The sequence below is a fragment of the Campylobacter sp. IFREMER_LSEM_CL2256 genome (assembly GCF_025771645.1).
GTDB lineage: Bacteria > Campylobacterota > Campylobacteria > Campylobacterales > Campylobacteraceae > Campylobacter_D.
The window spans coordinates 1-57671 of record NZ_JAKMQQ010000002.1 but is presented as its reverse complement, the minus strand read 5'-3'; the positions used below and the strand labels follow the sequence as shown (position 1 = coordinate 57671).

Annotated in this window: 55 protein-coding genes and 1 tRNA gene (1 of these 56 running past the window's edge); 45 read left to right on the top strand and 11 right to left on the bottom strand. The window is 29.9% G+C overall.

From position 1 onward, the window contains the following. On the bottom strand, positions 1-987 hold the 5' portion of the coding sequence (gene rimO / locus L8U00_RS01305) for a 30S ribosomal protein S12 methylthiotransferase RimO (protein WP_263708269.1). The gene continues 330 nt to the left of window position 1, outside the view; only the first 987 of its 1317 coding nucleotides appear in the window; it begins with the start codon at positions 985-987; the stop codon falls past the left edge of the window. A 78-nt stretch (positions 988-1065) separates the two neighbouring features. On the opposite strand from rimO, the gene prfB reads away from it, so the two are divergent. From prfB to L8U00_RS01290, 3 genes are read left to right on the top strand one after another with little or no spacing between them, the layout of a single operon-like run. Further along, entirely contained in the window at positions 1066-2166 is a 1101-nt protein-coding gene (gene prfB, locus L8U00_RS01300) for a peptide chain release factor 2 (protein WP_039617474.1), read from the top strand. A gap of 19 nt (positions 2167-2185) precedes the next feature. Beyond that, a complete protein-coding gene (locus tag L8U00_RS01295; RefSeq protein ID WP_263708268.1) occupies positions 2186-3022 on the top strand; it encodes a universal stress protein in 837 nt (278 codons plus the stop codon). Further along, positions 3022-3711, top strand: a complete 690-nt coding sequence (locus tag L8U00_RS01290; RefSeq protein WP_263708266.1) for a potassium channel family protein — start codon at positions 3022-3024, stop codon at positions 3709-3711. The genes L8U00_RS01295 and L8U00_RS01290 overlap by 1 nt, the downstream gene beginning before the upstream one ends. A gap of 12 nt (positions 3712-3723) precedes the next feature. On the opposite strand, the gene L8U00_RS01285 is transcribed toward L8U00_RS01290, so the two are convergent. Both L8U00_RS01285 and L8U00_RS01280 read right to left on the bottom strand, forming a co-directional pair. Further along, a complete protein-coding gene (locus tag L8U00_RS01285; RefSeq protein WP_263708265.1) occupies positions 3724-4326 on the bottom strand; it encodes a BspA family leucine-rich repeat surface protein in 603 nt (200 codons plus the stop codon). Between the two features lie 126 nt (positions 4327-4452). After that, positions 4453-5490 carry a YeiH family protein gene (locus L8U00_RS01280; protein WP_263708264.1) on the bottom strand — a complete coding sequence of 346 codons (1038 nt, stop codon included), beginning with the start codon at positions 5488-5490 and terminating at the stop codon, positions 4453-4455. 106 nt (positions 5491-5596) lie between these two features. Here L8U00_RS01280 and L8U00_RS01275 point away from each other — a divergent pair, with 106 nt between their 5' ends. Further along, the gene (locus L8U00_RS01275) at positions 5597-6460 is read left to right on the top strand and encodes a LysR family transcriptional regulator (protein ID WP_263708263.1); all 864 of its coding nucleotides are present in this window, start codon (positions 5597-5599) and stop codon (positions 6458-6460) included. Here the strand turns inward: L8U00_RS01275 and murD are convergent. Together murD and mraY are read right to left on the bottom strand one after the other, a co-directional pair. Beyond that, positions 6452-7651, bottom strand: a complete 1200-nt coding sequence (gene murD / locus L8U00_RS01270; protein ID WP_263708262.1) for a UDP-N-acetylmuramoyl-L-alanine--D-glutamate ligase — start codon at positions 7649-7651, stop codon at positions 6452-6454. The genes L8U00_RS01275 and murD overlap by 9 nt on opposite strands. Continuing rightward, positions 7651-8709 (bottom strand): phospho-N-acetylmuramoyl-pentapeptide-transferase, encoded by a 1059-nt coding sequence (gene mraY / locus L8U00_RS01265; protein WP_133319598.1) that lies wholly within the window; start codon positions 8707-8709, stop codon positions 7651-7653. Before mraY ends, murD begins: the two co-directional genes overlap by 1 nt. Positions 8710-8787: 78 nt before the next feature. On the opposite strand from mraY, the gene gpmI reads away from it, so the two are divergent. Then, positions 8788-10266: a 2,3-bisphosphoglycerate-independent phosphoglycerate mutase gene (gene gpmI / locus L8U00_RS01260; RefSeq protein WP_263708261.1), complete on the top strand. Its 1479-nt coding sequence runs from the start codon at positions 8788-8790 to the stop codon at positions 10264-10266. Positions 10267-10280: 14 nt separating this feature from the next. Continuing rightward, positions 10281-11024 (top strand): 3-oxoacyl-ACP reductase FabG, encoded by a 744-nt coding sequence (gene fabG, locus L8U00_RS01255; RefSeq protein ID WP_263708260.1) that lies wholly within the window; start codon positions 10281-10283, stop codon positions 11022-11024. An 8-nt stretch (positions 11025-11032) separates the two neighbouring features. Here the strand turns inward: fabG and acpS are convergent, their stop codons facing one another. The 3 genes from acpS to L8U00_RS01240 all read right to left on the bottom strand — a co-directional run bounded on the left by acpS (position 11033) and on the right by L8U00_RS01240 (position 12637). Beyond that, positions 11033-11389 (bottom strand): holo-ACP synthase, encoded by a 357-nt coding sequence (acpS, locus tag L8U00_RS01250; RefSeq protein ID WP_039617490.1) that lies wholly within the window; start codon positions 11387-11389, stop codon positions 11033-11035. Beyond that, entirely contained in the window at positions 11389-11934 is a 546-nt protein-coding gene (gene fliL, locus L8U00_RS01245) for a flagellar basal body-associated protein FliL (protein WP_404842191.1), read from the bottom strand. The genes acpS and fliL overlap by 1 nt, the downstream gene beginning before the upstream one ends. Positions 11935-11998: 64 nt before the next feature. After that, the gene (locus tag L8U00_RS01240; protein WP_263708259.1) at positions 11999-12637 is read right to left on the bottom strand and encodes a transcriptional regulator; all 639 of its coding nucleotides are present in this window, start codon (positions 12635-12637) and stop codon (positions 11999-12001) included. 244 nt (positions 12638-12881) lie between these two features. Here L8U00_RS01240 and L8U00_RS01235 point away from each other — a divergent pair, with 244 nt between their 5' ends. Genes L8U00_RS01235 through L8U00_RS01220 form a run of 4 tightly spaced genes read left to right on the top strand, consistent with a single transcriptional unit; the run spans position 12882 to position 17624 of the window. Then, complete coding sequence (locus tag L8U00_RS01235) at positions 12882-14306, top strand: catalase (RefSeq protein ID WP_263708258.1); 1425 nt, start codon at positions 12882-12884, stop codon at positions 14304-14306. Between the two features lie 52 nt (positions 14307-14358). Then, a complete protein-coding gene (locus L8U00_RS01230; protein WP_263658635.1) occupies positions 14359-14829 on the top strand; it encodes an ankyrin repeat domain-containing protein in 471 nt (156 codons plus the stop codon). Between the two features lie 60 nt (positions 14830-14889). Then, the gene (argH, locus tag L8U00_RS01225) at positions 14890-16293 is read left to right on the top strand and encodes an argininosuccinate lyase (protein ID WP_263708257.1); all 1404 of its coding nucleotides are present in this window, start codon (positions 14890-14892) and stop codon (positions 16291-16293) included. Then, complete coding sequence (locus tag L8U00_RS01220) at positions 16293-17624, top strand: anaerobic C4-dicarboxylate transporter family protein (RefSeq protein WP_263708256.1); 1332 nt, start codon at positions 16293-16295, stop codon at positions 17622-17624. Before argH ends, L8U00_RS01220 begins: the two co-directional genes overlap by 1 nt. A 1-nt stretch (position 17625) precedes the next feature. Here L8U00_RS01220 and L8U00_RS01215 read toward each other — a convergent pair whose 3' ends face one another. Beyond that, positions 17626-18300, bottom strand: a complete 675-nt coding sequence (locus tag L8U00_RS01215) for a YheO-like PAS sensor domain-containing protein (protein ID WP_039617503.1) — start codon at positions 18298-18300, stop codon at positions 17626-17628. A gap of 167 nt (positions 18301-18467) precedes the next feature. Here L8U00_RS01215 and L8U00_RS01210 point away from each other — a divergent pair, with 167 nt between their 5' ends. From L8U00_RS01210 to feoB, 7 genes are all read left to right on the top strand, one after another. Next, positions 18468-18830: a Rid family detoxifying hydrolase gene (locus L8U00_RS01210; RefSeq protein ID WP_263708255.1), complete on the top strand. Its 363-nt coding sequence runs from the start codon at positions 18468-18470 to the stop codon at positions 18828-18830. 3 nt (positions 18831-18833) lie between these two features. Then, a complete protein-coding gene (gene dcuC, locus L8U00_RS01205; RefSeq protein WP_263708254.1) occupies positions 18834-20273 on the top strand; it encodes a C4-dicarboxylate transporter DcuC in 1440 nt (479 codons plus the stop codon). A gap of 13 nt (positions 20274-20286) precedes the next feature. After that, complete coding sequence (metC, locus tag L8U00_RS01200) at positions 20287-21456, top strand: cystathionine beta-lyase (RefSeq protein WP_263708253.1); 1170 nt, start codon at positions 20287-20289, stop codon at positions 21454-21456. 3 nt (positions 21457-21459) lie between these two features. After that, complete coding sequence (gene purB / locus L8U00_RS01195; protein ID WP_263678466.1) at positions 21460-22824, top strand: adenylosuccinate lyase; 1365 nt, start codon at positions 21460-21462, stop codon at positions 22822-22824. A gap of 6 nt (positions 22825-22830) precedes the next feature. Beyond that, positions 22831-24171, top strand: coding sequence for an MmgE/PrpD family protein (locus L8U00_RS01190; RefSeq protein ID WP_263708252.1), 1341 nt, complete (start codon positions 22831-22833; stop codon positions 24169-24171). Positions 24172-24263: 92 nt separating this feature from the next. Then, entirely contained in the window at positions 24264-24491 is a 228-nt protein-coding gene (locus L8U00_RS01185) for a FeoA family protein (protein WP_039625344.1), read from the top strand. Next, entirely contained in the window at positions 24491-26515 is a 2025-nt protein-coding gene (feoB, locus tag L8U00_RS01180) for a ferrous iron transport protein B (RefSeq protein WP_263708251.1), read from the top strand. The genes L8U00_RS01185 and feoB overlap by 1 nt, the downstream gene beginning before the upstream one ends. A 15-nt stretch (positions 26516-26530) precedes the next feature. Here the strand turns inward: feoB and tenA are convergent, their stop codons facing one another. Next, entirely contained in the window at positions 26531-27196 is a 666-nt protein-coding gene (tenA, locus tag L8U00_RS01175; RefSeq protein WP_263708250.1) for a thiaminase II, read from the bottom strand. 145 nt (positions 27197-27341) lie between these two features. On the opposite strand from tenA, the gene acpP reads away from it, so the two are divergent. The 4 genes from acpP (at position 27342) to L8U00_RS01155 (ending at position 29897) form a co-directional block, all read left to right on the top strand. Beyond that, positions 27342-27575: an acyl carrier protein gene (acpP, locus tag L8U00_RS01170; RefSeq protein ID WP_039617517.1), complete on the top strand. Its 234-nt coding sequence runs from the start codon at positions 27342-27344 to the stop codon at positions 27573-27575. Positions 27576-27601: 26 nt separating this feature from the next. Further along, entirely contained in the window at positions 27602-28816 is a 1215-nt protein-coding gene (locus L8U00_RS01165) for a beta-ketoacyl-ACP synthase II (RefSeq protein ID WP_263708249.1), read from the top strand. Position 28817: 1 nt separating this feature from the next. Next, a complete protein-coding gene (locus tag L8U00_RS01160; RefSeq protein ID WP_173787044.1) occupies positions 28818-29753 on the top strand; it encodes an acetyl-CoA carboxylase carboxyltransferase subunit alpha in 936 nt (311 codons plus the stop codon). A 68-nt stretch (positions 29754-29821) separates the two neighbouring features. Next, a tRNA-Phe gene (locus L8U00_RS01155) sits at positions 29822-29897 on the top strand. Between the two features lies 1 nt (position 29898). Here L8U00_RS01155 and L8U00_RS01150 read toward each other — a convergent pair. Next, entirely contained in the window at positions 29899-30696 is a 798-nt protein-coding gene (locus tag L8U00_RS01150) for a ferritin-like domain-containing protein (protein WP_263708248.1), read from the bottom strand. An 81-nt stretch (positions 30697-30777) separates the two neighbouring features. Here L8U00_RS01150 and L8U00_RS01145 point away from each other — a divergent pair, with 81 nt between their 5' ends. The 24 genes from L8U00_RS01145 to L8U00_RS01030 all read left to right on the top strand — a co-directional run. Further along, on the top strand, positions 30778-31554 hold the full coding sequence (locus L8U00_RS01145) for an ABC transporter permease (protein WP_263708247.1): 777 nt from the start codon (positions 30778-30780) through the stop codon (positions 31552-31554). Beyond that, a complete protein-coding gene (locus tag L8U00_RS01140; RefSeq protein ID WP_257928499.1) occupies positions 31551-32222 on the top strand; it encodes an ABC transporter ATP-binding protein in 672 nt (223 codons plus the stop codon). The genes L8U00_RS01145 and L8U00_RS01140 overlap by 4 nt, the downstream gene beginning before the upstream one ends. Continuing rightward, complete coding sequence (locus tag L8U00_RS01135; RefSeq protein ID WP_263708245.1) at positions 32212-33327, top strand: capsule biosynthesis protein; 1116 nt, start codon at positions 32212-32214, stop codon at positions 33325-33327. Before L8U00_RS01140 ends, L8U00_RS01135 begins: the two co-directional genes overlap by 11 nt. Next, positions 33327-34985: a polysaccharide biosynthesis/export family protein gene (locus L8U00_RS01130; RefSeq protein WP_263708244.1), complete on the top strand. Its 1659-nt coding sequence runs from the start codon at positions 33327-33329 to the stop codon at positions 34983-34985. The genes L8U00_RS01135 and L8U00_RS01130 overlap by 1 nt, the downstream gene beginning before the upstream one ends. Positions 34986-35002: 17 nt before the next feature. After that, positions 35003-35950: a KpsF/GutQ family sugar-phosphate isomerase gene (locus L8U00_RS01125; protein WP_263708337.1), complete on the top strand. Its 948-nt coding sequence runs from the start codon at positions 35003-35005 to the stop codon at positions 35948-35950. 42 nt (positions 35951-35992) lie between these two features. Beyond that, positions 35993-37138: a non-hydrolyzing UDP-N-acetylglucosamine 2-epimerase gene (gene wecB, locus L8U00_RS01120; protein WP_263708243.1), complete on the top strand. Its 1146-nt coding sequence runs from the start codon at positions 35993-35995 to the stop codon at positions 37136-37138. Continuing rightward, positions 37134-38363, top strand: coding sequence for a UDP-N-acetyl-D-mannosamine dehydrogenase (gene wecC, locus L8U00_RS01115; RefSeq protein WP_263708336.1), 1230 nt, complete (start codon positions 37134-37136; stop codon positions 38361-38363). Before wecB ends, wecC begins: the two co-directional genes overlap by 5 nt. Next, entirely contained in the window at positions 38363-39004 is a 642-nt protein-coding gene (locus tag L8U00_RS01110; protein ID WP_263708242.1) for a class I SAM-dependent methyltransferase, read from the top strand. Before wecC ends, L8U00_RS01110 begins: the two co-directional genes overlap by 1 nt. Positions 39005-39009: 5 nt before the next feature. Continuing rightward, positions 39010-41934 (top strand): hypothetical protein, encoded by a 2925-nt coding sequence (locus L8U00_RS01105; RefSeq protein ID WP_263708241.1) that lies wholly within the window; start codon positions 39010-39012, stop codon positions 41932-41934. Continuing rightward, entirely contained in the window at positions 41921-42970 is a 1050-nt protein-coding gene (locus L8U00_RS01100; protein ID WP_263708240.1) for an FkbM family methyltransferase, read from the top strand. Before L8U00_RS01105 ends, L8U00_RS01100 begins: the two co-directional genes overlap by 14 nt. 16 nt (positions 42971-42986) lie before the next feature. Further along, on the top strand, positions 42987-45044 hold the full coding sequence (locus tag L8U00_RS01095; protein ID WP_263708239.1) for a hypothetical protein: 2058 nt from the start codon (positions 42987-42989) through the stop codon (positions 45042-45044). Positions 45045-45061: 17 nt separating this feature from the next. Then, complete coding sequence (locus tag L8U00_RS01090) at positions 45062-46429, top strand: mannose-1-phosphate guanylyltransferase/mannose-6-phosphate isomerase (RefSeq protein WP_263708238.1); 1368 nt, start codon at positions 45062-45064, stop codon at positions 46427-46429. Continuing rightward, positions 46430-47569, top strand: coding sequence for a GDP-mannose 4,6-dehydratase (gmd, locus tag L8U00_RS01085; protein WP_263708237.1), 1140 nt, complete (start codon positions 46430-46432; stop codon positions 47567-47569). Then, positions 47569-48105 (top strand): dTDP-4-dehydrorhamnose 3,5-epimerase family protein, encoded by a 537-nt coding sequence (locus tag L8U00_RS01080; RefSeq protein ID WP_263671162.1) that lies wholly within the window; start codon positions 47569-47571, stop codon positions 48103-48105. Before gmd ends, L8U00_RS01080 begins: the two co-directional genes overlap by 1 nt. Before the next feature lie 8 nt (positions 48106-48113). Then, a complete protein-coding gene (locus L8U00_RS01075) occupies positions 48114-48515 on the top strand; it encodes a hypothetical protein (RefSeq protein WP_263708236.1) in 402 nt (133 codons plus the stop codon). Beyond that, on the top strand, positions 48512-49072 hold the full coding sequence (locus L8U00_RS01070; RefSeq protein ID WP_263708235.1) for a class I SAM-dependent methyltransferase: 561 nt from the start codon (positions 48512-48514) through the stop codon (positions 49070-49072). Before L8U00_RS01075 ends, L8U00_RS01070 begins: the two co-directional genes overlap by 4 nt. Before the next feature lies 1 nt (position 49073). After that, positions 49074-50174 carry a DegT/DnrJ/EryC1/StrS family aminotransferase gene (locus L8U00_RS01065; protein ID WP_222117047.1) on the top strand — a complete coding sequence of 367 codons (1101 nt, stop codon included), beginning with the start codon at positions 49074-49076 and terminating at the stop codon, positions 50172-50174. Further along, complete coding sequence (locus tag L8U00_RS01060) at positions 50171-51229, top strand: hypothetical protein (RefSeq protein ID WP_144653612.1); 1059 nt, start codon at positions 50171-50173, stop codon at positions 51227-51229. The genes L8U00_RS01065 and L8U00_RS01060 overlap by 4 nt, the downstream gene beginning before the upstream one ends. Before the next feature lies 1 nt (position 51230). After that, a complete protein-coding gene (gene cysQ / locus L8U00_RS01055) occupies positions 51231-51971 on the top strand; it encodes a 3'(2'),5'-bisphosphate nucleotidase CysQ (protein ID WP_263708234.1) in 741 nt (246 codons plus the stop codon). A 3-nt stretch (positions 51972-51974) separates the two neighbouring features. Next, entirely contained in the window at positions 51975-52868 is an 894-nt protein-coding gene (gene cysD, locus L8U00_RS01050; RefSeq protein ID WP_263708233.1) for a sulfate adenylyltransferase subunit CysD, read from the top strand. Beyond that, positions 52868-54292, top strand: coding sequence for a sulfate adenylyltransferase subunit CysN (cysN, locus tag L8U00_RS01045; RefSeq protein WP_263708232.1), 1425 nt, complete (start codon positions 52868-52870; stop codon positions 54290-54292). The genes cysD and cysN overlap by 1 nt, the downstream gene beginning before the upstream one ends. Next, entirely contained in the window at positions 54289-56004 is a 1716-nt protein-coding gene (locus L8U00_RS01040; protein ID WP_263708231.1) for an SLC13 family permease, read from the top strand. The genes cysN and L8U00_RS01040 overlap by 4 nt, the downstream gene beginning before the upstream one ends. 8 nt (positions 56005-56012) lie before the next feature. Next, positions 56013-56594: an adenylyl-sulfate kinase gene (gene cysC / locus L8U00_RS01035; protein ID WP_263708230.1), complete on the top strand. Its 582-nt coding sequence runs from the start codon at positions 56013-56015 to the stop codon at positions 56592-56594. Then, the coding region (locus L8U00_RS01030; protein ID WP_263708229.1) for a hypothetical protein at positions 56595-57671 on the top strand (1077 nt) is incomplete at its 3' end. It abuts the gene before it with no gap.

Here is a 57671-nt window from a genome sequence, read left to right as displayed (position 1 = left end):
ATCTTCTTCTTTAGAATAAGCAAAAACACTAATTCTATCAAAACCAAATTCTTTTATAAAAGTGCATAATTCTTCAAAGTCCTCATCACTCTCTCCAGGGTGTCCTACTATAAAACCTGTGCGTAAAAATGAATTTGGAGCTTGTTTCATTAAATTTAAAAGCTCGATTAATTTAGCTTTGTTAGCTCCGCGTTTCATGATTTTAAGCATATTATCACTGATGTGTTGTAAAGGCATGTCAAAATAATTTACAAAAACTTTTGATTGAATGATTTTTTCTATCACTTCTTTACTAATGCTTGTTGGATATAGATATAAAATTCTAGCAGCCTTTACACCTTGGATATTTTCTATAGCCTCAATAAGCTTTAAAAGTCCATCTTTTTGACCTTGATCAAACAAATACGAACTTGTATCTTGAGCGATAAAAGAAAAGTCTTTATAGCCTTTTTTAACAAGTTCTTTTACTTCATTTACAATGCTTTCTAAGCTTCTTGATTTGAGTTTGCCTTTAAAACTTGGTATAGCGCAAAATGAACATTTTTGATTGCACCCTTCAGCTATTTTAATAAAAGCGTGATAATTTGATCCTGTGATCACACGATTGGTATTTTTATCTTGCAAGTAAGTAGAATTTGAAAAAAGATTAGTTTTTTTAAGTATCATTTCATCAATCTTTTCATAATCTCCCACACCGGTAAAAAGATCAACTTCAGGTAGTTCTTTCATTAATTCCTCGCGGTAGCGCTGCATTAAACATCCTGTTACAACCAGCAACGAATCCTTTTTTCTTTGCTCGTGTAAATCTAAAATCGCATTTATGCTTTCTTTTTTAGCACTATCTATAAAGCCACAGGTATTTACAATCAAAACATCAGCTATGCTTGGCTCATCGCAAATTTCATAATCACTTAATCTTCCAAGCATGATTTCACTATCAACTAAATTTTTATTACAACCTAAAGACATTAAAAAAAGTTTTGGCATATTTCTCACTTTAAATGTTTTATTTTTTTGCTAAAATTATAAGATTAAATTATATCAAAAATTAGAAAGAAAATTTTTATGGATAATTACGAATACAGCGAACTTTTAAAAAAATTAAAAAACAAAGTTGGAAATATCGCTTCTATCATCAAGCCTGAAGAGATAAAAGCAAGATTAAAAGAAATAGAAAATTTAGAAAATTCTCCTTCTTTTTGGAGTGATGTAAAACAAGCAGGCGTTATAGGTAAAGAAAAAACTAAAATTTCAAATTTACTTAAAAATTATGAAAATGCAAATAATGCTTTAAATGATGCAAGCGAGCTTTTTGATCTTGCTAATAGTGAAAATGACTTAGATACTATAGAAGCTTTATTTGAAGATGCAAATAAGCTAGAAGATCTTATCGTAAATCTTGAAATTTCTATGCTTTTAAGCGGGGAAAATGATGGTAAAAATGCCATAGTTTCCATTCACCCAGGTGCAGGCGGAACGGAGAGTAATGACTGGGCTAGTATGCTTTATAGGATGTATTTGAGATTTTGCGAAAGAGAAGGTTTTAAAGTGGAAACACTTGACTTTCAAGAAGGCGAAGAAGCAGGACTTAAAGATGTTAGCTTTTTAGTAAAAGGTGAAAATGCTTATGGGTATTTAAAAGCTGAAAATGGCATTCATCGTTTAGTAAGAACTTCTCCATTTGATAGTGCAGGACGCCGTCATACGAGTTTTTCTAGTGTGATGGTTTCTCCTGAACTTGATGATGATATAGAAATAGAAATTGAAGAAAAAGATATAAGGATTGATTATTATAGAGCAAGCGGAGCAGGTGGACAACATGTTAATAAAACTGAATCAGCAGTGCGCATAACTCATATGCCAAGTGGTATAGTAGTGCAATGTCAAAACGATAGAAGCCAACACAAAAACAAAGCCACAGCCTTTAAAATGCTAAAATCACGCCTTTATGAGCTTGAGCTTATGAAACAACAAGATGAAGCAAATTCAAGCGAAAAAAGTGAGATAGGTTGGGGGCATCAAATCCGCTCTTATGTGCTTTTTCCTTATCAACAAGTTAAAGATACACGCTCAAATGAAGCTTTTTCGCAGGTTGATAATATCTTAGATGGGGATATTAAAAAAATCATAGAAGGTGTTTTAATAGCGCAAAAAGCACAAGATTAATACTACAAAAGGATATTAAATGGAAAAAATTCTAGTTTGTGTAGATGTTTTAGAGCCTTGTAGGGAAAGTTTGCATTATGGAGTGTATTTAGCTAAAAAGCTAGATTTACCTTTAATGTTTTTATATACTATAGAACCAAATTTTACTAATGCTGAATTAGCTTGTAGTTTTGGTATAGGTGCTAGCGGGTGTGTGATTGAAGATTTAGTAGAAGAGCAAAGCCAAAAAAATGAAAATCTTTGCAAAAAAGGGCAAAGAATTTTAGAAGAATTTTGCACTTATGCAAAAGAACAAGGCGTAAAAGAATGCTTTAGTGTGCAAAGAGATGGAGATTTAGAAGAAGTTTTAAAAGAATATAATGATCAAATAAGATTAGCCATAGCAGGTTTAAAAGGCGGAGGTAAGAAAAACAAAATAGGCATTCATGCAGAAGAATTAGTAAGAGCTTTAAATGTGCCTATTTTGCTTGTAAATTCTGCTTTTAAAGAGATTAAAAGTGTGATGATGGCTTATGATGGGAGTAATTTGGCTAAAAAGGCCATAGAACAAGCCATTAAAAGACCTATTTTCAAAGAAGCAAAGCGTTATGTGGTAAATGTATCTAAAGATGAAAAAGCTTCTTATGAGTTATTAACTCAAGTAAGTCAAATTTTTAAAGAAGCAAATTTAAATGTACAAATTCAGCATTTAAATGGAGAGATTACTCAGGCTTTATTTGATTTTGGTGAGCAAAATGATATAGATTTATTGATTATGGGAGCTTATTCACATCACTGGTTAAAAAGTATTTTATTTGGTAGTTTGACAAATGATATTTTAACTAAGGCTAAAAAACCTTTATTACTGATTCGCTAATGTTACACCATAGACTTTTAAATCATTATATTAGTATTTATCATAAAAGCACCAAACAATTTCTCTTTGTTTGGACTTTACTTGCTATGGTGCCTTTGTTTTGTAGTTTTTTATTTGATGAACTTGCTATTTATGCAACAGGTAAAATTACTTCCGAAATTTTATTTTTAATTTTAAATATTATTCCTATTATGGTGGCTGTAGCATTGATGGTTTTTTTGCTTATTAGTGTTTGGGCTGCTTTTAGTGGAAAGATTAATATTAAAGAAAAATTTTTTATTATTTTATATGCATATGTTTTGATATGGTTTGCGTATGGAAATTTGTATTATTTTTCTTGTGATGTAGATAATTACAATAGAATGTTAATTGCTACTCAAAAAAATGAAAATTTAGATATTGCGGATTTGCAAGAAAAAGTTATAGAAGTGCAATTTCAAACACCTATAAGAGGAATTCATAATTTTTGGTCTTTAAATGATGAGTTAAAACCTCAAATTCAAAATAGAATAAAAGGTTTGGTTGATTGTTATTATTTTAGCGGAGTTACTATGCTAACGATAGGCTTTGGTGATGTAACGCCGGTTAGTTCTTTGCTAAGATTATTTAGCGTATTTCAAGGATTTTTAGGGCAGGTTATTGTTGTGATTGCTATGGGGCTTTGGATTAATCAAGTAGGTAAGCAATAGCTTACCTTATAATTAATATTTTATAGCGTATTGATTTTGTATTTCTTCATGTCCTAGTATTTTTTGGATATTGCAATTTTTATTAATATCTAATTTTTTAACATCATAGTGAAAATTAGTACAATTATGCAATAAAAATGCCATTGTTTTAGCATTATGTACATCCCATCTTGATAAATCTTGATCAAATTGTTTGCAATTTTCAAACATATGTGCCATTGTAATGGCATTATGCACATCCCAATTTTCTACTTTATGGTTAAATTTAAGACAATTACAAAACATATATTTAGTATCTTTTACATTTGACATATTCCAATAAGATAAGTCTTGATCAAAAGATTCACAATCAAAAAACATTCCTTCCATGTTTTCAACATTTTTAACATTCCATTTAGAAATATCATGATTAAAGCTTTTGCAGCAATAAAACATATAAGACATATCTTTAACATTTGATACATCCCATTTTTCTATACCATCAAAGTTAGTTCTAGTGGAATAATAGAATAAATAAGACATATCCGTAATTAAGCTTACATCGATTTCATCTAAGGCAATAAGCTCTTCTCTAACAAGAGCAACTAATTCACATTTAGTTTTAGGCGTAAACATGTTAGCTCCTTTTTGGATGTTTATTACAATATAATTATAATATTATTTAAATATAAAGTAGAAAAAATAAATATTAAATTAATAAAAAAGTATAAAATACTATAATATGTTTCATAATGAAACATATTATAAATTTAATAGGAAAATTAAGCTAATTGATATAAAGATTAACCATATAAAAAGCAACAATGCCATTAAAAATGGTTTAAAACCTGCATTTTTTAAAACATTTTTATGGATATTTACTCCCAAAGCTACCATAGCCATAGAAAGCAAAAGTGTATCTATAGTTTGTATGCTTGGTTTTATATAATTAAGTGCAAAATCTGTATTTAATATTTCAAGTGAGCTAATACCACAAGCAAATAAAAACCACAAAGCAAAATAAGGAATATTTGCTTTAATGGAAATTTTTTCATTATTTTTGCTTAGAAATTTCAATGAAAAAAGACTTAAAAAAATCAAAAAAGGTACTAGCATTAAAACACGCATCATTTTTTCTATGACAGCACCATCTCCTGCTTGCACAGCTTCACCTGCTGCAACAGCATGTGCAACTTCATGCAAGCTTGCTCCCATGAAATACCCCATTTGCTTTAAACTAAAAAAATCAAACCAGCCTAAATTCCAAGCCAAAGGATATAAAAACATCCCCAAAGTTCCAAACACAACCACAGTGCAAACTGCCACGCCAACTTTAGCAGAGCCACCTTTAACAATGCTTTCACTAGCCATCACAGCAGCTGCTCCACAAATGCTTGAGCCACTACTTATAAGTATGCTTTCTTTAAGATCAAGTTTAAATAATTTTCCCAGTAAAAGTCCCATAAAAAAGGTAAAAAACACCACTAAAAATGCTAGCAAAATCCCATTTAATCCAACTTTTTCTAAATCATTAAAAGTAATTCTAAAACCATAGAGTATAATCCCAAGTCTTAAAATTTCTTTTGTTGCTATGCTTAAAACTCCTGATTTTTTGAGTAAATTTGCATTTTGATGTGCTAAATTTCCTATTAAAGCTCCCAAAATTACGGCTATGATTAAAGCTGAAATTCCAAGATTTTTAAAAAAATTAAGCTCAGAAATAGCAAAAGCACAAAAAGCAAGAGTAAAAAGCAGTAAAAAAGCTTCAAATTTTCTATGTTTATATATATTTTTATGCATGAAATTTTCCTTTTTTATTTTTTTGTAATCTTAGTGATTTTTTTATGATAAGTAAAATTAATTTTATTTGATATAATGATTAAAAATATTTATCAAAAGAGTGCTTATGACTTTTAAACAAATAAAATATTTTCAAGCCTTGTGTAGAAATTTAAACTTAAGAGCTTGTGCTAAAGAATTAAATATAACTCAATCTGCTTTGTCTTTAGCTATATTTGAACTTGAAAAAAGTTTAAACACCAAGCTTTTTGATAGAAATGCTAAATTTTTAAGCTTAAATGAAAAAGGAAAGATTTTTTTAAAACAAATCGCTCCTTTAATTTTAGAATTTGAGCGCATAGAAAAAGCAATGCAAGATGATCAAAGCTATGAAATAAGTATGAAAGTGAGTCAAAATGTAGGTACTTACTTACTAGGATCTTTTTTAGATCAAAAGGCAGAAAATATCAAGTTAAATTTGTCCTTGGATAATAGCCAAAATATCATCAAAGATATTTTAGATAAAGAAATAGATATAGGTTTGATTGAAGGGATTTGCAAAGATAAAGATATAAGAAAGATTAAAATTTGTGATGATGAGCTTATTGTAGTGAGTAAAAATGACTTAAAAAAAGAAATTTTCATAGATGAATTAAAGGATTTTAAATGGTTAAGTCGTGAGCAAGGTTCAGGTGCAAAAGAAGTGTTTTTAAATGCTTTACCTAAAGATGTAAAGCTTAATTTAGTCTATGAGCTAAACTCAACTGCTATGATAAAAGAGTTAGTTAAAAAAGGTGATTTTTTAGCAGTTTTACCTAAATTTAGCGTCAAAGAAGAGCTTGAAGCTAAAAGCTTATTTGAAGTGAGATTAAAAAATTTTAAAATTTCAAGAGAGCTTTGTTTGATTTATCATAAAAATAAAGAGCCAAGCAAGAAATTTATAAATTTATGTGAGTTTTTAAAACTTTGCATTCAAAAAGATTTAGTTTAGCTCTTGAATGCATTTTTTAAAAAGCTCCCCTCTTTCTTCATAGGATTTAAACTGATCTAAGCTCGCACAAGCAGGGCTTAGCAGGGCTACTTCATCATTAGTTAAGTTTTGATTGATTTTTTCTACTGCTTTAGGTAAAAACTCGCAAAAATGTGCTTTTAAATTAGCATTTTTAGCGTATTCAAGCATTTTATTAGTGCTTTTTCCTATGGCATAAAGCTCTATATTAAGCTCTTTCATAAAAGCAAATAAAGCACTTAAATCCACTCCCTTATCATCCCCACCTATGATAAGATGAATTTTTTTATCCTTATAGCGTTTAAGAGCAGCTAAACTAGCATCCAGATTAGTCGCTTTAGTATCATTTACCCAAAGTCTATTTTTATGATCAAATATTTCTTCAAGTTTATTTTTTTCTATTTTAAACTCGTTTAAAAGCTCATAAGAACAACGATCTAGTATGATTTTTTCTATACTTAAGGCAATAAGTGCATCAAGTAAAAATGGGGTTTTAAAATGAATTTTTTCTAAGTCAATTTGCATTTTTTTAGCTAAATCGTGCTCATCTTCATAGCTTATAATATAAGCATGGGTTGGATAAGCTTCATATTTTTTAGGTAAAATTACCACATCATTTTCATTCATTCTTTCAAGCACACTAAGCTTTGCTCGCTCATAATTTTCAAAGCTTTTGTGCCAAGAAAGATGATCAGGTGTGATAGGTAAAAGTGCATAAATTTCAGGTTTAGCTATTTTGGTGTAAAAAAGTGAAAAAGATGAGCTTTCTAAAATCCATAATTTAGCACTAATATCCATTTGTGCTAAAGGAGTTCCTATGTTTGCTCCCATTTGTGCATTGATGTGTTTTAAAAGATGGTGTGTCATTTGAGTGGTGGTGGTTTTGCCATTTGTTCCACTTATCCAAACGCTTTTTGGCATGCCATCATAAAAAAAATCATACTCGCTGCTTAAATTTCTTGCTTGCTGTATGAGATGATGATCGCTTGGAAAACCAGGGCTTGGAATTTCTAAGTCACTTTTTAAAGGATCAAATTCACAAGGTGGTAAAAGTGTATTGCCAAATTCATCTTTACTTATACTTGTAAAATGATCATCATAAATATCGCAATTTCCAAAACGCTGCGCAAAAGCTTTGGTTGTTTTTCCGTATCCAAAAAGTGAAATTTTCATTATCTTAACTTTATACTAATTAATGCAATGATATTTGCAAGTAAGGCTATCATCCAAAAACGCACGATGATTTTATTTTCCACCCAACCTATTTTTTCAAAATGATGATGAATGGGTGCCATTTTAAAAACTCTTTTATTAAAGATTTTAAAACTTCCTACTTGTAAAATCACTGAAATAGTTTCTAAAACAAATACAAAACCTATAAGCAAAAGTAAAATTTCATTTTTACTTACTATACCAAGATAACCTAAAAAAGCTCCTATACTTAAACTCCCACTATCTCCCATAAAAACTTGCGCAGGATAGCAGTTATACCACAAAAATCCCATAAGCGCACCAACTAAAGCCGCGCTTATTACCACAAGTTCTCCTAGGCCTTGAATTTTAGGTAAAAATAAATAAGAGCTATAAATAGCATTTCCGCTTAAATACAAAAAAGCACCAAGGCTTAAAAGAGAAAATATAGAAGGCACAGTTGCAAGCCCATCAAGTCCATCGGTTAAATTCACAGCATTAGAGCTTGATACAATAACTAAAATCCATAAAAACAACATAAACATACCACCATCAAAAATAGCATGCTTGTAAAAAGGTAAATAAAATTCAGTATTTATATCAAATAAATACAATAAACCAACACAGATAAAAGCAGCGCTAAATTGTCCTAGAAGTTTCATTTTTGGGCTTAGCCCTGCATGATTGTCTTTTTTTAAAATTTTCCCTAAATCATCCACTAAACCTATAGTGCAAAATAATACCAAACATAATAATCCAACAATTACAAAACTATTATTTAAATCAGCACTTAAAACACTTGCTATGATAGTAGCAAAGATAAAAACAAGCCCACCCATAGTAGGGGTGTGAGATTTAGCTTGGTGTGATTGTGGAGCGTATTCATAAATAGGTTGATTTGCTTTTTTATTTTGAGCCCATTTGATAAATTTTGGCATTAAATACAAACTCAAAAATAAAGCGATAAAAAATGCAAAACCAGCACGCACGCTAATATAAGAAAAAAACATATAATTTGTATATTCTGTAAGATAAAGCAAAATTTTAACCTTGTATTTGTTTTTTAAAAGCATAATTTTAGTAAAATCACATAAATAAATTATAAAAAAGAGTAAAAAATGAGTCAAAAATGTATTTTGATAATCACAGATGGTATAGGACATAATACAAATTCAAACTATAATGCTTTTTTTCATGCTAAAAAGCCAACTTATGATAAGCTTTTTGAAAATACCCCTAATGTTTTGATAAAAACAAGCGGTTTAGCAGTTGGCCTACCTGAAGGTCAAATGGGTAATAGCGAAGTAGGGCATATGTGTATAGGTAGTGGACGCATAATCTATCAAAATTTAGTTAAGATAAATAAAGCCATAGAAAATGATACTTTAAAAGATAATAAGGCTTTAAAAGAGTTATTACAAAAATGCAAAAGAGTGCATATTATAGGGCTTTATAGTGATGGTGGGGTGCATTCTATGCATACACATTTTAATGCGCTTTTAAAAATTTGTAAGCAAGAAAATAAAGAAGTTTTTGCGCATGCAATTAGTGATGGTAGGGATTGTCCTCCAAATTCAGGTTTAGAATTTATAAAATCTTTACAGGAATTTTGCGAAAAAGAAGGGATTAATTTTGCTTCTTTATCGGGAAGATTTTATGCTATGGATAGAGATAAGCGCTATGATAGGGTTAAGTCTTATTATGATGCTTTATTTGCTAAGGCACAAAAGTGTGATGATTTTGTGCAATTTATACAAAAAAGCTATGATGAAAATATTACAGATGAGTTTTTAACCCCAGTTATTAGTCAAAACTTTGATGGAATTAAGGCTGAAGATGGTGTGATTTTTATCAATTTTAGAAATGATAGAATGCGTCAATTAGTTGCTTCTTTAACCCAAGAAAGTTTTAATGAATTTCCAAAAGAAGTACTTGTAAAAAATGCTATTACTATGAGTTTGTATGATGAGAGTTTTAAACTGCCTGTGATGTTTGAAAAAGAAGAATTAAATAACACCTTAGCTTCTGTAATAGCTAATGCAAATTTAAGCCAACTTCACACAGCTGAAACAGAAAAATACGCTCATGTAACCTTTTTCTTTAATGGAGGAAAAGAAGAATTAGAGTGTAATGAAACAAGAGTTTTAATCCCAAGTCCTAAGGTAAAAACATACGATGAAAAACCTCAAATGAGCGCTAAAGAAGTCGCAGATGAAGTGATTAAGGGTATAGAAAATGGTATGGATTTTATCGTAGTAAATTTTGCAAATGGTGATATGGTAGGACATACGGGTGATTTTGAAGCTGCAGTTAGTGCGGTTGAATGTGTGGATGAGTGTTTGGGTAGGGTTATTGCTAAAGCAAGAGAACATGATTATGCTTTCATTATTACTTCAGATCATGGAAATTGTGAAGCGATGAGGGATGAAAAAGAAAATATGCTCACTAATCACACAACCTTTGATGTTTTTGCTTTTGTAGAAGCTAAAGGAGTAGAAAAACTTAAAGAAGGCATGGGGCTTAGTAATATAGCACCAAGTGTGCTTAAAATTTTAAACTTACCTATCCCAAAAGAAATGGATGAGGCTTTATTTTAATTTAAAGGAGAACAATGAAATTTAGTGGAAAAAATGTTTTAATAACAGGTGCAAGTAAAGGTATAGGTGCAGCAATAGCTAAAGAATTAGCAAGTCATGGCTTAAAAGTTTGGATTAATTATAGAAGTAAGCCTGAGCTTGCTGATGCGTTAAAAGAAGAGATAGAAAAAAGTGGTGGCACTGCAGCTGTAATTAAATTTGATGCAAGCATTGAAGAAGAATTTACAAGCGCTATTGCAACTATAGTAGAAAGTGATGGTGAGCTTAGTTATTTAGTTAATAATGCAGGTATTACTAATGATAAATTAGCACTTAGAATGAGTATGGATGATTTTTCTTCAGTGATTAATGCTAATTTAAATTCAAGCTTTTTAGGTTGTAGAGAGGCATTAAAAACTATGAGTAAAAAGCGTTTTGGCGCGGTTGTAAATATCGCTTCTATAGTTGGAGAAATGGGAAATGCAGGCCAAACTAATTATAGTGCTAGTAAAGGCGGTATGATAGCACTAACAAAATCTTTTGCTAAAGAAGGTGCTGCAAGAAATATAAGATATAACTGCATTACCCCAGGTTTTATAAAAAGTGATATGACTGAAGTTTTAAGTGATGAAATAAAACAAAATTATATTAATAATATCCCTTTAAAGCGTTTTGCAGATGCAAGCGAGGTGGCTCAAGTTGTGGCGTTTTTATTAAGCGATCATTCTTCTTATATCACAGGGGAAATTTTAAAAGTCAACGGTGGGCTTTATATGTAAGCAAGGTTTTAACCTTGCTTAGTTTCTATAGCCACTACTGCTATAGCAAAACCCCCATCATGTGCTACGCTTACACTTGCTGATTTTATATTAAATTCTTGCATGACTTTTTGAGAAAAACTAATATGTGGAGCATTTTTATCATCTTTAGAGATGATGATGTCAAAAAAAGAACATTCTTTAGAAATTCCAACCCCCAAAGCCTTAGAAGCAGCTTCTTTAATAGCCCAAAATCCTGCTAGAGTGTTGGTATTTTTTATATAACTTTGCTCTTGCTTGGATAAAAATTTATCCAAGAAAAGCGTTTTATGCCTTTCATAAATTTTTTCTATGCGAGAGCATACGACTATGTCACAGCCTATCATTAAGATACTACAAAGTCAGTAAAATAAATATTTTTGATAAAACCATCAGTTAAAACCTCATTGATTTTACCAGTTAATTCATCTTTTAATCTTTCTTTACCCTTTGTGGTGCTTACTTCTTCAAAGGTTTTTGAAGTTAAAGTTCTAATGATAATATCTCTAATAATAGCAACTTTTTTATCAAGTTCTGGGGTTAGGGTTTCAACATTTTGTTCAAGTTGAATGGTGCATTTTACATATCTTGATCCACCATCACTTAATAAATTTAGTGTAAAAGGTGCTAAAGGATACATCACCCCAATATTTGCATAATCACTCCCTCTAGCTGCTACTGCATTTGTTTTCTTAGGAGCTTGTGCAACTTGTGCGCTTTCTTCAGCTTGTGGAGCAGGATTTTCTTCAGAACCACCGCTAAACATTAAATAAGCAATCGCTCCTACAATCACAAGTAAAAATACAAATAAAAATACAACGATAATAATTACTAAAGTATTGCCACCTTTTTTCTTTGATTCGCCTTGTTCATCCATCATATCATCAGCCATATTTTTCCTTTTATTAAATTTAAAGTGTTATTGTATCAAAAATTACAATTTTTTTAAATTATGATTATTTAATCTTTTGTAAATGTCTATAAACACTAGGTTCAGAAATACCTAAAAGTTCAGCAACCTTAGGAATAACACCTTTTACATTAAACACACCTTTTTCATATAAACTAGCTATCATTTTTTGCTTTTCTTTTGGTTTTAAGCTTTTATTTTTAAAACTTTCTATATCCATACCCGAAATATCTTCGACAATTTCTTCTAAATCAAGTTTAATATATTCTTTATTTTCTTGCTCAGGGTTTTCATAAGCATTATCATAAATATTTCCAAGATTTAAAATTTCATCAGAGATTTTTTTAAACGCTGAAGTATTATGATTAATACAAAGCAAACCCTCAAGTTTTTCATCTTTTTTAATAAAAAAAGTAGAGCCTGACATTGCTTGTGAGCTTTTAGCTGAAGTTTTATAATGTGTTATGTAATCACGCTCTAAATAGATTTTATTTTTAATCATTTCAATGGCAAAACCAGTTAGAGGTGAGTTTATTGTTCTTTTGCTAATATGGTTATTAGCAATTTCTGCTATATTAGCTCCATCTTCGCTTACATCGTGCAAGACTATTTCATAATTTCTACCCAAGGCTTCTGCAAGAAATTTAACTAATTTAATATAATAAGTTCTTGTTTCTTTATCCATAAGCTCTCCTTTTTTTATTAATTTTGTAGTAAAAATATTTAAAATAAGAATGCTTATTCTTATTTTTTAACAATTTTATTACAAAATAAAAATATTTATGCTTAAAAAAAGATTATTTTTTTAAAAATAAGAATTTTATAATCATTTTTTAAATAATGATAATTTTTATCGTTTAATTTTATTTTAATAATATAGGAATATAATTTATCAAATAATAAAAATTATTATTTAAAAAGGAGACACAATGAAAAAACTAACAAATGATTTTGGAAATATCATAGCTGATAATCAAAATTCTCTAAGTGCAGGTGCTAAAGGTCCACTTTTAATGCAAGATTATATTTTGCTTGAAAAACTTGCTCATCAAAATAGAGAAAGAATTCCAGAAAGAACAGTACATGCAAAAGGAAGTGGTGCTTATGGAGAATTTAAAATTACTAAAGATATTTCTCAATATACTAAAGCAAAAGTTTTACAGCTTGGAGAAAACACGCCTTTATTTATAAGATTTTCAACCGTTGCAGGTGAAGCAGGTGCAGCTGATGCAGAAAGAGATGTAAGGGGTTTTGCGATTAAATTTTATACCAAAGAAGGAAATTGGGATTTAGTAGGTAATAATACTCCGACATTTTTTATAAGAGATGCATATAAATTTCCTGATTTTATCCATACTCAAAAAAGAGATCCAAGAACTCATCTAAGAAGCAATAATGCTGCATGGGATTTTTGGAGCCTTTGTCCTGAAAGCTTACACCAAGTTACTATTTTAATGAGCGATAGGGGAATTCCTGCAAGTTATCGTCATATGCATGGTTTTGGAAGTCACACTTATAGTTTAATTAATGATAAAAATGAAAGATTTTGGGTGAAATTTCATTTTAAAACCAAGCAAGGTATTAAAAATTTAACTAATGAGGAAGCGGCAAATTTAATAGCAAATGATAGAGAAAGTCATCAAAGAGATTTATATGAAGCTATAGAAAAAGGAGATTTTCCAAAATGGACTTTCCAAATTCAAGTTTTAAAAGAAGATGAAGCAGAAAAATTAGGTTTTAATCCTTTTGATTTAACTAAAGTTTGGCCACATAGCATTGTGCCTTTAATAGAAGTAGGTGAATTAGTACTTAATAAAAATGTACAAAATTACTTTAATGAAGTAGAACAAGCTGCATTTAGTCCAAGCAATATCGTTCCTGGTATTGGTTTTAGTCCTGATAAAATGTTGCAAGCTAGAATCTTTTCTTATCCTGATGCACACAGATATCGCATAGGAACAAATTATCATTTATTGCCAGTTAATCGTGCAAAAAGTGAAGTAAATACTTATAATGTAGCAGGAGCTATGAATTTTGACACTTATAAAAATGGCGCAGCTTACTATGAGCCAAATAGTTATGATGATAGTCCAAAAGAAGATAAAAGCTATCTTGAGCCTGACTTAGCACTTGAAGGTAGTGCGCAAAGATATGCTCCACTTGATGATGATTTTTATACTCAACCAAGAGCTTTGTTTGATATAATGAACCAAGATCAAAAAGAGCAGTTATTTAAAAATATAGCAACTTCTATGAGCGGGGTTGATGAAAAAATTATTGCTAGAGCATTAAGTCATTTTGAAAAAATTTCAAGTGAATATGCAAATGGTGTTAAAAAAGCTTTGAAAATGTAATTTTTACTTGCCACTTTAAAAGTGGCAAACTAAAGATTATAAAAGGAAAAATATGTTTAGTAATGAAGAAGAAAAAAGAATTCAAGAACTTTGTACTATGGCTTTTGATTATGCAAGAAAAAATGATTTGCAAAATTTAAAGATTATGATAGAAGCAGGTTTGAGTGTGAATTTAAAAAATCATAAAGGCGATAGTCTTTTAATGCTTGCAAGTTATCATAATGCTTATGAATGTGCTAAGTTTTTACTAGAAAATAATGCTAGGGTAGATGAGAAAAATGACAGAGGACAAACTCCATTAGCAGGGGTGTGTTTTAAAGGATATTTGCCTATGTGTAAGCTTTTGGTAGAATATGGGGCAAATATTGATGAAAACAACGGTCTTGGTATGACACCTTTTACTTTTGCACTAATGTTTGGACATAGAGATATAGTAGAGTTTTTAACAAAGCATTCTAAAAAAAGTTTTCTTAAAAAAATAGCTTTTGCTGTATTAAAAATTTTTAAAAGAAAGAAAAGTTAAACTCTTTGAAAAAATAAAAATTATAAAATTATCCTTTTATTTGTAAATAGAAGGATAAATATGTCACAAAAAGCAGAGAAATTATGGGGTGGACGTTTTGATTTACCTACAAATAAATTAGTTGAAGAATACACTGCTTCATTATTAGTTGAGCCAAGACTTGCTCCTTTTGATATACAAGGAAGTATAATTCATTGCACTATGCTTGCAAAACAAGGCATTATAAAAGAAGATGAAGCAAAAACTATCATCAAGGGTTTAGAACAAGTTAGAGAAGAAATTCAAAATGGAACCTTTGTTTTTGATATAGCTGATGAGGATATTCATATGGCTGTAGAAAAAAGAATGACACAAATTGTAGGCCCAGTAGGTGGAAAGCTTCACACTGCAAGAAGTAGAAATGATCAAACTACGCTTGATTCAAAAATGCATATGAGAGCCGTTATAAAAGAAATTTTAAATCAAATTATTGCTTTGCAAGAAGAAATCATCAATCAAGCTCAAAAAAATATCAAAGCTATTATGCCAGGTTATACACATTTACAAACCGGTCAACCAGTGCTTTTTTCACATTGGATCATGGCGTATTTTTGGATGTTAAGTAGGGATTATTCTCGTTTTGAAGATTTATATAAAAGAATGGATGAGTGTCCTTTAGGAGCAGCTGCGCTTGGTGGAACCACATTTAATATAGACAGACATTTTTGTGCCAAAGAATTAGGTTTTGCAAAACCAACAGAAAATAGCATTGATAGCGTTAGTGATAGAGATCATATGGTTGAATTTACTTCTGTGGCTGCAATGTGCTTTATGCATCTTAGTCGTTTTTGTGAAGAGCTTATACTTTTTTCAAGTCAAGATTTTAAATTTATAGAATTAAGTGATGATTTTTGCACAGGCTCAAGCATAATGCCTCAAAAGAAAAATCCTGATGTGGCTGAAAAAATGCGTGGTAAGACAGGTAGAATGTATGGCAATGTTATGGCAATGCTAACTATTATGAAAGGTATTCCACTAGCTTATAATACTGACATGAGTGAAGATAAGGCTCAAGTTTATGATTCTATGGATACTTTAATGGCAAGTTTGAAAATTATAACTCCTATGATAGAAAAAATGCAAGTAAATGCTAATAATACAAGAGCAGCAGCTGCAAAAGGATTTTCAAATGCCACAGATATGGCTGATTATTTAGTAAGAAAAAATATACCATTTAGAGAAGCTCATAGTATAGTTGGTGGGGCTGTGAATTATTGTATTAAATATGGAAAAATGCTTGAAGAACTTAGCATGGAGGAATTTCATCAATTTAGTGAAAATATCCAAGAAGATATTTATGAGGCAATTGCTTTAGAAACTTGTATAGACGCAAGAGTATCTTATGGTGGTACAGGAACTAAAGTAGTATTAGAGCAAATTAAACATGCAAAAGAGCTTTTGGAGCAATATAAGGCACAAGATTAATGGATATTATTTTTTTATTAGAATTTTTCATCATTTTTTCTATGATAGCCATAGGTGGTAGATATGGCGGTATAGGACTTGGGGTTGCAGGTGGGCTTGGTATGTGTATTTTGGTTTTGGTCTTTGGTATGCAACCAGCTTCACTTCCTGTGAGTGTTGTGTTTATTATACTTGCTGTGATTACTTGTGTGAGTGTTTTGCAAAGCGCAGGTGGGCTTGATTTACTAGTAAAAATAGCAGAGAAAATTCTAAAGAAAAAACCTCAAGCTATTGTTTTTATGGGACCTTTGATTAGCTCTGCTTTTACGATTTTTTGCGGTACTACCTATGTGGCTTTTTCTATTTATCCAGTGATTGCTGAAGTGGCAGCTGATGCTAAAATTCGTCCCGAAAGAGCGCTTTCAGTTTCAGTTGTAGCAGCAGGTATTGGCGTTATAGCTTCACCTATGAGTGCAGCTACTGCTGCTATGGTGGCTGTTTTAGCTTTTAGTGGTACAACAATAGTGCAAATTCTAATAGTAAGTTTACCAGCCTTTTTTATAGGTGTGTTTCTTGCTTGTTTGAGTGTTTTAAAAAGAGGAAAAGAGCTTGAGCAAGATGAGGAATTTCAAAAAAGAGTAAGAGCAGGAGAATATCATTTCTTAAGTGAAGATTTGCAAAATAAAGACAGCGAGCATGATCCTATGGCTAAAAGGTCTTTGTATATTTTTGCTTTAGGGATTTTAACTATTATTTTTTTTGGTACTTTTACGAATTTATTGCCTCATTATGAGCTTGCAAATGGTAAAATAGAAAGACTTTCTACTCCAAATTTAATCCAAATGATCATGCTTGCAACAGCTTGTTTGATTATGCTTTTTGCTAAAGTTCCTGCTAATAAACTTGGTGAAGCTTCGGTATTTAGATCAGGACTTATAGGAGTTGTAGGGGTTTTTGGTATAGCTTGGATGACAGGAACATTTTTTGAAGCTTATAAGCCTTTATTTAGTGATTCTTTATCGCATATTGTAGAGGATTATCCGTATTTATTTGGGGTGGCTTTATTTGCCTTTTCTATGGTGATTTTTTCTCCTTCGGCAACAGTAGCTGCTTTGATGCCTTTGGGTGTGAGTTTGGGAATTCCTCCTCAAATTCTTATTGTGCTTTATCCTTGTGTGAGCGGAGATTTTATAGTCCCAGGAGCTAATCAAATAGCATGTGTGGCTTTTGATAGAACAGGCACAACAAAAATAGGTAAATTTGTAATCAACCACTCTTATTTAAGATCAGGTTTTGTTTTGATTATTAGTGCGACTATTGCAGGTTATTTTATCTCTAAGCTTGTATTTTAGCTTAGAGATTGTTTTTAAGTTTTTGTAAATACCTATAGACACTAGGTTCTGATATATTAAGCGACTTAGCAACTATAGGTATGCTTCCTTTGATGTTAAAAATTCCTTTTGAATGAAGCTTTTTAATAATCTCATCTTTTTGCTCAGTGCTTAAGCTATATCCTGAATTTAAATATTTTAAGTCTATGTTTTCAGCTAAAATATCTTCTATAGAATGGCTAAGTGTTTCTATATTACTCACATTGTGTAAATTTACATTGTTTTGATTATGAATATCTAACAAATCACTAAAATCATTGATTTTTTCAAGTTCTATGATTTTACTAATAGCATTTCTAAGCTCTGTGGTATCGTGATTTATACATAAAATTCCCACGATTTTATTTTGATTTTTAATGAAAAAAGTTGATCCAGTAACAATCTTAGACTTTCCAACCTTTGCTTTATAATCACATAAAAAATCTTTATTTAAATACTCTTTTTCTTGTACAAGCTCACTTGCAAAAGAAGTTAATGGAGAATTAATGGTTCTTCCACTAATGTGGTTATTTGCAATGGCTGCAATATATGAACCCTCAGGTGCAATCACATGAAAAACGATTTCATATTGATCCCCAAGCACCTGTCCTAAAAACTGAGTAAGTTTGATAAATAATTCTTTTTGTTGCTCATCCATGATCTAGACCTTTTTGTTGTTTTTTGTTATTTTACATAATATTTTCATCAAAGTTGTTAATATTTATAACAATAAAAAAAATTATTATTATGATAAAAAAATATTGACAATTTATTATTATGATGATAATATTATATTATGATTTCATTTAAACACAAGGAGTATACATGGCAAATTATCCAAAGGCTATAGGACCATATTCAGCTTATAGAGAAGCTAATGGTTTGTTATTTATTTCAGGACAACTTCCTATTAATCCAGAAAGTGGAAATATAGAAAGTGAAGATGTAAAAGAACAAACAAGACAATCATTGTTAAATATTAAGGCTATATTAGAAGAAAATAATCTTTATTTTAATAATGTAGTTAAAACAACTTGCTTTTTAGCAAATATTGATGATTTTGTGGCTTTCAATGAGGTTTATTCTGAATTTTTCACAGCTCCATATCCTGCAAGAAGTGCTTTTGCGGTAAAAGATCTTCCTAAGGGTGCTAAAGTGGAGATAGAGGTTATTGCTCATAAAGGATAGAGCATGTTGGGTTTATTTTTTGCAGGATGTTCTGTATTTTTACTTGTATTTATGCTCTATAAAAAAATCAACGCCCATATGGCGTTGCTTTTAAGTGGTTTATTCTTGCTAACTTTGGCAGGAATTTTTGGACTTTCTCCTATTATTAGTGAAAAGCAATCTTTACATTTAGGTCTTTTTGATATTTTCCAAGTAGTAAATACCAAAATGTCAAGTACTCTAGCAGGGCTTGGACTTACTTTAATGTGTATAGCAGGATTTTCTGCTTATATGGATCATGTAGGTGCAAGCTATGCTTTATTTAAAGTATTTGAAAGACCTTTAAAGGCAGTAAAATCACCTTATATTTTATTGCTAGTTTCATATTTTGTAATTCAGTTTTTAGTACTTTTTATACCTTCACATGCAGGTTTAGCGCTTTTGCTTATGGTTACAATGTATCCTATTTTGGTGCGTTCAGGTGTTTCTAAGCTTTCTGCACTTTCAATTATCGCTATTTGTCAATACATTGACCATGGTCCAGGTAGTGGCAATGTGATTTTGGCTGCAAAAACAGCTGAAATTGATCCAGCGGTGTATTTTGTACATTATCAGCTTCCTACAACTGTGCCTATTATCATAGCAGTAGGTATTGCGATTTATTTTTGCTCAAAATATTTTGATAAAAAAGAAAATTTTACATTTAACCGCGATGATGTTGAAAAAGAATTAGCAGAACATGATGGCAAAAATGAAGAGCTTAAAAAGCCACCTAGAATTTATGCAATTTTACCTATTATACCTTTAGTATTGATTTTGGGCTTTAGTAGTGTTTTGGATAGCATTATGGTGCTAATGGGATTTACTACCATGGAAGAAGTTAAAGCAGCTTCATCTACTGCTATTAGAATGAATGTTCCAGTTGCAATGATGATTTCAACCTTTATAGCGATTATTTTTGAAATCATTCGTTATAGAAGTTTGATTGATACTTTAAATTCTATTATGGTATTTTTCAAAGGCATGGGGCATTTGTTTGTAATCACCGTTTCTTTGATCGTTTGTGGTCAAGTTTTTGCAAGCGGACTTTTATCAGTTGGCTTTGTGGATACTTTAATAGGTTTTGCAAAAGATGCAGGTTTTGGAGTGCTTGCTATTATTATAGCAGTTTCTATTTTGCTTGCTGTATGTGCATTTTTAATGGGTTCGGGAAATGCAGCATTTTTCTCTTTTGCGCCACTTATCCCAAATATAGCAAAATCTTTTGGCGTTGAAACCATAGCTATGATAGCACCTATTCAAATCATGACAGGTTTTGGTAGATGTGTTTCGCCTATCGCACCTGCTATTTTGGCAATTTCAGCTATGGCTAAAGTAAATCCATTACAAGTTGTAAAAAGAACAGCCATTCCTATGCTTGTAGCTGCTATTGTTAATGTGATTATGACTTATATTTATCTATAAAAAGGAGTACAAAATGAACAACAAAACTAAATTAATCCATCTAGGAAGAGGCGATCAAAATGTCGAAGTAAGATCAGTTAATCCAACCCTAATGCGTGCATCAACTATACTTTTTAAAGATCATGCAACTTGGCAAAAATACCGCGAGCTAAGAAAAACAGATCGTGTTTTAAGTTATGGTGCTAGAGGAACGGCTACAAATTTTGAACTTGAAAAACTAATTTGTGCGCTTGAAGGAGGCCATAGAGCGCAACTTTTCCCAACAGGACTTGCAGCATTAGCTATGGTGCTTTTAAATTATGCTAGCAAAGATGCTCATTTTTTAATCACTGATGCTATTTATGGACCTGTTAGAACAATTTGTGATTTATTTTTAACTAAAATGGGCGTAGAAATTGACTTTTTAAAAGCTGATGCTTCTGATGTAGAAGAAAAAATCAAACCAAACACAAAATTAATCCTTTGTGAAAGCCCAGGTTCTATACTTTATGAAATTATAGATTTACCAAAACTATGCGAAATTGCACACAAACACAACATACCAGTAGCGATTGATAATACTTATTCAAGTGGGTATTTTTTAAATCCGCTTGAGCTTGGCGTGGATATTTCAGTGATTGCAGCGACTAAGTACTTAAGTGGGCATTCAGATGTTACTATGGGTATAGTAGTGATTAATGAAAAAGAATGGAAAAATTTTGACAAATTACCAGAAGCTTTAGGATTTACTACAAGTCCTGATGATGCTTATTTAGTGCTTCGTGGTATGAGAACTTTAGATGTAAGAATGAAAGCGCATGAAAAAAGTGCAGATGAGGTAGTAGAGTTTTTACAAAGTAGAAAAGAAGTTAAAACAATTTTTTATCCAAAATTAAAAACTCATCCAAACCATGAAGTTTTTATGCGCGATCATAAAGGTGCTAATGGTATGGTAACGATTGAATTTGCAGATGGTATTTCAAAAGAACAAGCCATTGAGTTTGTAGATAATTTAGAGTATTTTTCAATCGGTGCAAGCTGGGGTGGATATGAGAGTTTAGCTACTGTTACTACTCCACCAAGAACGGCAACAGATTGGAGCGCTAGAGGGCCTTTTGTGAGATTTCATATAGGTCTTGAAGATAGTAAGGATTTGATTGCTGATTTAAAACAAGCATTTGAAAAAATAAATTTTAAAGGATAAAACATGGGTGTGAGTGTATTTGATATGAGGTTGCTTCAAGATTCTTGGAGTACCCCTGCAATGAGAGCTATTTTTAGTGAAGAAAATAGAATTCAAAAATGGCTTGATGTAGAAGCTGCCCTAGCAAAAGCTCAAGCAAAACTTGGCATTATCCCTAATGAAGCAGCTATAGAAATAGCTAAAAAAGCGCATTATAAATTTATGGATATGGATTTTATTTTTGCTGAGTTTAAAAAGACTAAACACCCTTTAGTACCTACTGTGCGTGGTTTAGAAAAAGCTTGTGAAAATGGTCTTGGTGAATATGTACATTTTGGTGTAACAACACAAGATATCATTGATACAGGTATAGTTTTACAATTTAAAGAAGCTATGGCTTTAATCAAGCAAGATTTAAAAGATATAGCTAAAAATTTAGCAAAAATCGCAAAAGAGCATAAAAACACTGCGATGATGGGAAGAACCTTAGCTTTGCAAGCTTTACCTATAACTTTTGGACACAAAGTTGCAATTTGGCTTAGTGAGCTTAATCGTCACTATGAAAGAATTATTGAACTTGAAAAAAGATTATATGTAGGATTAATTGTAGGTGCAGTGGGAACTAAAGCAAGTTTAAGTGATAAGGCTAATGAAGTAGAAAAACTTACTTTAGAAAGCTTAGGTTTAGAAGTTCCTGATATCTCATGGCAACCAGCAAGAGATCGTTTCATTGAGCTTGGCTATGTTTTAGGTAATATCAATGCAACCTTTAACAAAATCGCACATCAACTTTTAATCTTAGCTCATAATGAAATCGATGAAATTGCTGAGCCTTTTGGAAAAGGTCAAGTAGGAAGTTCTACTATGCCTCATAAAAGAAATCCTGCAGTAAGTGAAAACGCAGTGACTGTGAGTAATGCCCTAAGAGCTAATATTGCAATTTTAAGCGATATAGAAAGACATGAGCATGAAAGAGATGGTCAAGTATGGAAAATGGAATGGAAGCTTTTGCCAGAAGCGTTTTTAATGCTTTCAGTAGTATTGGCAAATATGAAATTTGTCTTTGATGATTTAGAAGTTAAAAAAGACAAAATGTTAAAAAATCTTGATACGCTTAATGGCTTTGTATTAGCAGAGCGCGTGATGTTTGCTTTGAGTGATCATTATGGTAAGCAACATGCACATGAAATTGTTTATGAAAATGCTATGAGAGGCATAGAAAATCATAAAACTTTCAAAGAAGTTTTACTTGAAGATGAGCGTGTGAGCAAGGTTTTAAGTGAAAAAGATATTGATGTTTTAATGGATGCTACAACTTATGTAGGTTATGCACCAAAATTAGTTGATGAGTTCTTAGAAAAAATTGCTAATGCACCAATTCTAAAGTAGGAAAAAATGTATTTAAGTGAAAAACTAGCCGAATTTATCGTAAATTTAGACTATGAAGCTATTCCTAGTGAAGTAAAGCAAAGAGCAAAAGAGCTTATGCTTGATGCACTAGGAACAGCCCTAGCTGCTAAAAATGAAGCTTGTGTTTTAAATGCAACTAAGGCTTTTGAAGCTTTAAGCGTAAATCCTAGTGAAAAAATTTGGAGTGAAGATAAAAAGCTTGATGTAATTTATGCTGCGATGGTAAATGCTATTGCAGCGCATGCCCTTGATTTTGATGATACTCATACTGAAGCTATTTTGCACGCTAGTGCTATTTTAACTCCGCTTTGTTTAACTTATGGATTTAGTGTAAGTAAAGATGGAAAAAAAGTTTTAAAAGCTTTTATTGTTGGTTGGGAAATTGCTGCTAGAGTGGGTATAGCAAGCAAAGGAAGTTTCCATAAACGCGGCTTTCATACTACAGCTATAGCAGGAATTTTTGGTAGTGTAGCTGCAAGTTGTGTTTTACTTGATTTAAACAAAGAACAAATCATCAATGCTCTAGGTTTAGCAGGAAGTTTTGCAAGTGGGGTAAATGAGTTTTTATCTAATGGTTCTAATTCTAAAGTTTTACACATAGCTAATACTTTGAAAAATGGAATTTTAGTAGCAAATTTTGCAAAAGCTAATATGAGTGGACCTTTGAGTATATTTGAAGGAAGGGATAATATTTTTAGAACTTTTGGCTTAGAAGATGAGTGTGATAAAAATGAACTTTGTAAGGGCTTGAATGAAATTTGGCAAGTAATGCAAGTTTCGTTAAAACCTTATCCAAGCTGTCATTTTGCACATGGGCTTATTGATTGTGCTATGAGTTTAAGAAATGATGGCTTAAAAGCACAAGATATCAAAAGTATACATTGTTTTGTAGATGAGGTGCCAATTTCATTTATCTGTGATCCAATAGAAGCAAAATACACTCCACAAAGTGCTTATGCTGCTAAATTTTCCATGCCTTTTTTAATGGCTTTGGCATTTTTTGATGGTAAGATCACTTTAAAATCTTATGAAAATTTAAATAGAGCTGAACTAATAGAATTTGCTAAAAAAATTAGCTATGAAAAGAAAAAATCTAGCGGTTTCCCTAAATACTTTCCAGGACATTTAGAAGCTGTTTTAAATGATGGAAGAGTAATTAAAAAAGATGTACTGATTAATAAAGGAAATTTTGATAATCCTTTAAGTTTTGATGAATTAAAAGATAAATTTCTTTCTAATGCTAGCATAGCACTTTCTTTAGAAAAGGCTGAGGAATTAGTCAAAAAGCTTCAAAATTTAGAAAATCTAAATGATTTTGATTTCTAGCAATCTCATTTTTTGAGATTGCTTATTATTTTAAAAAAGAAATAATTTAATTTTTTATATAATGTTTTATCTTAGTTTTTGTAAGGAAAAACATGACTTTAGATACATTAAAAGATAATGAAGAAGCTATTATAGTAGGCTTTGAAGCAGATAAACAACTCCAAGCAAGACTTTTTAGTTTTGGTTTTGCAAAAAACAAAAAAGTTAAAAAAATTCGCTCTTCTATAGCAAATTCTACTATCATGGTAGAACTTGATACAACTTGCGTGATTTTACGTTCAAGTGAAGCAAAAATAATACAAATTTCAAAAGAGTTTTAATGAAAAAAATCATCATTGCTTTAGTAGGTCAGCCAAATGTCGGTAAAAGTTTATTAATTAACGCACTTTGTAAAGCTAATATGAAAGTTGGCAATTTTAGCGGTGTTACGGTTGAAAAGGCTGAGGCTAGATTAATTTATAAAAAATATGAGTTTAAATTTATAGATTTACCAGGAACTTATGCATTAGATGGTTATAGCGAAGAAGAAAAAATTACAAAAGATTTTTTAAAAAAAGGTGAATTTGATCTTGTAGTAAATGTGCTTGATTCTACAAATTTAGAGCGTAATTTGATTTTGAGTGCATCTTTAATAGAAGCTAAAACCAAAATGATTATGGCTTTAAATATGCAAGATGAAGCTAAAAATGAAGGTTTTAGTATAGATTTTAAAATTTTATCCCAACTTCTAAATACACCTTGTCTTGGTGTGTGTGCTAAAACTAAAGAAAATCTAAATGCACTTTTGGATTTAATCATTTCAACCTATGAAGCTAAATTTGAAGCTAAAGAGCGTGTTTATAGTGATATTATAGAAGAAGAACTTGTAAAAATAAGTGATTTTTTAAATCAAAATGAAATTACATATTTAGATTTTTCTACAAAAGATTTAGCGATAGCTTTGCTTAAAAATGAAGCTAATATAGTCATTTCACATGCTTTGAGAAAAATACTTGATGAAGCTTTAGAAAAAATTTATATGGCATATCATAGCAAAGATATAGAAAGTATTTTTAAAGAAGAGCTAATTGCTTTTGCAAATGGTATATGTGCTAAGGTTTTAAGTAAGGGTGTTAAGTATAAAAATCATACCAAAGAAATAGATTCTATTTTAATCAATAAATTTTTAGGAATTCCTATATTTTTGTTTTTTATGTGGGCTTTATTTCAGCTAACCTTTACTTTAGGTCAAATCCCTATGGATTATATAGAAATGTTTTTTGCTAATTTAGGTGATATGGTAAAGAATAATATTAGCAATGAATTTATCGCTTCAGCCTTAGCTGATGGTGTTTTAGGTGGGGTTGGTGCGGTTATAACTTTTTTACCAAATATTATGATTTTATTTTTTGGTATAGCCTTGCTTGAAACAACTGGATATATGGCTAGGGTTGCATTTTTATTAGATGGAATTTTATACAAATTTGGCTTGCATGGTAAAAGTTTCATCCCTTTAATCACGGGTTTTGGCTGTTCAGTACCTGCATTTATGGCTACAAGAACTTTAAAAAATAAAAAAGATAGATTATTAACTCTTTTTATTATTAATTTTATGAGTTGTGGTGCAAGGCTTCCTGTATATGTGCTTTTTGTTGGAGTGTTTTTTCCTGCTGATGTAGCGGGAAATTATCTTTTTGGGATTTATATTTTGGGTGCATTTTTGGGTTTGATTGCAGCTAAGATTTTAAGAATGAGTGCCTTTAGAGGACAAGATGAACCCTTTGTAATGGAAATGCCAAAATATAGAATGCCAAATTGGAATTTGGTATGGTTTATGGTGTTTAATAAAGCCAAAATGTATTTAAAAAAAGCAGGAACATTTATTTTGATAGCTTCTTTGCTTATTTGGTTTGCGAGTAATTTTCCTGCACAAGAAAATAATACTCAAGATGCCTTAACTCAAGAACTTCAGATAGAAAATAGTTATCTTGGACAATTTGGTAAAGCAATAGAGCCTATTTTTGCACCACTTGGTTTTGATTGGAAACTTAGTGTATCTTTGGTAAGTGGTTTAGCTGCTAAAGAAGTGATGATTTCTACTATGGGTGTGCTTTATTCTTTAGGTGATGAAGTTGATGAAACAAGTTTAAATTTACAAGAAGCTATAAAAGAAAACATCCCTTTTAGCACAGCAGTAGCTTTTATACTTTTTGTTATGATTTATAATCCTTGTTTTGCAGCAACTATAGTTTTTGCTAAAGAAGCAGGAAATAAAAAATATGCATGGTATCTTTTTATATTTACATCTTTATGTGCGTATTTGGTTGCTTTTGTAGGGATTAATATTGCTAAATTGATAATTTAATCATCTTTATGATGATTAAATTTCCATTTTTTGCTCTAAAGAGTGTTGCCAAAAGGCTGTTTCAAGTCTTACAGTAGTATAAAAAATTTCGTTTAATTTTTTAAATTTTTCTTCACTAATGCTATTTGCATAAGAATTAAAAAAGTCCTTAAATTCTTTAATTTCATCTTGAAATTCTTTACCCGCATAGGTTAAAATCCACTCTTTGTAAGGGTGATTTTCTAAACTTTTTTCATTAAGTCCTTTATAAATTTCTTCTCCTATGTATGCATAACCTATAGCACAAGCACTCAAAGCACATAGCATATCTAAATAATCTCCATTTTGCCCCACACTTAGTAAATATCTTGTATAAGCAATATTAGTTAAACTTTCATCTTTATAATCTAGTTTTTCTACATCAATACCTAGCTTTAAAATACTTCTATGAAGTTCCAATTCTCCTTCTAAAGTGTAGTTTTGATTTTTAATGGCAAATTGAATTTCTTTAGCATTATTTGCATTTAAAGCAAGCAGGGCATAGCATTTTGCGTAATTGTTTAAAAAGATATAATCTTGTTTAAGATAAAATAAAAATACATCTTTTTCTAAAGTGCCATTGTGAAGTTTTTTTACAAATTCATGATGGATGTATTGATCCCAAGTTTTTTTATTTTCTTTTATAAGTCTATCCAAAAGCATCATTTTCCTTTGTTAAAAATTAAGCTTTTATTTAAACACAGATAATTAAATTTTTCGTAATAATCTTTAATTTTTAACTTTTTAAACAAGAAATTTATTTTTTTATTGTAAAATGTGGTTTAATTTTTTAAACTAGGAGATAAAAATGGCAATTTTTGATGATGTAAAAAAAGTAGTTGTTGAGCAACTTAGTGTTGATGAAGATGCAGTTAAAATGGAATCTAAAATCATTGAAGATTTAGGTGCAGATTCTTTAGATGTTGTTGAATTAGTTATGGCTTTAGAAGAAAAATTTGATGTAGAAATTCCAGACAGTGATGCTGAAAAACTAGTAAAAATCGAAGATGTTGTTAATTATATAGAAAATCTTCAAAAATAATTTTAATTTTTAATAAGGAGTGCGGTTTGAAACGCGTTGTAGTAACAGGTATAGGAATGATCAATGCCCTTGGCTTAGACAAAGATAGCTCATTTAAAGCAATTTGTGATGGTAAAAGTGGCATTGATAAAATCACCCTTTTTGATACCACTGATTTTCCAGTGCAAATTGCTGCTGAAGTAAAAAATTTTGATCCTTTAAGTGTCTGTGATGCTAAAGAGGTTAAAAAAATAGATCGTTTTATACAACTTGGTATTAAAGCAGCAAGAGAAGCTATGGAAGATGCTAAATTTGATGAAACTTTAAACAAAGAAGAATTTGGTGTAGTTTCAGCAGCTGGTATAGGTGGTTTACCAAATATAGAAAAAAATTCCGTTACTTGCGCACAGCGTGGACCACGTAAAATTACTCCTTTTTTCATACCATCGGCTTTAGTTAATATGCTTGGTGGGATTATTTCAATCGAACATGGATTACAAGGACCAAATATCTCATGCGTAACTGCTTGCGCAGCGGGAACTCATGCCATAGGCGAAGCTTATAAAAGCATAGCTTTAGGTAGTGCGGATAAAATGCTTGTAGTAGGAGCTGAAGCAGCTATTTGTGCTGTGGGTATAGGTGGCTTTGCTGCTATGAAAGCTCTTTCTACTAGAAATGATGATCCAGCTAAGGCTTCAAGACCATTTGATAAAGAAAGAGATGGTTTTGTGATGGGTGAGGGTGCTGGTGCTTTAGTGTTTGAAGAATATGAGGCTGCTAAAAAGCGTGGAGCTAAAATTTATGCTGAGTTAGTAGGTTTTGGCGAAAGTGCAGATGCACATCATATCACTTCGCCTACTTTAGAAGGGCCATTGCGTGCTATGAAAAAAGCTTTAAAAATGGCAGGAAATCCAAAAGTAGATTATATTAATGCACACGGAACTTCTACTCCAGTAAATGATAAAAATGAAACAGCAGCTATTAAAGAACTTTTTAAAGATCAAATTCCTTTAGTTAGTTCTACAAAAGGTCAAACAGGTCATTGTTTGGGTGCTGCTGGAGCTATTGAAGCTGTTATTTCTTTAATGGCACTTGATCAAGGTATATTACCGCCAACTATCAATCAAATCGTAGCAGATGAAAATTGCGATCTTGACTATATACCAAATACTGCAAGAAAAAGTGAAGTTAATGTAGTAATGAGCAATTCTTTTGGTTTTGGTGGAACAAATGGTTGTGTGATTTTCAAAAAAGTAGATTAATATGGCTTCTTATTTAGATTTTGAAAAAAATATTCAGCAAATCGATGAGGATTTAGCAAATGCTAAAATCAAAGGCGATGATGAAGCAGTAAAAATTTTAGAAAAAAATCTTGAAAAAGAAACTCAAAAAGTTTATAAAAATTTAAGCGATTACCAACGCTTACAGCTTGCAAGACATCCTGATCGTCCTTATGCACTTGATTATATTCAAGCTATATTAAGTGATGCTTATGAAATTCATGGCGATCGTGCTTTTAGAGATGATCCTGCTATTGTGTGTTATGCAGGCTATATAGGTGGTAAAAAAGTTATTGTTATAGGTGAGCAAAAAGGTAGAGGTACTAAAGATAAACTTCATAGAAATTTTGGTATGCCTCATCCTGAAGGTTATAGAAAAGCTCTAAGAGTGGCAAAAATGGCTGAAAAATTTGACATACCGGTGTTATTTTTAGTAGATACTCCGGGTGCTTACCCAGGAGTAGGTGCTGAAGAGCGTGGTCAAAGTGAGGCTATAGCTAGAAATTTATATGAGTTAAGTGCCCTTAAAACAATCACTATAGCAGTAGTTATAGGTGAAGGTGGAAGTGGTGGTGCTTTAGCCATAGGAGTAGCTGATAAACTTGCTATGATGAAAAATTCAGTTTTTTCTGTGATTTCACCTGAGGGTTGTGCTGCTATTTTATGGAATGATCCATCAAAAAGTGAAGCTGCTACTAAGGCGATGAAAGTAACTGCTGATGATTTAAAAACTCAAGGTTTAATAGATGATGTTATTGAGGAACCAATGAGTGGAGCTCATAGAGATAAAGAAAATGCGATTAAAAATTTGAGTGATTATGTCTTAAAAGCTATAGAAGAATTAGAACAATACGATAAACGTGAATTAGCTGCATTAAGAATGCAAAAAATCTTTAAATTTGGAGCTTTTGCTGAATGATTTGCATTTTTATGCAAATTTCAACTTTTTTTAAAAAAACTATTGTATAATTACAACTTCAATTCAGTGGTTGGATAGCTCAGTCGGTAGAGCAGCAGACTGAAAATCTGCGTGTCGGCAGTTCGATTCTGCCTCTAACCACCATTCATTTTCTATTATAAAAATCATCTAATTTTTGAAGTTCATTTTCGTTAAATCCTGCTTGAATTCTAGCTGTTTTGTTATATACTTTTCCTAAAAGATTAAATTCTTTATATTTGGCGCAAAGATCAAGATAACTATCATTTTCTTTTTTTACATAATTCCACCAAAAATCCCCTTTATTTACATGTTTAATCTCATCATTTAGTATAATGGTAAAAATTTCACTAAATAAACTTTTTATAGGATGATTAGTTGTGTTTAATTTTTCTAAGACGAAAGGATTAGCATCAAGTCCTTTTGCTTCAAGCCCTCTATGAACTATGCCCATTCTATGAGCAAGGTTATCTTTGGTTAAAAACAAGGCTTTTTCAAGATTATCATGCGCATGGAAATCTCCATATTTAAAACCAAGTTCATTTAAAGTTTTTTCTAAAAGTAAAAAATGCTTAATTTCTTCATCAGCTACCTCAAGCCAATCTTGATAAAATTTCAATGGCAAGTTTTTAAATCTATAACTAGCATCCAAGGCTAAGTTTATAGCACTATATTCTATATGTGCAACTGAATGTAATATTTTTGCTAAAGATAAAGTGCTATTTGCTTCTTTTGGACGCCTTATTTTCATAGGATGAAGGATTTTAACTTGTGAGTTTTCACAAATGATCGCTTTATGAGAATGATTAAAATCATACAAATTAGATTTAAAATTTTCATAAAATTCATTAAATAATTCAATCTTTTTAAAAATATCTTTGTGGTATAAAATTTTTTCTAATTCTTCAAAGAAATTTCTTTTCATTTTTAAACCTTGTTAAATATTATATAAGATAAAAAAGTATAATATAAAAATTTTGAAAATTTAAAAAGGTTTGCTAAAAATATGTTTAATGTCATACATGCTCTTTTTTTTAGAGAGTTAAAGACAAGATTTGGTATTAATAAATATTTGGGCTATTTCTGGGTGATCGGAGAGCCTATGATGGTGGTTTTGGCAATCACTTCTATTATAGCAGCTATTAGAGAATTTCATCATCAAATCATGCCTGAAGGTATTTCTATCTTTTTATTTTTAGCAGTAGGGATTATACCTTTTTTTATGTTTAGAAGCATTATTACTCAGCTTTTAAATGGCATAGGTGCAAATCTAGCTCTTTTTGCTTATAAACCTATTCGCCCTATACATGTTTTTATTGCTAGAGCCATGCTTGAATTTTGTATTTATTTTACTATTTTTATTTGTGTGATGTTTTTAGCAGGTTGGTTTTTGCATATGCAAGTTATACCTAAGCATTTTTTAGAAGTGATGTTTTCGTTTTTTTTGCTTGTGGTGTTTGGCTTTGCTATGGGAATGTGTTTTGCTATAGCAGGACATTTTGCAGAGCCTTTAAAAATGGCATTAAATTATTTAAATATAGTTTTATACTGGACAACTTTGGTGGTATTTCCTATATGGATAGTTCCAAAACCTATTTTAGACATTTTATATTATAATCCACTTTTGCATATTATGGAACTTTTAAAATATAATTTTTTTCAAAATTATCCATTGCTTAATGATTATAATTATTATTACCCTATTGCATGTTTAAGTGTGATTTTGTTTTTAGGATTGTTTTTTTATTATTTTACTAGAGAAAAGTTGATAGCAGTGCGATGATAAAATTAGTTAATTTAACCAAATCTTTTCCTTTACGCAATGGTGGAAGGCATTATGTTTTTAAAAACTTAAGTTTTGAATTTCCTGAAAATTGCAGTATAGGTTTAATGGGGCGCAATGGTGCTGGAAAATCTACTTTAATGAAACTTTTAAGTGGCTCCTTGCTTCCTGATAGAGGTAAGATTATAACTAATAAAAAATTATCTTGGCCTTTAGGCTTGGCAGGTGCGTTTCAACACAGACTCTCAGCAAGGGACAATGCACGTTTTGTGGCCAGAGTATATGGTTATAAAGGAAAAGCTTTAGAAGAAAAGATTAAATTTGTGGAAGATTTTGCTGAGCTTGGTAAATTTTTTGATGAGCCTATGAACACTTATTCAGCAGGTATGAGCGCTAGAATATCTTTTGGCTTAAGTATGGCATTTGATTTTGATTATTATTTAATTGACGAAGCAGGTGCTGTGGGGGATCCTAAATTTAGAGAAAAAAGCTCTAAAATCTATAAAGAAAAGCTAAGCAGGTCAAAAGTTATCATGGTTTCACACAATGTAGCTGAAATTAAACAATGGTGTGATAAAATTATATTCATGCAAGATGGACAAGCTACTATATATGATGATGTAGATGAGGGCATAGCGGTGTATCAAGGAAAAATAAATGCAAAATGATGTATTAAAAAAGTTTAAAAATTTAAAGATACTTAACTCTTTCAAAATAGTGTTGATTTTAACAGCATTTGTTGTATTTTATTATATTTTTATAGCAGCAAATCGCTATGTGAGTGAAAGTGTTTTAAGTGTGAAATCAACCACAGGAGATAGCGGAGCTATCACCGGAATTGCCGCATTTTTGACTAATAATTCTTTTTCAAGCGAGGATATAACCTTCTTAAAATCTTACATCCATTCTTTAGATATGCTAAATATTTTAGAAGAAAAAATCCAAATTCGTGAGTTATATCAAAAACAAAAACTTGATTTTTTTTATAGTATTTCTTCATCAGCTGACCAAGAGGATTTTTTAAAATATTATCAAAACCGTGTTAAGATTATTCAAGAAAACTCAGCCAATGGACTTTTGCGTATAGAAGTTGAAGGTTTTGACCCGCAAAGTGCACATTTGATAGCTTCAACTATAGTTAAAGAAAGTGAAAAATTTATCAATGAAATTTCACACAAAGCTGCAAGAGATCAAATGCAATTTGCTGAAGAAGAGCTTTTACAATTTAAAAAAAGATATCAAAAGGCTAAAGATGAGCTTTTAGCTTTTCAAAATAAATATGGGGTATTTGATCCACTTAAACAAGCAGAAGGTACTCTAAAACTCATAGCCGAACTTGAATCAAAAATAGCAGCCAAAGAAGCTGAGTTTTTGATGATGCAAAGTTATATTAATGATAATGCACCGCAAATTGTCACTATAAAAAGTGAAATCACAGCTTTAAAAAAACAACTTCAAAAAGAAAAATCTAAGGTTTCATCCCCAAAATCTTCTCAAAAACTTAATGATCTTGCAGCTAAATTTCAAGATCTAACCATAGAAGCAGGTTTTGCAGAAAGTGCTTATACAGCTGCATTAAAAGCTTATGAGAGTGCTAGGATAGAGGCATTAAGAAAGATAAAGCAGGTAGTTATAGTGCAAAGTCCAAGTTTACCTCAAAGTGCTAAATACCCAGAAGCTTTGTATAATATACTCACGGCTTTTATGATTTTATCTTTGATTTATGGAATTGTTAAATTTATTAAAATGATTATAGAGGAGCATAGATACTAATGAAAAAGATATTTTTATTTTTACTTTTACCTTTGTTTTTATTTTCAGCGGTAGATGTTTCTCAAATTGCAAAAATTCAAAATCAATCATTAGCTCCATCTTTAGAGCCAAAAATTATAAATTATGATAACAGCCAAAGTGATTTTAATCAAACTCAAACACCTATTACTAAAGTATTTGGTGCACATTTATTTAATGGTAATTTTACTAAATTTACTCAACATGTTTATAATCCTGACTATAAACTAGCAGTAGGTGATAGGATTAATGTAAAAATTTGGGGTGCGGTAGAGTTTATACAAACCTTAACAGTAGATTCTCAAGGAAATATTTTTATACCAAAAGTAGGCGCGATTAATCTTTTGGGTGTGAAAAATAGTGCTTTGGTACAAGTTATTACAAAAGCTATTAATAAAATTTATAAAAGCAATGTCTATGTATATGCGGATATGGATATTTATCAAAATGTATCGGTATTTGTTACAGGAAATGTAAATCAACCTGGTCTTTATCAAGGACTAAGTTCAGATTCTATTATACAGTATTTAGATAAAGCAAGTGGAATTAATTTAGAATATGGTAGTTTTAGAGATATTCAAATTTTAAGAGATAATAAAGTCATTAAAAAGATAGATTTATATGACTTTTTACTTAAAGGTCAGCTTGATCTTTTCCCTTTTAGAATGGGCGATGTGATTTTAGTAGGTAGTGTGCAAAAGTATGTTTTTGTAGAAGGAGATGTGCAAAAGCCTTTTAGATTTGAGTTAAGTAACGATATTTTAAATTTAGAAGATATAGCAAGGGTTGCAGGAGCTAAGCCTATAGTAACTAATGCTGTGGTAAAAAGCTATAGAGATGATCATAAATTACATGTAGATGCGTATAGTAAAAAGCAATTTTTAGGTGTGAAGTTATACAATGGCGATGAGATAGAGTTTAGACCTGATTATACAGCACAAAATATTAGCATTAGTATAGAAGGTGAACATAGTGGTCTGCACTCAGTGGTGATAAAAAAAGGTACAACTTTAGCTGAACTTGCTAAAATGATTACAATTAATGATCAATCAAATATTAATGCCTTGCAAGTTTTTAGAAAAAGCGTAGCAGCTACTCAAAAACAACTTATAGAAGCTCAGCTTAAAGAGCTTGAAACACTAGCTTTAACAAGTTCTTCAGTAAATGCTGAGCAAGCTAGCATTAGAGCTACTCAAGCTAAGACGATTTTAGAATTTATTGCACGTGCAAAGCAAGCCCAGCCAAAAGGACAAATCGTTATAGACAATATCAAAGCGTATAATTCTATAGTATTAGAAGAAGGCGATGTAGTGAATGTGCCTAGTAAAAATAATCTTGTTTTAGTTCAAGGTGAAGTTTCTATACCAGGTGCATTTGTCTATATGGATAAAGAAAAATTAAAGTATTATATTAACCTAGCGGGTGGCTTTAGCGATAGAGCTGATATATCAAGAGTTTTGGTAATCAATGCTAATGGTAAAGCAACTAAATACAGCGGTAGAGGTTCAGCGGATATCAAAGCAGGAGATTCTATTTTAGTTTTACCAAAAGTAGATAGCCAAAATCTCCAAATTTTTAGCATGTTAACACAAATTTTATACCAAATAGCTATTGCAACTAATGTAGTGCTAAATATATAGGAATTTAGATGAGTCAAATGGATGCGATTGAAATGGCCAAAGAAGTTTTTGAGATAGAATCAAAAACAATTTTAGATTTACGTGATAATTTAGATGAAGGTTTTAATAAAGCCATTGAACTGATTTTATCTATCAAAGGCAGATGTGTAGTAAGTGGTATGGGTAAGTCAGGCCATATAGGAGCTAAGATAGCTGCGACCTTAGCTAGCACAGGTACTCCAAGCTTTTTTATGCATCCAGGTGAAGCATTGCATGGAGATCTTGGTATGCTTACAAGCGAGGATGTGCTTTTAGCTATTTCAAATTCAGGAGAAACTGAAGAAGTTTTAAAGCTCATACCAGTGATTAAAAAAAGAAAAATTCCTTTGATCGTCATGACGGGAAATCAAAACTCCACTTTAGCTAAGCAAGCAGATATTTTTATAAACATAGCAGTAAAAAAAGAAGCTTGCCCACTTCAGCTTGCTCCAACTTCTTCTACCACCGCTACTTTAGCTATGGGTGATGCTATAGCAGTAGCTTTGATGAGAGCAAGGAACTTTAGACCTGATGATTTTGCTTTATTTCATCCAGGAGGAAGCTTGGGTAGGAAGCTTTTAACTAGGGTGGGTGATTTGATGGTGTCAAATAATTTACCTATAGTAAGCCCTGAGAGTGAATTTAATGAATTAGTTGATGTGATGACTAGCGGTAAGTTAGGACTTTGTATAGTACTTGAAAATGAAAAGCTAGTTGGGATCATCACAGATGGAGATTTAAGAAGGGCTTTAAGGGCAAACGATAAGCCAAGATTTGATTTTAAAGCTAAAGAAATCATGAGCGAGAGTCCAAAAACCATAGAAGCTAGCGCTATGGCAAGTGAAGCAGAAGAGCTTATGTTAAAACACAAAATCAAAGAAATAGTTGTCACTCAAAATGAAAAAATAGCAGGTATTATACAACTTTATGCGATAGGCAATGTTTAAATTTTTTTATGATACATTAAAAAACTAAAAAAGTTGGAGAAAATGAGAAAGATTTTAGTTGTTTTTGGAACAAGACCAGAGGCTATAAAAATGGCTCCATTGGTTAAAATAATGGAAAATAGAAATGATATAGATTTTAAAATTTGTGTGACCGCACAACACAGACAAATGCTAGATCAAATTTTAGATGTTTTTGATATTAAGCCAGACTATGATTTAAATATCATGAGTGAAAATCAAGATTTATATGATATTACATTTAAAATCCTTTGTGGTATGAAAAATATATTGAATGATTTTAGACCAGATGTTGTTTTAGTGCATGGAGATACCACTACTGCAAGTGCTACAGCATTGGCAGCTTTTTATCAAAAAATAAAAGTAGCACATATTGAAGCAGGGCTAAGGACTTATAATCTTTACAATCCTTGGCCAGAAGAGGCAAATAGACAAATTGTCGGTGTTTTATCAGGTATTCATTTTGCTCCGACAACTAAGAGTGCCGAGAATCTTATAAAAGAAAGGAAAGATGAAAAGAACATTTTTGTGACTGGTAATACTGTTGTTGATGCATTATTTTATATGGTAAAAAAAATAAAAAATGATACAGCATTTAAGACAAAAATTTTATCTTCTATTGATAATGAATATAGAAAAAGTGAAAATAGAAAATTTATTCTAGCTACAGGACATCGTAGAGAAAATTTTGGTAAAGGCTTTTTGCAAATTTGTGAAGCATTAAAGACTATAGCAATTAATAATCCAAATATTGACATAGTTTATCCTGTTCATCTAAATCCTAGTGTGCAAAAACCCGTAAAATCAATTCTTTCAGATATAACTAATATTTACCTTATAAATCCTCTTAAGTATGAAGAGTTTATATATCTTATGTCAAACTGCTATTTTATTATTACAGATTCTGGTGGTGTACAGGAAGAAGCTCCTAGTCTTGGAAAACCTGTATTGGTAATGCGTGAAACAACAGAAAGACCAGAAGCCATAGAAGCTGGAACAGTGAAGTTAGTGGGTACTTGTAAAAGTAGCATTGTCAAAGCAGCTCAAGAGTTGATTGATGATGAAGATGAATATAAAAAAATGAGCAAAGCAAGCAATCCTTATGGAGATGGTAAAGCTTGTGAGAAAATTTTAGAGATATTAATAAAAAAAGGAGACTGTTGTGATTGATAATTTTAATAAAGTGTGTATAATAGGTCTTGGATATATAGGGCTTCCTACAGCTGCTGTTTTTGCTAGTAGAAAAGTTAAAGTTTTGGGTGTAGATATAAATCAACAAGTAGTAGATACTCTAAATCAAGGAAAAATTCATATTGTAGAACCTGAATTAGATATTTTGGTACATACTGTTATGAAAGATGGTTATTTTAAAGCAGCAACACTGCCGGATGAAGCAGATGCTTTTATCATTGCAGTACCAACTCCTTTTAAAGAGGAAGATCATGAGCCCAATTTGGATTACATTAAGGCAGCGTCAAAATCAGTAGCAAAAGTCCTAAAGAAGGGAAATTTAGTGATTTTAGAGTCAACATCTCCAGTTGGAGCAACAGAACAAATGGCTAAATGGCTTGCAGATGAAAGACCTGATTTGACTTTTCCTCATCAGATCGGTGAAGAATCCGATATTAAGATAGCTCATTGTCCAGAAAGAGTTCTACCTGGACAGGTTATAAGAGAACTTGTTGAAAATGATAGAATTATTGGAGGTATGACACAAAAATGCACAGAACAAGCAGCAAATCTATATAAAATTTTTGTTCAAGGTGAATGTATTAAAACTAATGCTAGGACAGCAGAAATGGCAAAACTTACAGAAAATTCGTTTAGAGATGTAAATATAGCTTTTGCTAATGAATTATCTATTTTATGCGACAAATTGGATATAAATGTATGGGAGCTTATAAAACTTGCCAATCGTCATCCTAGAGTAAATATCTTGCAACCTGGTTGTGGAGTTGGTGGGCATTGTATAGCAGTGGATCCGTGGTTTATAGTACATCAAAATCCAAATGAAGCTAAAATGATAAAAACAGCTAGAGAGGTTAACGATAATAAACCAAATTTTGTTATACAAAAAATTAAAGAAAGAGTAAAAGGCATACTGCAACCTAAAATTGCCTGTTTAGGTTTAGCGTTTAAACCAGATATTGATGATTTAAGAGAATCTCCAGCCTTAGATATAGTTATTAAACTTGCAAAAGAAGGAGCTTATCAAATATTAGTTGTAGAACCAAACATAAAACAACTTCCACGAGACCTGCAAGATAAAGCAAATATAAAATTAGTTTCTTTAGTACAAGCTTTAGATGAAGCAGATATTATTGCGGTATTGGTCAAACATAAAGAATTTGTTGGTATTCAAAAGAATACTATGTGTTTTTGCGGTGAGTTGTGATGCAGAATAATCTTATTGATTTTTGGAATCATCGACATGGAAAGTTGGGCTTATATTCAGGTGGAGATAAGGGTATAAGCGATCATGAAAATTTTGAATTTTATGTTTATAGGCTATCAGTAATACTGAAATTGATTAGTAAATATAATATAGGAAAAAGACCTCTAGATGTTTTGGATGCAGGATGTGGAAAAGGATTTTTTTCTAATGGTTTATTTTCCGCAGGGTATTTTGTAACTGGAATAGATAGTAGTATTAATGCAATTAACTATTGTAAGGAGAGATATCCAGATATTTTTTTTAAACAAGGTAATATTGATAGTTGTTTTTTATACCAAGCATTCGATGTAATTATATGTATAGATGTAATGTTTCACATTGTAGAAGATAGTTCTTGGGAGAAATCTATAAAAAATTTGGCATATCATGCAAAAAATAACTCGATAATTATTATTTCTGATTGTGTGGATGCAGTTGATAATGAGAAAATGATAGGGGAAAAAGTGAAATATATCAAATATCGTAATAAAGAAAAATACAGTAAAATACTAGAGTTATTTGGATTTTATTTAAAAAATATAGTTTCATATGAAGTTTTATCAAATAAAAATAGTTTTATGGTTTTTCAAAGAAAAGGTTGATTATTATGAGAATTGTTGATATTATAAATTATTTTAAGGAAAGCAATTTTAATAGGATAGTTAATTTAGTTGAAAATGAGAATATCAAGTCGTATTGTAAAATTTCAGATGATTTTCCTCTACCTTATAGTGATAAATTACAAGAAATAAAAAATAAAACAATTGTATTAGTTGATCCCAATAAAATGCTTGAAATTGGAAAAATATTTGAATTAGATTTGGCTGTAATTTGTTTTTGTACTAAAAATGAAATGATTGCTTATACAAATTTAAGTAATTTGTTTAGTAGATATAAATTAGAAATTATTAATATTCAATATACTAATCTTGATTTGATAGCAATTTTAGCTGTAAAAAATATTAATATTCAATATAATGATGAAAAAATGATACTTGATCAAAAATGCGAAATTTTATCTAAAGAATTGGAAAATTATAAAGGTTCTAGGTTAAAATATAAACGTTTATATGAAAACCTATCTAAGGAACTAAATAATTATAGAGTAATATGCAATGAGCAGATGAGATCTAATGAGATTTTATCTAAAGAATTGGAAAATTATAAAGGTTCTAGGTTAAAATATAAACGTTTGGCTAGTTTCTATGAATTTAAGTATACTCAATTAAAACAGCAAAAGATACTTAGGTTATTTTTAAAAATACAAAAGTTATTTCATTTTTTTAGAAAGCGAAAATCGCATCTAGTATTGGATGCTAAAACAGAAGATCTATATAAAGCGGTTTATACCAATATAAAACTAAATGAATTTGTTAGACGTCATCAAGACAAACCAGTTATTTTGCTATACGGAGATATAAATCTTAATATTGTTGACGGATCTTCAATATGGTTATCTTCTATTTTTAATTTAGCTATTTTAGAGGCACATGTAATTGTTTTTTCTAAAGTGAATGTTAAAAATAATTTGGTAGTTTCAAATTTTATAAACAAAGGAGAATTTGACTATCTACTTCTTGAACCAAAAGATTTAAATCTAAAAGAGGGTTTATCTATAGAAAAAGTATCTCAAATATTGAATTATATTGATTTTTTTGTGCCAAATATTCAACTTTTAATATCTAGGGGTATTGTAATAACTCAAGAATTGATTAAAAATAATAATTTTAAATATAGGTTAGTTCCATATTTAACTGATTTTTATGATTTGAATGAAGAGGGAATTCAATTAAAGAAAACAATGGATAGTTTTTTTAAAAATACCAATCGTCATGTTAAATTTTGGTTATGGCAAACTCAGGAGATGAAAGAATTTGTTGAAAAAAATACGGGTATTATATTTGATAATAGTTATTATTTTCCTCCTATTGTTTTTTCAATGAGTGATGATAAAAAACAAAATTATATGAAAAAATCGGACGAGATTGTTATAGGTTATGGTGGAAAAATTCAACCAGAATGGGGAATTTTGGAATTAATTTTAAAAACTAAAGAATTAAATGATAAAGGTAAAAAAATAAAACTACTAATTGTATCTAGTAAAATTAGTGCAAGAAGCTCTTTTAGGCATTCAGAAGATTTTGTCGAAAAAATAAAAAAATATTTAACATTTGATTTTATAGAATTTTATTCAAATTTAAATCGTGAACAAACTTTAGAAAAATTGTGCTCCGTGGATTATCTTTATGGATTTAGACCGGAATATTTTGAAGAGTATACTTTAGAAATTTCAACAAAAATTTTAGAAGCACTAGTTTTAGAAAAACCTATAATTTGTTATCCAAATAAAATAAATCAAAAACTTTTTGGGTTTCAATATCCATATTTTATTAAGGATATTAACGAACTAGATAAAATTATAGAGAATAAACCTCAAGATAAAATTGACTATAAATTATTAGTTTCGCAGTATTTGTATGAAAATCGTAGGAATTTTTTTAAGGATAAAATTTTTGATGTAAAAAATAAAAAAATTACAATTGCAAGCCATGATTATAAATTTATAGACCATTTTTATTCTTATTTAAAGTCTATTGGTTTTATGGTAGATAAGGATCTATGGGAATGGGGGGATAGTAAATATTTAGATAGAAGTGTACATTGTTTAAATAGTTCCGATGTAATACTTTGTGAATGGGGGTTAGCTAATGCTGTATGGTATTCAAAAAATATAAATTCAGGTAAAAAATTATATATCAGATCTCATTTGCAAGAAATCAACCAAAAAGCAAAGAAATTTGGTCATCAAATTGAAATAAATAATGTTGAAAAAAATATATTTGTATCTGAAAGAGTAAGGGATATTGCTTGTAATTTATTTTCGTGGAATATTTGTAAAACAAGTATTATAAATAATTATATTTTACATAGTGATTTTACTATAGGCAAGAATAAGAAATTTTCATTTAACTTTGGTATGGTTGGCATAACACCACAAAGAAAAAGACTAGATAGAGCACTTGATTTAATGGAGTTAGTTTTAAAAAAATATCCTACAGCAAAATTATATATAAAAGGAGTTCGTCCTGAGCAATATGAATGGATGCATGCTCCGGGAAGAATTCATGAGCTTGAGTATTATTATAACGAATACAAAAGAATTGAACAGAATATTCTTTTGAAAAATGCAGTAATATTCGATGAATACGACAACAATATGCCAGAATGGTATCAAAAAATAGATTTTATTTTATCTCCCAGTGATTTTGAATCATTTCATTACGCATTGGCTGATGGTATTGTTTCTGGATGTATTCCTATAATATGGAATTGGGAGGAATCTAGCGTTATTTATAAAAAAGATTGGATAATTAATAATGAGCAAGAGGCTTTAAAATACATTCAAGAAATAATACACAATAAAGATAAAATAAATCAAATACGTTCGGAAAATAGAAATTTTATAATTAACAAATATGGTTATGAAAAAATATATCACCAGCTAATGGAGTTGCTTTATGGTTTTAAATAATTATTTTTGGACAGATAAAAGTATTGAAAGAAATAAAATTACAGAAAAATATGAAATTTGTCAAAGTGCTATTTTTTTTGCATTTCTTAGAGATTTTTCTTGCGAATATGTTTTAGATATAGGAGCTAATATCGGATATTATTCTTTACTTTCTGCGCTTGATAATAAAGTTGAAAAAATATACTCTTTTGAGGCGATTGATGATACCTATGATGTATTAATAGAGAATATTAAGCTGAATAAAATGGAAGGTAGAATAAATGCTTACAATATCGGTGTTTCTAATTTTACCAAAGAAGTATCTTTTCTTGTCCAATCAAAGATTCTTTCTGGTATAAACTGTTGCGAGACTACTACGTTTCATAATGCAAATCTTTTTGAGAATAAAAAGAAAGTAAAATGTATTTCTATAGATCAATTCGAACCTATGAAATCATTTTTTAAAAAAAATATTATGATAAAGATTGATGTAGAAGGACATGAAATTTGTGCATTAAATGGAATGTTAAATTTGCTTAGAGATAATTATTGTTTAATCCAAATAGAATGTTATCAAGGTAATAAAAATACAGTTATTGATTTTTTTCAAAGAATAAATTATGTAAATATTTTTACTATTGATAATGATTTATATTTTACAAATCATAAATTGTATTATGACGATAGTGTTATTAAAAAAATTATTTCAGTTGGTTTAAAACTCATTATTGATAATAATTTAGAAAAATTTCCAATTGCATTAAAAAATCATCTTGATTGTAATACTAAGATTGAAGACAATGTATTATCTATAAGTGTTAATTGTGATAAATTAAAACACGTAATGGATTTATCAAAAATAGAATATGCTTTTTATTTGATGATAAATGGAAAAATATTTCAAAAATTTCCTTATATTGATTGTTGTAAATTTGATATTAATCTGAAAGAATATCAAGGTAAAATTTCTGGGAATAATTTGGCAATCCGTGTCTTTGTTAGAGAAAAAAATAATTTTGGAAAAAATTTAAATAAAGTTTTCTATGTAAAATCTTAACTTGATAAGGCATATGATGGTATGGAAAGAGCAAGATTTAAAAAAATTGGCATTCGATCAAAAAAAAGAAAAAAATTATATTGTAATTGACTTTTTATCTGTGTTGCAACTTGATTGTATTGTGATCAATGCATCTTTATTAAAAGATTTTTTTTATTCAATAGATGAGATAGAGTGGAAGAAAATTGATTTTGAAAAACAGTATGTTGGTAATGCTATTAAATTATACATAAGTTTGAAAACACGTTATATTAGGTATGTTCAACCTGAAATTAATATTGAATTTTACACTCGAAAGTTTCCAGGGTTGGTTGTTGCTGCAAGATCTGATGGTTTAGGTGCTAGATTTATGCCTATTTTAAATGCGCTTTGTTTGTCAGATTATACAGGCTTTAAATTTGGATTTGTATGGCCAAATTCTAATCGTTCTGATGTTTCAAAAAAATATAATGAAATATGTTTAAAAGATAATAGATCTTGTATGACTTTACCAGATGAAAAGTATATTTTCAATTCAGATTTTATAAGGGATTATTCATATACTGGAATCTTATCTTCTAATAGAGGTCTTATTGGAAAAAAAGTTTATTATAAAAAGCTACTTCAAACACCTTATGATTTTGATTGGGGATGGTATATTTCACATACTACTTCTCAGGTCTGTATGCCTAAAATAGATATTAACTATGCAAAAAAGTATAAAATGTATTGGAATAAGATTCAATTTTCAGATCATATAAAAAATATAATTTCTCAAGCAGAGTGTGATGTGAAAAAAATTGGTAAATTTGTTGCAATACATATTAGAACAGGCGATATTGTATACAAGTCCAATTTAGAACCTAAAATGAGTCATTATTGGCAAAAAACATTACCAATTGAATTGGCTTTAGAGTGTATTGATATTGAAATAACCAAAAATAAAATAATATTATTTTCTGATGATTTTGAGTGTCTAAATAAGATAATGCAGTATTACAAAAGTGATAATATTTTAAATATAGAGAATTTAATTCCGGAGAATTTGATTAATAATCATATTGATAGACTTTTTTATGAATTAGTGTTTATGATGAATTCGGAGTTGATTTATTCTGGAAGTAGTTCATTAGCTAGAACAGCGAGCTTTGTCTCTAGAGGAGTTGAACCAATTGTACCTATAATACAATGGGATAAACACAAAATAAATCAAGTATTTTTAAAAAAATTAAATCTTGTTTACGTCTCACAAAAACAAAATGCTTTTTCATATTTTTGTGCGGCTATGAATTTAAGAAATAATTATAATGTTGAAGAAGAAAAGCATTATTTATATTTTATAGATAAAGCTATATTGCAAGATAGAGATAATCCTGTATATGTTATCCTTTTATTGGAGTATTATATTAAAAATAAAAATGCCAATAAGTTGCGTGACATATTGATAAAAATAAAATTTAATGAATTTTTCTGTAAAGTTTTGCTTTACGGCGTTGTTGATATAACTAAGGATTTTATGATAATCCTTTATCAATTGAAAAGACAAATGTTTTATGAATTTTTATATAAAATTTTATATTTTGATTTAGAAATTAATAAAATAATCAAATATTTACTAGAGATTCAATATGTGTTGTTTGATAGTGGTTATATAACATTATCCTTATCTGAATTAGAGAAAAAAAGAGAAGTTGTTTTTTATTTTTATATAATAAAAGAAATTGAAAATATTTATTCTAAACACGGTTCGGCCAAAACAAGAATTCAAAACCAACTCTCTTATAAACTAGGTCAAGCCATGATAGTAAATTCAAAATCTATATTAGGTTATATAAGAATGCCTTTTGTTTTATCTTATATAAAAGATAAACATAAACAAGAACAAAAAATCTATCAAGAAAAAATAAAAAAAGATCCTTCTTTAAAATTACCTCCTTTAGAATCTTATCTTGATTATCAAGAAGCCTTAAAACTTAAAAATCATCTTTCTTATAAACTAGGAGAGGCTCTTATACAAGCTAATAAAACTTGGTATAAGGGAGGATATGTTAAGCTATGGTTTAAGATTAGGGAGTTAAAAAGGAATTTAAAATGAAAGAGAAAATTAAATAAATGACCAACATCCTTCTTTGTGGTGGTAGTGGCACAAGACTTTGGCCACTTAGTAGAACACTAATGCCAAAACAATTTTTGAAATTATTTGATGATAAATCTTTATTTGAGTTAGCTTTGCAAAGAAATTCCAAAATTTGCTCTAATACTTTAATAGTATGCAACGAAGAACAGTATTTCCTAGCTCTTGATCAAATTTCAAACACAAGTAAAACTAGATTTATTTTAGAACCACTAGCAAAAAATACCGCAGCAGCTATTACTTTAGCTTGCTTATCTTTATCTAAAGAAGAAATAGTTTTAATTACACCAAGTGATCACTTAATCAAAAATGAAAAAGCATATCAAGAAGCAATAGCTAAAGCTATAGAATTTGCAAATGATAACTATCTTGTAACTTTTGGCATAAAACCTGATAATCCACATATTGGATATGGCTATATTAAATCCAAAAATACTTATGATGTTGAAGCTTTTATAGAAAAACCAAATTTTAAAAAAGCTATAGAATTTTTAGAAGATGGAAATTATTCATGGAATTCTGGTATGTTTATGTTTAAAGTTGGTTTTTTCTTAGAGCAAATGCAAGCTTATTCAAAAGAAATATATGATTTTTGCTTAAAAGCACATAAAAATGCTTTAATACAAAATGATTTTATCAAAATCAAATCATCAGACATGGAGAAAATTCCAAAACTAAGCATAGATTATGCTCTAATGGAAAAATCAAACAAAGTAAAAGTGATACCTAGTAACATTTCTTGGAGTGATGTAGGAAGCTTTGAAAGCTTAGCTAAAGAGTTTAATAATGGTAATAATTATTCTAATGTTAATACTAAATTTTTAGATTCTAATAATATCTTTTGCTATGCAAGCGATCAAAAGAAATTTATAGCTACAATTGATCTTGATGATATATTTGTCATAGATACTCAAGATGCACTTTTAATTAGTAAAAAATCATCCTCTCAAAAAGTAAAGCAAATTTATGAAGCTATTCAAGAAAATGAAAATCTAAGTAAAAATCATCTTTGCACGCATAGACCTTGGGGAAGTTTTACTATACTTGAAGATGAAAAAGGATATAAAATCAAACGTATAGAAGTTAAACCTGGTAAAAGACTTTCTTTGCAAAAACATTTTCACAGAAACGAACATTGGATAGTTTTAAGTGGTACAGCAACTGTAGAAATAGATGGGGCAGAAAATTTAGTAAGACCTAATGAGTCAATCTATATAAAAATGGGGCAAAAACATCGTTTAAGTAATTATGGCAAAATTCCTGTTGTGATTATAGAAGCTCAAGTGGGTGAATACACAGGCGAAGATGATATAGTAAGATTAGAAGATGATTATAAAAGGATATAAATGAAAAAAGTGGCGTTAATAACTGGAGTTACTGGACAAGATGGAGCTTATTTGTCTGAATTTTTACTCAATAAAGGTTATGAAGTACATGGCATAAAAAGAAGATCTTCTTTATTTAACACAGATAGAATAGATCATTTATTTGAAGGTCATCATGGCAAAAAAAATGATTTTTATTTACACTATGGTGATATGACTGATTCTATGAATTTAACTAGAATAATAGCTGAGATTAAACCTGATGAGATTTACAATCTTGCTGCTATGAGTCATGTGCATGTTAGCTTTGAAACACCTGAATACACGGCAAATGCTGATGGTATAGGAACTCTTAGAATACTTGATGCGGTGAGATTTTTAAATCTAAATCAAAAAACTAAAATTTATCAAGCCTCTACTTCAGAGCTTTTTGGAAAAGTGCAAGAAACCCCACAAAGTGAAAAAACCCCATTTTATCCAAGAAGTCCTTATGCGGTAGCAAAAATGTATGCATATTGGATTACGGTAAATTACAGAGAAGCTTACAATATGTTTGCATGTAATGGAATTTTATTTAATCATGAAAATCCCGTTAGAGGAGAGACCTTTGTAACTAGAAAAATCACCCGCGCGGCTGCAAAAATAGCTTTAAATTTAGATGATATACTTTATCTTGGTAATTTAGATGCTAAAAGGGATTGGGGTCATGCAAAAGATTATGTAAAAATGATGTGGATGATACTACAACATAAAAAGGCCGATGATTGGGTTATAGCTACTGGAAAAACTACCACAGTAAGAGACTTTGTGAAGCTTGCCTTTGAATACTGTGGGATAAAATTAAATTTTAAAGGAAAAGGAATAGATGAAGAAGGTTTTATAGAAGATTTTGATCAACAAAGAGCTAAAGAGCTTTCTTTAAATTTTAATCATCTTCAAAAAGGCCAAGTGGTAGTAAAAGTGAATCCTAGATATTTTAGACCTACTGAAGTTGATTTGCTTTTAGGTGATCCTTCTAAAGCCGAAAAAGAACTAGGCTGGAATAGAGAATATGATCTTAAAAATTTAGTTGATGATATGATGAAAAGTGATTTAAAACTTATGAATAAAGACGTCTATCTTAAACAAGGCGGATATAAAATAATGAGGTATTATGAGTAATGGCTATAGAATTTAATATAGAAGAATCCAAAAAAATTAAAGGGGTTTATATTGTAACTCCAAATATTTCAACTGATTTGAGAGGAAATATTTGGACTTCTTTTTTAAAAGATGAAATAGAAAAATTACTACCTAAAGGATTATATTTTAAACATGATAAATTTTCAAAATCATGTCAAAATGTATTAAGAGGTATACATGGAGATTATAAATCTTGGAAATATGTAACTTGTGTTTATGGAGATATAATGCAAGTTGTAGTAGATTGCAGAAATGACTCTTCTACCTATCTTAAATGGGAAAGTTTTGATATCAATGAAGATAATCAAAAAATGATTTTAATCCCACCTAATATGGGCAATGCATATTATGCTAAAAGCAAAGAAGTGATATATCATTATAAATTAGCATATGATGGAGAATACCTAGATGCCAAAGAACAATTTACTTTTGCTTGGAATGATGATAAAATCAACATAAATTGGCCTACAAATAATCCTATTTTATCGGATAGAGATATGTTAAGTAAAAATTAAGGGAGATAATGATGAAAGAGATAATCAAAGACGGAATTATTTTAGCAAAACACATTCGAGCTTCAGAATGGGAGCAAGGACTCAAATTTTATTCCAATGATGATGAATTTATACAAGTTGGCACTTGGAATTATGATGCAAATAAAGAATTATTAGCACATGCTCATAATGAAGTGGAAAGAAAAGTATATTGGACTCAAGAAGTTTTATATATAAAACAAGGTTCGATAAGTGCAAAAATTTATGATATTTATGATAGCTTTGTAGAAGAATTAATTGCAAAAGAAGGTGATGTTTTAATTCTACTTAGAGGTGGACACGGTTACACTATACTTGAAGATAATACTCAAGTTTTAGAAATAAAAAATGGCCCTTATGTGGGTGCTGATAACGATAGGAGAAGGATATGATTCAATTAAATTTAGGATGTTGGCACAGAAATATACCAGGCTTTATAAATATAGATTTATGTGATATGCCCCATATTCATTATAAATCAAGTATTGATAAATTGGATATGTTTAACAATGAAAGTGTTGATTTGATATATAGTTCTCATAGTTTAGAATATTTTGATAGATTTCAAGTTATAGGTGTTTTAAGAGAATGGAAAAGAGTTTTAAAACGGGGGGGGGGGGTATTAAGATTGGCTGTTCCTGATTTTGATCAATTGATAAAAGTTTATTGTCAAACTAATGATATAAATAAAATATTAGGTCCGCTTTATGGAAGAATGGAAATTGATACTAAAAATGGTAAAAAGTGTTTATATCATAAAACGGTATATAATTTTCAATCATTGTCTGAAATTTTAATTAACAATGGGTTTAATAATATAAGAAGATATGATTGGAGGAATACTATACATAAAGATTATGATGATCATTCACAAGCGTATTATCCGCATATGGATAAAGAGAATGGTATATTAATAAGCCTTAATGTAGAAGCTATAAAAAAGGATTAGCATGAAATTTATAATGCAGATGAAACCATGGTTTGGTAAAGAAGAAAAAGAAGCTGTATGTTCTTACATGGATGAAGATGGTTTTCTAACAGAATTTAAAAGAACTACTTTGCTAGAAGAAATGATAGCTAAATATACTAATGCAAAGCATTGTATAATTGTAAATAATGGAACTATAAGTTTAACTTTAGCAGCTCTTGCTTTAGATATAGGCTATAATGATGAAGTGATAGTTCCTAACTATACTATGATAGCTACTCCAAATTCCGTCAAAATGATAGGTGCAAAACCTGTTTTTGTTGATGTTGAAAAAGAAACTTTATGTATGGATATAGAAAAAGCTAAATCAGCTATTACTTCAAAAACTAAAGCTATTATTTTAGTCAGTGCAAATGGTAGATATCCCAAATCAGGCATAGAAGCATTTGAAAAATTATGCAAAGAAAAAAACATATATCTTATAGAAGATGCTGCTCAATCTCTAGGTTCTTTTTATCCCGATAAAAGACATATTGGGACTGCAGGATGTATAGGCAGTTTTTCTTTTTCAGCACCAAAGATTATTTCCACTGGTCAAGGTGGAGCGTTAATAACAAATGATGATACTTTGGCTACAAAACTTAGAAAACTAAAAGATTTTGGTAGAAGTGGTGGTGGAAATGATTTCCATGATAGTATAGGATATAATTTTAAATTTACCGAACTTCAAGCTTGCGTAGGTATAGAGCAAATGAAAAAACTTGATTTTAGAGTAAAAAGAAAAAAAGAAATTTACATAATGTATAAAGAACTATTGCAAGATATAAAAGAAGTAAAATTATTTGAGCAAGATATTATAAACACTACTCCATGGTTTTATGATATTTTGGCCGAAAATAGAGATGAGCTTCAAAATTATTTAAAGGATAAAAATATAGGAACAAGATTAATGTATGGCCCAATCAATAAACAAATAGCCTATCAAATTCCTGGTAAACATGAAGTTTCAAATTTAATTGGAAAAAAAGGACTTTGGTTACCTTCGTTTACGCAAATTAGTGATGAAGAAATAGAATATATATGTAAAATGATTGGAAAATTTTATAGTGAGTATATATCATGACGGCTTATGTGCATATAGGAATAGCGAAAACAGGTACAACATCTATACAGAATTTTTTATATCAAAACAAAGAATTGTTATTAAAACAAGGAGTGTTTTTTCCCCAATCTATAGGGAAAAAAGAACATCGTGCCTTTGCCGCTTTAAATTATTTGGAGTGCAAGAATGATTGGTTTTGTAAAGCAAATTATTTGCAAAGTAAAAAACAACTATTAGATAAGCAGAAAGATATTTTTGATAGTTTATGTAATGAACTTCAGAAATTCTCTGAAAAATATTTTATCAATAAAATTATCATATCATCTGAAGGCATTCAAGCTTATTTAAATTCTGAAGAAGAATATAGAAATTTAAAAAATAATTTAGAAAAACTAAATATTGATAGTATTAAAATTATCATTTATATTCGAAATCAATTTGATTTATATTGTTCGTTATTTTCTCAAAGAGTTAAAAATGGAAGAATTTACGACTCTATAGAAAAATACGCAAGTGAGATAGATTTTGATTATGAAAATGTATATGAATACAAAAAAACAATAGAGTATTGCACAAGGATATTTGGAATAGAAAATGTAATAGTTGGCGTATTTGAAAAAGATTCTTTTTTTAAGAATGATTTGATAGAAGATTTTTGCAATAAGAGTCAAATAAAATTAAATAATGAATTTTTAAAAGTTAAAAACGAAAATGAAACTTTAAATTTATTAGGAATGAATTTATTGCTGAGATTAAATTCTAAAATACCTTATTGGAATGATAATGGTGAAAATATCACAAGGAAAAGCACAAATTTGATTCAATGTATTGAAAAACATTTATCGTTTAAACACGAGGAGCTTAAATTTTATCCAAAAAAAAGAATATACGATTATTATATGACGCGTTTTGAAGATTCGAATGAGTGGATTAAGATAAATTTTTTTAAGAATAAGGAAGAATTGTTTAAGATGCGTTCTTTTGTGGATTATAAAGAAAATTACAAGATGGAATCTATGTATGACAAATATTTTGATTCAATTTCATCGTTGATTTTTGATTTAATAAAGAAATAATATGAAAACTTGCAACTTAAAAGATATAACCTCCATAGCTATAAAAGCAGGTAAAAGTGTCTTAGAAATTTATAATCAAGATTTTAAAATTTCTTATAAAGATGATAATTCGCCTTTAAGCGAGGCAGATATCATCTCAAATGAGATTATTTGCAAAGAGCTTGCTAAATTTAACATCCCTATACTTTCAGAAGAAAATAAAGCCATATCTTATGAACAAAGAAAAAATTGGGAATATTTTTGGTGTATAGATCCAATCGATGGTACTAAAGAGTTTATTAATAAAAATGGAGAATTTACTATAAATATAGCTTTGATTTATAAAGATACTCCGGTTTTAGGTGTAGTTTATGCTCCAGCATTGGATCTGCTATATAGTGCTAAAAAAGGCGAAGGTGCTTTTAAAAATGGTATAAAGCTACCTTTACAAAGAAATGATGATTTTTTAAAAATTGTAGCCAGTAAATCACACTTAAATGAGCAAACAAAAGATTTTATAGATAGTATTCAAACAACTATGCAAAAAGAATTTATTTCTATGGGAAGTTCTTTAAAGCTATGTTTGGTAGCTAGTAATGAAGCAGATATTTACCCAAGATTAGCTCCTACTATGGAGTGGGATGTAGCTGCTGCTGATGCTATAGTTAGAGAGGCTGGGAAAATGACTTATGATTTTTATACCAAAAAACCTTTAGTGTATAATAAAGAAAATTTATTAAATCCATATTTTATAGTAGAGTAAAAAATGACCCATTTAGAATATTTAGAATCAGAGTCTATTCATACCATCCGTGAGGTGATAGCTGAGTTTGAAAAACCAGCTATGCTTTATAGTATAGGTAAAGATAGCTCAGTTATGCTTCATCTTTTACAAAAAGCATTTTACCCAAGCTTACCTCCACTTCCTTTGGTGCATGTAGATACTACATGGAAATTTAAAGAGATGATAGAATTTAGAGACAAGCGCGCCAAAGAGCTTGGTATGGAGCTTATAGTCTATCAAAACCCTAAAATCAAAGAATTAAATCTTTCTCCATTTACACATGGCTCATCCATGCATACAGATATTGCTAAAACACAAGGTTTAAAACAAATGCTTGATTTATATCAGTTTGATGCGGTATTTGGTGGTGCAAGAAGAGATGAAGAAAAATCGCGTGCAAAGGAAAGAATTTATTCTTTCCGTGATGAAAATCACTCATGGGATCCAAAAAATCAACGCCCAGAATTATGGGATATCTACAACGGTCGTCATAAAAAAGGTGAATCCATAAGAGTTTTCCCGCTGAGCAATTGGACTGAGCTTGATATATGGCAGTATATTTACAAAGAAAATATTCCTTTACCAAGTCTTTATTTTGCTAAAAAACGACCGGTAGTAGAGTACATGGGGGCTAAAATTTTAGTTGATGATGAGCGCATGCCAAAAGAACTTGCTAAAAATGCTAAAGAAGAATTAGTTCGTTTTAGAACCTTAGGTTGCTACCCGCTAACAGGAGCCATAAACTCAAGTGCTAGCAATGTTTTAGAAATCATCGAAGAACTTTTGCTTTCTAAAACAAGTGAAAGACAAGGTAGGCTTATAGACACTGATGAAGAAGCAAGCATGGAAAAAAAGAAAAAAGAGGGGTATTTTTAATGAAGACAAATGTAGAAAAATACCTAAAAGAACATGAAAATAAAGAGCTTTGTAGATTTATCACTTGTGGTAGTGTAGATGATGGCAAATCTACCCTTATAGGTAGAATGCTTTATGATGCAAAAATGCTTTTTGAAGATCAAATTTTATCTTTAGAAAAAGATAGCAAAAAGCTTGGTAATGCAGGAGAAAAGCTTGATTTTGCGCTTTTAGTAGACGGTCTTGCAAGCGAGAGAGAGCAAGGTATAACCATAGATGTAGCATATAGATTTTTCACAAGTGAAAAAAGAAAATTCATCATAGCAGATACTCCAGGCCATGAGCAATACACTAGAAACATGGCAACAGGTGCTAGTACAGCTGATATTGCTATCATACTTATAGATGCTAGAAAAGGGGTTTTAACTCAAACTAAAAGGCATTCTTATATAGCGAGTTTGCTTGGTATAAAACAATTTATTATTGCTGTGAATAAAATGGATTTGATTGATTATAATCAAGAAATTTTTAATACAATCTGCAAAAATTATCAAGAAATTTTACCATGCTTAAAAAATCATGAATATATTAAAACCCACTTTGTTCCTATATGTGCATTAGATGGAGACAACATAGCTTCTAAAAGCATTAATATGCCTTGGTATGATGGAAAAACATTATCTGAGCTTTTAGATACTTTGCCTATTGCTACTAGTTTAAGCGATGAGTTTATCATGAGTGTGCAATATGTCAATCGCCCTCATTTAAATTTTAGAGGTTTTTGTGGAAATATTGCTAGTGGAAGTATAAGTGTTAAAGATGAAGTTGTGATTTTACCTTCTTTAAAAACAAGCAAAATAAAACAAATCATCACACCTAGCATTAAAAGTCTAAATATACCTGATAAAAATGAAAATGTTCAAAGTGCTAAAAATGCTAGCTTTCCAAGTGCTATAACTTTAACTTTAGAAGATGAGATAGACATTTCAAGAGGCGATGCAATAGCCTCTAAAAATCATAGTATAGAAATTTCAAATTCTTTTAAAGCTATGGTAATATGGATGAGTGAGGTTAAGTTTAATTTAAATGAAAACTATCTTATCAAAATAGCAAATTTAACTACTAATGTAGTATTTGAAAAAATTGATTTTAAAAAAGACATTAATACTTTCAAAGAATTTCAAAGTGATGAATTAAAGCTCAATGATATTGCTAAATGCACCTTAAAGCTTAATAAAAAAACAGCCCTTAAAGCTTATAAGGACAATAAAATTTTAGGAAGTTTTATCATCATAGATAAATACTCTAATGAAACCTTAGCAGCGGGTATGGTAGAAGAAATTTTAGCAAGCGAAGAAAAGAGTAGAATTTACACTCAAGCAGAAATAGAACTTAATGCTTACATTAGAAAAAACTATCCTGAATGGGAATGTAAAAAAATATGAAAATTATTGTTGCATTAAGTATTTTAATCTTGCTTATTTTGTTAATTAGCAATAAAATTAAACCTTTTATTTTATTTGGTAGTGTAGCTGTGCTTTATTATCTTTTGGGATATTTAAATTTAAATACTTGGCTTAGCTCTTACACGAGTGAATCTTTGATAGTGCTTATTTTGCTTTTGTTAGTTTCACTAGCTATAGAAAAAAGCGTTGTGATAAGTTGGTGTTCTAAATTCATCATAGGTAAAAATTATCATCTATCACTTTTAAAGCTTGGAGTTGTTACAGCTAGTATTTCAGCTTTTTTAAATAATACTGCAGTAGTGGCAAGTTTTATGAGTATTATAAAAAATAACAAATTTCAAGTTCCTTCTAAATTACTCATCCCACTTTCATATTTTTCCATAGTTGGTGGAACGATGACTTTGATAGGTACTTCAACTAACTTGATAGTCAATTCTTTTGTAGTGCAAAATGGTTTGGAAAGTTTAAAGATTTTTGATTTTTTTGCGGTGGGTTTTTGTATAAGTATTGGAGTGCTTATAGTGCTTTTGATTTTTAGCTTTTTACTACCTGAGTATAAAGAAAGAGAAAATGTCATTAATGAGTATTTAATCAATGCTAAGGTTTTAAAAAATAGCTCATTGGTGGGAAAAACTATACAAGAAAATGGCTTAAGGAATTTGGAGTTTTTGTTTTTACTTGAAATTCAAAGAAAAGATGAGCTTATTACTCCTGTTAGCCATAATGAGCTTATCAAAGAAGGAGATGAGTTAATTTTTAGTGGAGATATTACACATTTAGAGGCTTTGAAAAAATTTGATGGCCTGCAAATTGGCTCACAAGATTTGAAATTAGAAACATTAAATTTAGTAGATGTTGTTATAAATTCTGAGTCAAACTTGATAGGAAAAAGCGTTAAGGAAGCAAACTTTAGAGCTAAATTTGATGCAGGGATTGTAGCTCTAAAAAGAGGCTCAAAAAATATTTCAAAAATTGGCCAAAGTTTATTACAAGCTGGAGATAGGCTTATTTTAAGCATAGGTAAGGATTTTCACTCAAGAGATAATATCAATAAAAACTTTTACATTATCTCAAATATTATGCAAAATCAAAAGTTAAGCAATATTCAAAGTTTCATAGTGATTTTTGCGTTTTTAGCCATCATTGCTGTATCTGCTTTGGAGTTAGTGTCTTTGCTTAAAGCGCTGCTAGTGTTTCTAGCTTGCTTATTTATATTTAAAATCATAAGTTTTGATGAAGTAAAAAGACACTTTCCTTTGGAAATTTTTATCATAGTAGGATCTTCTTTGGCTATAACTAAAGTTTTAGTTGATAGTGGTTTAGCTAAAGATTTGGCTGAGTTTATTATAGGAACTTTTGGGGTATATGGATTATATGGTAGTTTTGTGGGAATTTATGTTCTAACTTTGCTTTTGACTGAAATCATTACCAATAACGCTGCTGCAGCTTTGGCTTTTCCTGTCGCTTATAGTACTGCCTTAGCACTTGATGTTAATCCAACTCCGTTTATATTAGCGGTTGCTTACGGGGCAAGTTGTGCTTTTTTAATGCCACATGGTTATCAAACTCACTTGATGGTAGGTTCAATTTGTGGGTATAAAACTACTGATTTTATAAAAATAGGATGGATAGTTTCTTTGACTTATTCAGTTATTGTTTTAACTATAACTCCGGTATTTTTTAGTTTTTAAGGAAAAAAATGAGTAAAAATTTAACTTGGCATACAAGTAGCATTACAAAAACTCAAAGAGCTAAACTTAAAAATCAAAAACCATGTGTTTTGTGGTTTAGTGGGCTTAGTGGTAGTGGTAAATCTACTTTGGCAAATGCGGTTGAAAAAAAACTTTTTAAGCAAGGTTTTCATACTTATCTTTTAGATGGAGATAATGTACGTCATGGACTTAATAAAGATTTGGGTTTTGATGAGGTTTCAAGAGTAGAAAACATAAGACGCATAGGAGAAGTATGTAAGCTTTTTGTAGATGCTGGTATGATAGTACTTTGCGCTTTTATATCGCCTTTTGAAAAAGATAGAAAGCTTATAAAAGATCTTTTAGATGAGGATGAATATATAGAAATATTTGTTGATACACCTTTGGAAATTTGTGAAAAAAGAGATCCAAAAGGACTTTATAAAAAAGCAAGAAATGCAGAAATTAAAAATTTTACAGGTATAGATAGTCCTTATGAAAAACCTAAAAATCCACATATGCACATAACAAAAGAAGATCTTAATGAGAATGTGGATATGATTTTGAGATTTTTAGATGGAAAAGTGTAAATGACCGCTTATGTACATATAGGGACAGTAAAAACAGGTACAACTACTATTCAACAGTTTTTATCTTCTAATGATCATTTGTTTCTAAAAAAAGGTTACTTTTACTCAAAAATTTTAAGAAAAAATAGTATTCAACATTGGAATATTATTAGCATCATGAGATTTTACTTTAACATAAAAAAATATTCTATTTTTGCCGAGGATTTTAAACAATTTAAGAATGAAATGGATAAACATAAGCATAATATTTATATTATTTCAACAGAAGGTATTACTTGGACATTTAAGTCTAAAGAAACTATTGTGTTATTTAAAAAATTTATGAATGATATTGGATTTGTTAATATAAAAATCATTTTATATTTAAGGGATACGGCAAAATTGTTAACATCTCTAGCATCGCAAGAAATAAAAAATGGTTATAAGTATAATTCCTATTTTTTATATCCTTCTGATAATCCAAATTTTCACACTTTTGATTATAAATGGCTTTGTGAAAGCTATTCGAGTGTTTTCGGGAGAGAAAATTTAATTGTAAGATTATTTGATCAAAATGAATTTTATCAAGGAGATTTGCTTAAAGATTTTATACATGTTATAGGTTTAAAATGGGATGAAAATTTTGCTATACCTTTAAAACAGAATGAAAGTTTAGATTTACTTGGTTTTGAAATACAGAGTAGATTAAATAAATGTATTTTTAATAAAGAAATGGATAACTCTATAAAGAGAACGGTTGAAAAATATCTTCAAGACTCGAATAGCAAAGGATTAAATTTTAAACCCCCTAAAAAAACTTATCAATCTTATATAGATTATTTTGAGGAGTCAAACGAATGGGTAAGAAAGGAATTCTTTCCTTATAAAGAAAGATTGTTTCCTAAAGAAGACTTAAGTAATTATAAAGAAAACTATGAACTCAAAGAAATGAAACCAGAATATTGGGATAAAATAGCTGAATTTATAGCTGATATTGTTAAAACTAAAAATCAAGCTATTATAGATAAAGAGCAGATAATACAAAACCAAAAAAATAAGATTGAAATTCTAGAACAAGCTAGTGGTAGTCTAGATAAA

What these genes read in the sequence shown, in the direction of transcription:
- prfB (WP_039617474.1), top strand. Translation starts at nt 1,066, where the DNA reads ATGGATAATTACGAATACAGCGAACTTTTAAAAAAATTAAAAAACAAA.
- L8U00_RS01295 (WP_263708268.1), top strand. Translation starts at nt 2,186, where the DNA reads ATGGAAAAAATTCTAGTTTGTGTAGATGTTTTAGAGCCTTGTAGGGAA.
- L8U00_RS01290 (WP_263708266.1), top strand. Translation starts at nt 3,022, where the DNA reads ATGTTACACCATAGACTTTTAAATCATTATATTAGTATTTATCATAAA.
- L8U00_RS01285 (WP_263708265.1), bottom strand. Translation starts at nt 4,326, where the DNA reads ATGTTTACGCCTAAAACTAAATGTGAATTAGTTGCTCTTGTTAGAGAA.
- L8U00_RS01280 (WP_263708264.1), bottom strand. Translation starts at nt 5,490, where the DNA reads ATGCATAAAAATATATATAAACATAGAAAATTTGAAGCTTTTTTACTG.
- L8U00_RS01275 (WP_263708263.1), top strand. Translation starts at nt 5,597, where the DNA reads ATGACTTTTAAACAAATAAAATATTTTCAAGCCTTGTGTAGAAATTTA.
- murD (WP_263708262.1), bottom strand. Translation starts at nt 7,651, where the DNA reads ATGAAAATTTCACTTTTTGGATACGGAAAAACAACCAAAGCTTTTGCG.
- gpmI (WP_263708261.1), top strand. Translation starts at nt 8,788, where the DNA reads ATGAGTCAAAAATGTATTTTGATAATCACAGATGGTATAGGACATAAT.
- fabG (WP_263708260.1), top strand. Translation starts at nt 10,281, where the DNA reads ATGAAATTTAGTGGAAAAAATGTTTTAATAACAGGTGCAAGTAAAGGT.
- acpS (WP_039617490.1), bottom strand. Translation starts at nt 11,389, where the DNA reads ATGATAGGCTGTGACATAGTCGTATGCTCTCGCATAGAAAAAATTTAT.
- fliL (WP_404842191.1), bottom strand. Translation starts at nt 11,934, where the DNA reads ATGGCTGATGATATGATGGATGAACAAGGCGAATCAAAGAAAAAAGGT.
- L8U00_RS01240 (WP_263708259.1), bottom strand. Translation starts at nt 12,637, where the DNA reads ATGGATAAAGAAACAAGAACTTATTATATTAAATTAGTTAAATTTCTT.
- L8U00_RS01235 (WP_263708258.1), top strand. Translation starts at nt 12,882, where the DNA reads ATGAAAAAACTAACAAATGATTTTGGAAATATCATAGCTGATAATCAA.
- L8U00_RS01230 (WP_263658635.1), top strand. Translation starts at nt 14,359, where the DNA reads ATGTTTAGTAATGAAGAAGAAAAAAGAATTCAAGAACTTTGTACTATG.
- argH (WP_263708257.1), top strand. Translation starts at nt 14,890, where the DNA reads ATGTCACAAAAAGCAGAGAAATTATGGGGTGGACGTTTTGATTTACCT.
- L8U00_RS01220 (WP_263708256.1), top strand. Translation starts at nt 16,293, where the DNA reads ATGGATATTATTTTTTTATTAGAATTTTTCATCATTTTTTCTATGATA.
- L8U00_RS01215 (WP_039617503.1), bottom strand. Translation starts at nt 18,300, where the DNA reads ATGGATGAGCAACAAAAAGAATTATTTATCAAACTTACTCAGTTTTTA.
- L8U00_RS01210 (WP_263708255.1), top strand. Translation starts at nt 18,468, where the DNA reads ATGGCAAATTATCCAAAGGCTATAGGACCATATTCAGCTTATAGAGAA.
- dcuC (WP_263708254.1), top strand. Translation starts at nt 18,834, where the DNA reads ATGTTGGGTTTATTTTTTGCAGGATGTTCTGTATTTTTACTTGTATTT.
- metC (WP_263708253.1), top strand. Translation starts at nt 20,287, where the DNA reads ATGAACAACAAAACTAAATTAATCCATCTAGGAAGAGGCGATCAAAAT.
- purB (WP_263678466.1), top strand. Translation starts at nt 21,460, where the DNA reads ATGGGTGTGAGTGTATTTGATATGAGGTTGCTTCAAGATTCTTGGAGT.
- L8U00_RS01190 (WP_263708252.1), top strand. Translation starts at nt 22,831, where the DNA reads ATGTATTTAAGTGAAAAACTAGCCGAATTTATCGTAAATTTAGACTAT.
- L8U00_RS01185 (WP_039625344.1), top strand. Translation starts at nt 24,264, where the DNA reads ATGACTTTAGATACATTAAAAGATAATGAAGAAGCTATTATAGTAGGC.
- feoB (WP_263708251.1), top strand. Translation starts at nt 24,491, where the DNA reads ATGAAAAAAATCATCATTGCTTTAGTAGGTCAGCCAAATGTCGGTAAA.
- tenA (WP_263708250.1), bottom strand. Translation starts at nt 27,196, where the DNA reads ATGCTTTTGGATAGACTTATAAAAGAAAATAAAAAAACTTGGGATCAA.
- acpP (WP_039617517.1), top strand. Translation starts at nt 27,342, where the DNA reads ATGGCAATTTTTGATGATGTAAAAAAAGTAGTTGTTGAGCAACTTAGT.
- L8U00_RS01160 (WP_173787044.1), top strand. Translation starts at nt 28,818, where the DNA reads ATGGCTTCTTATTTAGATTTTGAAAAAAATATTCAGCAAATCGATGAG.
- L8U00_RS01150 (WP_263708248.1), bottom strand. Translation starts at nt 30,696, where the DNA reads ATGAAAAGAAATTTCTTTGAAGAATTAGAAAAAATTTTATACCACAAA.
- L8U00_RS01145 (WP_263708247.1), top strand. Translation starts at nt 30,778, where the DNA reads ATGTTTAATGTCATACATGCTCTTTTTTTTAGAGAGTTAAAGACAAGA.
- L8U00_RS01140 (WP_257928499.1), top strand. Translation starts at nt 31,551, where the DNA reads ATGATAAAATTAGTTAATTTAACCAAATCTTTTCCTTTACGCAATGGT.
- L8U00_RS01135 (WP_263708245.1), top strand. Translation starts at nt 32,212, where the DNA reads ATGCAAAATGATGTATTAAAAAAGTTTAAAAATTTAAAGATACTTAAC.
- L8U00_RS01130 (WP_263708244.1), top strand. Translation starts at nt 33,327, where the DNA reads ATGAAAAAGATATTTTTATTTTTACTTTTACCTTTGTTTTTATTTTCA.
- L8U00_RS01125 (WP_263708337.1), top strand. Translation starts at nt 35,003, where the DNA reads ATGGATGCGATTGAAATGGCCAAAGAAGTTTTTGAGATAGAATCAAAA.
- wecB (WP_263708243.1), top strand. Translation starts at nt 35,993, where the DNA reads ATGAGAAAGATTTTAGTTGTTTTTGGAACAAGACCAGAGGCTATAAAA.
- L8U00_RS01110 (WP_263708242.1), top strand. Translation starts at nt 38,363, where the DNA reads ATGCAGAATAATCTTATTGATTTTTGGAATCATCGACATGGAAAGTTG.
- L8U00_RS01105 (WP_263708241.1), top strand. Translation starts at nt 39,010, where the DNA reads ATGAGAATTGTTGATATTATAAATTATTTTAAGGAAAGCAATTTTAAT.
- L8U00_RS01100 (WP_263708240.1), top strand. Translation starts at nt 41,921, where the DNA reads ATGGTTTTAAATAATTATTTTTGGACAGATAAAAGTATTGAAAGAAAT.
- L8U00_RS01095 (WP_263708239.1), top strand. Translation starts at nt 42,987, where the DNA reads ATGGTATGGAAAGAGCAAGATTTAAAAAAATTGGCATTCGATCAAAAA.
- L8U00_RS01090 (WP_263708238.1), top strand. Translation starts at nt 45,062, where the DNA reads ATGACCAACATCCTTCTTTGTGGTGGTAGTGGCACAAGACTTTGGCCA.
- gmd (WP_263708237.1), top strand. Translation starts at nt 46,430, where the DNA reads ATGAAAAAAGTGGCGTTAATAACTGGAGTTACTGGACAAGATGGAGCT.
- L8U00_RS01080 (WP_263671162.1), top strand. Translation starts at nt 47,569, where the DNA reads ATGGCTATAGAATTTAATATAGAAGAATCCAAAAAAATTAAAGGGGTT.
- L8U00_RS01075 (WP_263708236.1), top strand. Translation starts at nt 48,114, where the DNA reads ATGATGAAAGAGATAATCAAAGACGGAATTATTTTAGCAAAACACATT.
- L8U00_RS01070 (WP_263708235.1), top strand. Translation starts at nt 48,512, where the DNA reads ATGATTCAATTAAATTTAGGATGTTGGCACAGAAATATACCAGGCTTT.
- L8U00_RS01065 (WP_222117047.1), top strand. Translation starts at nt 49,074, where the DNA reads ATGAAATTTATAATGCAGATGAAACCATGGTTTGGTAAAGAAGAAAAA.
- L8U00_RS01060 (WP_144653612.1), top strand. Translation starts at nt 50,171, where the DNA reads ATGACGGCTTATGTGCATATAGGAATAGCGAAAACAGGTACAACATCT.
- cysQ (WP_263708234.1), top strand. Translation starts at nt 51,231, where the DNA reads ATGAAAACTTGCAACTTAAAAGATATAACCTCCATAGCTATAAAAGCA.
- cysD (WP_263708233.1), top strand. Translation starts at nt 51,975, where the DNA reads ATGACCCATTTAGAATATTTAGAATCAGAGTCTATTCATACCATCCGT.
- cysN (WP_263708232.1), top strand. Translation starts at nt 52,868, where the DNA reads ATGAAGACAAATGTAGAAAAATACCTAAAAGAACATGAAAATAAAGAG.
- L8U00_RS01040 (WP_263708231.1), top strand. Translation starts at nt 54,289, where the DNA reads ATGAAAATTATTGTTGCATTAAGTATTTTAATCTTGCTTATTTTGTTA.
- cysC (WP_263708230.1), top strand. Translation starts at nt 56,013, where the DNA reads ATGAGTAAAAATTTAACTTGGCATACAAGTAGCATTACAAAAACTCAA.